56 protein-coding genes and 2 tRNA genes (2 of these 58 running past the window's edge) are annotated in these 56,944 nt (G+C 56.5%); 25 read left to right on the forward strand and 33 right to left on the reverse strand.

Annotation, left to right across the window (positions count from 1 at the left end; translation table 11 throughout):
* The 20 genes from H1Y61_RS16515 to flgF all read right to left on the reverse strand — a co-directional run.
* On the reverse strand, positions 1-737 hold the 5' portion of the coding sequence (locus H1Y61_RS16515) for a MotB family protein (protein ID WP_180573235.1). 598 nt of this gene lie to the left of the window's left edge; 737 of the gene's 1,335 nt are visible here — the first part of the coding sequence; the start codon lies at positions 735-737; its stop codon lies beyond the left edge, outside the window.
* Complete coding sequence (locus H1Y61_RS16520; RefSeq protein WP_180573236.1) at positions 734-1,384, reverse strand: flotillin family protein; 651 nt, start codon at positions 1,382-1,384, stop codon at positions 734-736. Before H1Y61_RS16520 ends, H1Y61_RS16515 begins: the two co-directional genes overlap by 4 nt.
* A 474-nt stretch (positions 1,385-1,858) precedes the next feature.
* A complete protein-coding gene (locus H1Y61_RS16525) occupies positions 1,859-2,821 on the reverse strand; it encodes a flagellin N-terminal helical domain-containing protein (RefSeq protein WP_174110015.1) in 963 nt (320 codons plus the stop codon).
* Positions 2,822-3,227: 406 nt separating this feature from the next.
* A complete protein-coding gene (locus H1Y61_RS16530) occupies positions 3,228-4,187 on the reverse strand; it encodes a flagellin N-terminal helical domain-containing protein (protein WP_174110013.1) in 960 nt (319 codons plus the stop codon).
* A 414-nt stretch (positions 4,188-4,601) separates the two neighbouring features.
* Positions 4,602-5,561 (reverse strand): flagellin N-terminal helical domain-containing protein, encoded by a 960-nt coding sequence (locus tag H1Y61_RS16535; RefSeq protein WP_156597014.1) that lies wholly within the window; start codon positions 5,559-5,561, stop codon positions 4,602-4,604.
* Positions 5,562-5,950: 389 nt separating this feature from the next.
* Positions 5,951-6,910, reverse strand: coding sequence for a flagellin N-terminal helical domain-containing protein (locus tag H1Y61_RS16540; protein WP_180573237.1), 960 nt, complete (start codon positions 6,908-6,910; stop codon positions 5,951-5,953).
* Between the two features lie 286 nt (positions 6,911-7,196).
* Positions 7,197-8,156 (reverse strand): flagellin N-terminal helical domain-containing protein, encoded by a 960-nt coding sequence (locus H1Y61_RS16545; protein ID WP_174110009.1) that lies wholly within the window; start codon positions 8,154-8,156, stop codon positions 7,197-7,199.
* A 263-nt stretch (positions 8,157-8,419) separates the two neighbouring features.
* Complete coding sequence (fliP, locus tag H1Y61_RS16550) at positions 8,420-9,157, reverse strand: flagellar type III secretion system pore protein FliP (protein WP_015914953.1); 738 nt, start codon at positions 9,155-9,157, stop codon at positions 8,420-8,422.
* Positions 9,154-9,672 carry a flagellar basal body-associated FliL family protein gene (locus tag H1Y61_RS16555; RefSeq protein WP_071202757.1) on the reverse strand — a complete coding sequence of 173 codons (519 nt, stop codon included), beginning with the start codon at positions 9,670-9,672 and terminating at the stop codon, positions 9,154-9,156. Before H1Y61_RS16555 ends, fliP begins: the two co-directional genes overlap by 4 nt.
* 166 nt (positions 9,673-9,838) lie before the next feature.
* Entirely contained in the window at positions 9,839-10,552 is a 714-nt protein-coding gene (flgH, locus tag H1Y61_RS16560; RefSeq protein WP_015914951.1) for a flagellar basal body L-ring protein FlgH, read from the reverse strand.
* Positions 10,549-11,118, reverse strand: coding sequence for a MotE family protein (locus tag H1Y61_RS16565; protein ID WP_174110007.1), 570 nt, complete (start codon positions 11,116-11,118; stop codon positions 10,549-10,551). Before H1Y61_RS16565 ends, flgH begins: the two co-directional genes overlap by 4 nt.
* The gene (locus tag H1Y61_RS16570) at positions 11,115-12,230 is read right to left on the reverse strand and encodes a flagellar basal body P-ring protein FlgI (RefSeq protein WP_015914949.1); all 1,116 of its coding nucleotides are present in this window, start codon (positions 12,228-12,230) and stop codon (positions 11,115-11,117) included. The genes H1Y61_RS16565 and H1Y61_RS16570 overlap by 4 nt, the downstream gene beginning before the upstream one ends.
* On the reverse strand, positions 12,227-12,706 hold the full coding sequence (gene flgA, locus H1Y61_RS16575; protein ID WP_015914948.1) for a flagellar basal body P-ring formation chaperone FlgA: 480 nt from the start codon (positions 12,704-12,706) through the stop codon (positions 12,227-12,229). The genes H1Y61_RS16570 and flgA overlap by 4 nt, the downstream gene beginning before the upstream one ends.
* 17 nt (positions 12,707-12,723) lie before the next feature.
* Positions 12,724-13,515, reverse strand: a complete 792-nt coding sequence (flgG, locus tag H1Y61_RS16580; protein ID WP_015914947.1) for a flagellar basal-body rod protein FlgG — start codon at positions 13,513-13,515, stop codon at positions 12,724-12,726.
* A gap of 18 nt (positions 13,516-13,533) precedes the next feature.
* On the reverse strand, positions 13,534-13,908 hold the full coding sequence (locus H1Y61_RS16585; RefSeq protein ID WP_180573238.1) for a flagellar hook-basal body complex protein FliE: 375 nt from the start codon (positions 13,906-13,908) through the stop codon (positions 13,534-13,536).
* Positions 13,905-14,342: a flagellar basal body rod protein FlgC gene (flgC, locus tag H1Y61_RS16590; RefSeq protein WP_015914945.1), complete on the reverse strand. Its 438-nt coding sequence runs from the start codon at positions 14,340-14,342 to the stop codon at positions 13,905-13,907. Before flgC ends, H1Y61_RS16585 begins: the two co-directional genes overlap by 4 nt.
* 3 nt (positions 14,343-14,345) lie before the next feature.
* Entirely contained in the window at positions 14,346-14,738 is a 393-nt protein-coding gene (gene flgB / locus H1Y61_RS16595; protein ID WP_015914944.1) for a flagellar basal body rod protein FlgB, read from the reverse strand.
* A gap of 289 nt (positions 14,739-15,027) precedes the next feature.
* Entirely contained in the window at positions 15,028-15,600 is a 573-nt protein-coding gene (locus tag H1Y61_RS16600) for a flagellar protein (protein ID WP_409068158.1), read from the reverse strand.
* A complete protein-coding gene (gene fliI / locus H1Y61_RS16605; protein WP_233741248.1) occupies positions 15,581-16,924 on the reverse strand; it encodes a flagellar protein export ATPase FliI in 1,344 nt (447 codons plus the stop codon). The genes H1Y61_RS16600 and fliI overlap by 20 nt, the downstream gene beginning before the upstream one ends.
* A gap of 73 nt (positions 16,925-16,997) precedes the next feature.
* The gene (gene flgF, locus H1Y61_RS16610) at positions 16,998-17,732 is read right to left on the reverse strand and encodes a flagellar basal-body rod protein FlgF (protein ID WP_015914941.1); all 735 of its coding nucleotides are present in this window, start codon (positions 17,730-17,732) and stop codon (positions 16,998-17,000) included.
* Between the two features lie 325 nt (positions 17,733-18,057).
* On the opposite strand from flgF, the gene motA reads away from it, so the two are divergent.
* The 6 genes from motA to H1Y61_RS16640 all read left to right on the forward strand — a co-directional run bounded on the left by motA (position 18,058) and on the right by H1Y61_RS16640 (position 23,479).
* Positions 18,058-18,933, forward strand: coding sequence for a flagellar motor stator protein MotA (motA, locus tag H1Y61_RS16615; protein ID WP_174110000.1), 876 nt, complete (start codon positions 18,058-18,060; stop codon positions 18,931-18,933).
* On the forward strand, positions 18,930-19,889 hold the full coding sequence (locus tag H1Y61_RS16620; RefSeq protein WP_180573239.1) for a FliM/FliN family flagellar motor switch protein: 960 nt from the start codon (positions 18,930-18,932) through the stop codon (positions 19,887-19,889). Before motA ends, H1Y61_RS16620 begins: the two co-directional genes overlap by 4 nt.
* A 63-nt stretch (positions 19,890-19,952) precedes the next feature.
* The gene (gene fliN / locus H1Y61_RS16625; RefSeq protein WP_180573240.1) at positions 19,953-20,600 is read left to right on the forward strand and encodes a flagellar motor switch protein FliN; all 648 of its coding nucleotides are present in this window, start codon (positions 19,953-19,955) and stop codon (positions 20,598-20,600) included.
* 29 nt (positions 20,601-20,629) lie between these two features.
* Entirely contained in the window at positions 20,630-21,673 is a 1,044-nt protein-coding gene (gene fliG / locus H1Y61_RS16630; RefSeq protein WP_015914937.1) for a flagellar motor switch protein FliG, read from the forward strand.
* Between the two features lie 271 nt (positions 21,674-21,944).
* A complete protein-coding gene (flhB, locus tag H1Y61_RS16635) occupies positions 21,945-23,030 on the forward strand; it encodes a flagellar biosynthesis protein FlhB (RefSeq protein WP_174109995.1) in 1,086 nt (361 codons plus the stop codon).
* Positions 23,031-23,035: 5 nt separating this feature from the next.
* Positions 23,036-23,479, forward strand: a complete 444-nt coding sequence (locus H1Y61_RS16640) for a hypothetical protein (protein WP_015914935.1) — start codon at positions 23,036-23,038, stop codon at positions 23,477-23,479.
* Between the two features lie 333 nt (positions 23,480-23,812).
* Here H1Y61_RS16640 and H1Y61_RS16645 read toward each other — a convergent pair whose 3' ends face one another.
* Positions 23,813-24,691 (reverse strand): DUF6030 family protein, encoded by an 879-nt coding sequence (locus tag H1Y61_RS16645; RefSeq protein ID WP_180573241.1) that lies wholly within the window; start codon positions 24,689-24,691, stop codon positions 23,813-23,815.
* A gap of 129 nt (positions 24,692-24,820) precedes the next feature.
* Positions 24,821-26,977 (reverse strand): TonB-dependent siderophore receptor, encoded by a 2,157-nt coding sequence (locus tag H1Y61_RS16650; RefSeq protein ID WP_180573242.1) that lies wholly within the window; start codon positions 26,975-26,977, stop codon positions 24,821-24,823.
* A 267-nt stretch (positions 26,978-27,244) separates the two neighbouring features.
* On the opposite strand from H1Y61_RS16650, the gene H1Y61_RS16655 reads away from it, so the two are divergent.
* Positions 27,245-28,141, forward strand: a complete 897-nt coding sequence (locus H1Y61_RS16655; protein ID WP_180574538.1) for a MurR/RpiR family transcriptional regulator — start codon at positions 27,245-27,247, stop codon at positions 28,139-28,141.
* 8 nt (positions 28,142-28,149) lie between these two features.
* Here H1Y61_RS16655 and H1Y61_RS16660 read toward each other — a convergent pair whose 3' ends face one another.
* Positions 28,150-29,775, reverse strand: coding sequence for an ABC-F family ATP-binding cassette domain-containing protein (locus tag H1Y61_RS16660; RefSeq protein WP_174109987.1), 1,626 nt, complete (start codon positions 29,773-29,775; stop codon positions 28,150-28,152).
* Between the two features lie 604 nt (positions 29,776-30,379).
* Between H1Y61_RS16660 and H1Y61_RS16665 the strand changes: the two genes are divergently transcribed.
* The 5 genes from H1Y61_RS16665 (at position 30,380) to H1Y61_RS16685 (ending at position 35,849) form a co-directional block, all read left to right on the forward strand.
* Positions 30,380-31,438, forward strand: a complete 1,059-nt coding sequence (locus H1Y61_RS16665; protein ID WP_174109986.1) for a glycosyltransferase family 4 protein — start codon at positions 30,380-30,382, stop codon at positions 31,436-31,438.
* Positions 31,435-32,406, forward strand: a complete 972-nt coding sequence (locus tag H1Y61_RS16670) for a glycosyltransferase family 2 protein (RefSeq protein WP_174109984.1) — start codon at positions 31,435-31,437, stop codon at positions 32,404-32,406. The genes H1Y61_RS16665 and H1Y61_RS16670 overlap by 4 nt, the downstream gene beginning before the upstream one ends.
* 268 nt (positions 32,407-32,674) lie before the next feature.
* On the forward strand, positions 32,675-33,886 hold the full coding sequence (locus H1Y61_RS16675) for a hypothetical protein (RefSeq protein ID WP_174109982.1): 1,212 nt from the start codon (positions 32,675-32,677) through the stop codon (positions 33,884-33,886).
* A 2-nt stretch (positions 33,887-33,888) separates the two neighbouring features.
* On the forward strand, positions 33,889-34,542 hold the full coding sequence (locus H1Y61_RS16680) for an ABC transporter ATP-binding protein (RefSeq protein WP_174109980.1): 654 nt from the start codon (positions 33,889-33,891) through the stop codon (positions 34,540-34,542).
* A gap of 41 nt (positions 34,543-34,583) precedes the next feature.
* Positions 34,584-35,849, forward strand: coding sequence for a hypothetical protein (locus H1Y61_RS16685; RefSeq protein ID WP_180573243.1), 1,266 nt, complete (start codon positions 34,584-34,586; stop codon positions 35,847-35,849).
* A 152-nt stretch (positions 35,850-36,001) separates the two neighbouring features.
* On the opposite strand, the gene H1Y61_RS16690 is transcribed toward H1Y61_RS16685, so the two are convergent.
* Complete coding sequence (locus H1Y61_RS16690; RefSeq protein ID WP_174109977.1) at positions 36,002-36,388, reverse strand: GNAT family N-acetyltransferase; 387 nt, start codon at positions 36,386-36,388, stop codon at positions 36,002-36,004.
* Positions 36,389-36,563: 175 nt separating this feature from the next.
* A tRNA-Thr gene (locus tag H1Y61_RS16695) sits at positions 36,564-36,638 on the reverse strand.
* Positions 36,639-36,788: 150 nt separating this feature from the next.
* Here H1Y61_RS16695 and H1Y61_RS16700 point away from each other — a divergent pair.
* From H1Y61_RS16700 to H1Y61_RS16750, 11 genes are all read left to right on the forward strand, one after another.
* The gene (locus H1Y61_RS16700; RefSeq protein WP_015914888.1) at positions 36,789-37,037 is read left to right on the forward strand and encodes a hypothetical protein; all 249 of its coding nucleotides are present in this window, start codon (positions 36,789-36,791) and stop codon (positions 37,035-37,037) included.
* Between the two features lie 134 nt (positions 37,038-37,171).
* Positions 37,172-38,464 (forward strand): UDP-N-acetylglucosamine 1-carboxyvinyltransferase, encoded by a 1,293-nt coding sequence (gene murA, locus H1Y61_RS16705; RefSeq protein ID WP_015914887.1) that lies wholly within the window; start codon positions 37,172-37,174, stop codon positions 38,462-38,464.
* 99 nt (positions 38,465-38,563) lie between these two features.
* Entirely contained in the window at positions 38,564-39,034 is a 471-nt protein-coding gene (locus tag H1Y61_RS16710; RefSeq protein WP_180573244.1) for a DUF2948 family protein, read from the forward strand.
* A 34-nt stretch (positions 39,035-39,068) separates the two neighbouring features.
* Positions 39,069-40,367 (forward strand): histidinol dehydrogenase, encoded by a 1,299-nt coding sequence (gene hisD, locus H1Y61_RS16715; RefSeq protein WP_180573245.1) that lies wholly within the window; start codon positions 39,069-39,071, stop codon positions 40,365-40,367.
* A gap of 3 nt (positions 40,368-40,370) precedes the next feature.
* On the forward strand, positions 40,371-40,844 hold the full coding sequence (locus H1Y61_RS16720) for a UPF0262 family protein (RefSeq protein ID WP_087727250.1): 474 nt from the start codon (positions 40,371-40,373) through the stop codon (positions 40,842-40,844).
* A 10-nt stretch (positions 40,845-40,854) separates the two neighbouring features.
* Entirely contained in the window at positions 40,855-41,358 is a 504-nt protein-coding gene (locus tag H1Y61_RS16725; protein ID WP_180573246.1) for an arsenate-mycothiol transferase ArsC, read from the forward strand.
* Between the two features lie 121 nt (positions 41,359-41,479).
* Positions 41,480-41,698, forward strand: coding sequence for a translation initiation factor IF-1 (gene infA / locus H1Y61_RS16730; RefSeq protein ID WP_004435948.1), 219 nt, complete (start codon positions 41,480-41,482; stop codon positions 41,696-41,698).
* A gap of 16 nt (positions 41,699-41,714) precedes the next feature.
* The gene (locus tag H1Y61_RS16735) at positions 41,715-42,335 is read left to right on the forward strand and encodes a Maf-like protein (protein ID WP_180573247.1); all 621 of its coding nucleotides are present in this window, start codon (positions 41,715-41,717) and stop codon (positions 42,333-42,335) included.
* A 56-nt stretch (positions 42,336-42,391) separates the two neighbouring features.
* The gene (yacG, locus tag H1Y61_RS16740) at positions 42,392-42,601 is read left to right on the forward strand and encodes a DNA gyrase inhibitor YacG (protein WP_015914881.1); all 210 of its coding nucleotides are present in this window, start codon (positions 42,392-42,394) and stop codon (positions 42,599-42,601) included.
* Between the two features lie 193 nt (positions 42,602-42,794).
* Positions 42,795-42,870 (forward strand) — tRNA-Phe (locus tag H1Y61_RS16745).
* Between the two features lie 151 nt (positions 42,871-43,021).
* Entirely contained in the window at positions 43,022-44,149 is a 1,128-nt protein-coding gene (locus tag H1Y61_RS16750) for a hypothetical protein (RefSeq protein ID WP_180573248.1), read from the forward strand.
* 159 nt (positions 44,150-44,308) lie between these two features.
* Here the strand turns inward: H1Y61_RS16750 and H1Y61_RS16755 are convergent, their stop codons facing one another.
* Positions 44,309-45,181, reverse strand: a complete 873-nt coding sequence (locus H1Y61_RS16755; RefSeq protein ID WP_180573249.1) for an NAD-dependent epimerase/dehydratase family protein — start codon at positions 45,179-45,181, stop codon at positions 44,309-44,311.
* A gap of 223 nt (positions 45,182-45,404) precedes the next feature.
* Between H1Y61_RS16755 and H1Y61_RS16760 the strand changes: the two genes are divergently transcribed.
* Positions 45,405-46,217 (forward strand): cephalosporin hydroxylase family protein, encoded by an 813-nt coding sequence (locus H1Y61_RS16760; RefSeq protein ID WP_180573250.1) that lies wholly within the window; start codon positions 45,405-45,407, stop codon positions 46,215-46,217.
* Between the two features lie 221 nt (positions 46,218-46,438).
* Here H1Y61_RS16760 and H1Y61_RS16765 read toward each other — a convergent pair whose 3' ends face one another.
* From H1Y61_RS16765 to mscL, 7 genes are all read right to left on the reverse strand, one after another.
* Positions 46,439-47,779 carry a glycosyltransferase family 2 protein gene (locus tag H1Y61_RS16765; RefSeq protein ID WP_180573251.1) on the reverse strand — a complete coding sequence of 447 codons (1,341 nt, stop codon included), beginning with the start codon at positions 47,777-47,779 and terminating at the stop codon, positions 46,439-46,441.
* Positions 47,780-47,903: 124 nt separating this feature from the next.
* The gene (locus H1Y61_RS16770) at positions 47,904-49,103 is read right to left on the reverse strand and encodes a class I SAM-dependent methyltransferase (protein ID WP_235680776.1); all 1,200 of its coding nucleotides are present in this window, start codon (positions 49,101-49,103) and stop codon (positions 47,904-47,906) included.
* 26 nt (positions 49,104-49,129) lie between these two features.
* A complete protein-coding gene (locus H1Y61_RS16775) occupies positions 49,130-49,693 on the reverse strand; it encodes a dTDP-4-dehydrorhamnose 3,5-epimerase family protein (RefSeq protein ID WP_180573253.1) in 564 nt (187 codons plus the stop codon).
* Positions 49,690-50,790: a CDP-glucose 4,6-dehydratase gene (gene rfbG / locus H1Y61_RS16780; RefSeq protein WP_180573254.1), complete on the reverse strand. Its 1,101-nt coding sequence runs from the start codon at positions 50,788-50,790 to the stop codon at positions 49,690-49,692. The genes H1Y61_RS16775 and rfbG overlap by 4 nt, the downstream gene beginning before the upstream one ends.
* Positions 50,775-51,545: a glucose-1-phosphate cytidylyltransferase gene (gene rfbF / locus H1Y61_RS16785; protein ID WP_015914874.1), complete on the reverse strand. Its 771-nt coding sequence runs from the start codon at positions 51,543-51,545 to the stop codon at positions 50,775-50,777. Before rfbF ends, rfbG begins: the two co-directional genes overlap by 16 nt.
* Positions 51,546-52,188: 643 nt before the next feature.
* A complete protein-coding gene (locus H1Y61_RS16790; RefSeq protein ID WP_180573255.1) occupies positions 52,189-53,376 on the reverse strand; it encodes a pyridoxal phosphate-dependent aminotransferase in 1,188 nt (395 codons plus the stop codon).
* A gap of 327 nt (positions 53,377-53,703) precedes the next feature.
* On the reverse strand, positions 53,704-54,180 hold the full coding sequence (gene mscL / locus H1Y61_RS16795; protein ID WP_139191304.1) for a large conductance mechanosensitive channel protein MscL: 477 nt from the start codon (positions 54,178-54,180) through the stop codon (positions 53,704-53,706).
* Positions 54,181-54,428: 248 nt separating this feature from the next.
* Between mscL and H1Y61_RS16800 the strand changes: the two genes are divergently transcribed.
* Positions 54,429-56,944: the 5' portion of a PAS domain-containing hybrid sensor histidine kinase/response regulator gene (locus H1Y61_RS16800; protein ID WP_180573256.1), read on the forward strand. The gene runs 994 nt beyond the window's last position; 2,516 of the gene's 3,510 nt are visible here — the first part of the coding sequence; it begins with the start codon at positions 54,429-54,431; its stop codon lies beyond the right edge, outside the window.

Genomic DNA, 56,944 nt, shown 5'->3' on the forward strand with positions numbered 1-56,944 from the left:
GACGGGGGATTGCCCTGCGCTCCATCCGGTGCGGCTGCGGCCGCCGCCGCAGAAGCCTGCTGATCGACCGGTTTTTGCGCGAATGGATCGGGCTTTGCCGCCGCCTCGGCCACGGTTTGCTGCTCGTCAGGCTTTGCTTTGCCGGGCTTGCCCTGCGCCGTCTGCATCTGCTGGCTCCAGAAATCCGGATCGAACGGGTCGCGGTAAGCCTCGCCACCCGACGCGCCGGTGGATGGGCCGGATTCGCTGGCTCCGCCTTCACCCTTGGCGCTGACATTGGCCTGTTGGCCAACTTCCTGGGCAATTTCGGCCAGGACGGAATAGGGATTTTCGAACAGGTCCGCTTCCGAATAGACAGGCTTATCACCCGAGGTCGAGGTCATGTCCTCGCCGGTTGCCGCCGCCTTGCCGAGCGTTTCCTCTTCGGCTTTGATTTTCGAGCGTTCCTTGCTTTCCTCGCCCTCAGCCTGATCGACCGGCTTTTTGACGCCCTTCTCGGTCGGCTTTTCATCGGCCAGCTTGATCGGATTGAAATAGCTCGCAACTGAAGCAGTCGTCTTCTCATTGGCGGCGTTGACCAGCCACATGACCAGGAAGAAGGCCATCATCGCGGTCATGAAGTCGGCATAGGCAATCTTCCAGGCGCCGCCATGGGCGCCGTCGTGATCGCCGCCGCCATGCCGCTTGATAACGATGATCTCGTTCTTGCCGTGGTGGTGATTTTCAGCGTCGCTCATGCCAGAACTTTCTTCAGACTGGCCGTCCAGGCGGAAATCCGGGTGACCAATGCCGCGCCACCGACATCGACCGTCAGATCGAGATCATCGGCCTCGACGTGTTTCAGCAACAGGTCTTGTCCTTCCATCAGGTTGGCAAGCTGCTTGAACAGCGCGGCAGGCCCGGTCACGGTGATCTGACCTGCGGCTCCCTCCAGGACGGCAGCCTTCAACAGGCTAGAAATATCCTCCAGGGCCTTGTCTACGAGCATATCCGATAGCAAAGGCGCCAATGTCTCGACTGTTTGGCTGCCGACAATGCGCGACAGGTCCGAGGCGATCTGCTGAAGCCCTTCGGCAATCACACGTGCCAGTTCCGCGTGATGCTTGTCCGTCAGTTCCTGAAGCGCTTCGGCATGAGCCTTTTCGAGGATGCTGAGCGCTTCGGCGTGACGTTCATCCGCCGCTTTAACCGCTGCGTCGTGGCCATCCGCATAGGCATCCTGTCGCTCTTTTTCCACATCGACCGGATCTGGCTGAGGAAGCTCAAGCATTGGCATATCCGGAAACATCAACGCGTCATCGTTGAAACTCACAGGCTCCGCCGCCATCGGCGCTGGCCGCGGTGCAGAAAAATCCTTCAGATAATGAGCGAGCGGCATCGTCATGTCATTTTCTCCCGGACCTTACGGCCCTTATCGTCGAGACCGCGCCTATGGCGTTATCGACGCACAATACCTTCGGCCGGGTAAGGCCCAAAGCTTAAATCATCAACCTGATACCCGGGATCATTTCCAGGACCCTTTCAGGACATGCAGGATGTCACAGGCGGCCCGATTTCCCGCATGACGGCAAACACCAACACCTGTTTCATGATGTCGAAGCTAGGCGGCCAAACTTGCGCGAGGATTTTCTCAAGGAGATCAGGCATGCCGATTGGCACTCATCCTGCAAAATTTACTGAAATTGGGCAGGTTTAGGATGAAAATGCCTCGGCGGATTTTGCAGTCATATCGGCTGCATCCCCTGAAAATATGTTGGACCGCGCCAGGGCAGTTGCGCGGTCCAACGATTCCACCAGATGCCGATGACCGGCGGCACGGCAGAAAGGGAAAGTTGTAACTCCGGCCCGTTGTCGAAAACTACTTGAAGAGCGTCAGGATGTTTTCGGCATTGGTATTGGCAATCGACAGCGCCTGGATGCCAAGTTGCTGCTGCGTTTGCAGCGCCTTGATCTTGGTTGACTCCTCGTTCATATCCGCATCCACCAGACGTCCGACGCCCTTGTCGATCGTATCGCTGAGGTTTTTAACGAACGTATCCTGGGAATCGATACGACTGCTGATCGCACCCAAGGTCGAAGCAGAATCGGTCAGATCCTGAAGCATTTTATCGACGGCCGAAATCATGCCATCGAGATCGTCGTTGGACATGTCGGTTGTCAAAGTGATTTCGGTGCCGGTGGCAGGCGTGGTCGAATCTGCGTCCAGCAGGTAATAGGTGCCTGTCGTGGTGGTCGTACCGTAGGCCCAGGTCGCAGTCGTGGTACGTGTCAGGATGCCGTTTTCAGCATCCTGGGTATCGATCAGCGTCGATTCGGACGTGTTGAACTTCAATGTGGTAACCGACACCGTACCGTCGCTGGCGCGGTTGAAGGAGGCAACCATTTCCTTGGTGGTCGGAGGATTGGTCGATTCGTTATACAGCCAGTTTTCACCGGAGAATGAAGCGGATTCGGCAATGGAGGCGAGCTGGTTCTTCAGCTCGTTGATTTCCTGGTTGATCTTGTCCTTGTCCACGCCCGGTTCGCGCGCCGCGACCAGTTTGGACTTGATAGAGCTGAGCACGTCAATACTGGAATCCAGACCGGTATAAGCGGTATCTGCTTTGGAAGCAGCAAGCCCCAGAGCATCCTGAACCGTGGAAAGTGCCTTGTTATCGGAGCGCATCGTGGTCGCAATCGACCAATAGGCGGCATTGTCTTTGGCGCTATCGACTTTATAGCCGGACGAGATTCTGTTCTGCGTCGTCTCCATGTTCTGGTCGATGCCACGGAGGGTCTGCAAAGCCGCCATAGCGGAGGTATTGGTCATAATGCTGGTCATAGAGTGCCCCATGAAGGTGAAGGGACATGCCGGATTTATGGAAGACACCGGCAACGTTGGTCTGCTTCATGCACGTCGGCTACGCTCTTGCCCTGGTAGCCAACCCAACGTTGTTAACAGATTATTAACCCTGAATTAGTTAACAAATGGTTAACGAGATTATCAAAGTTTTAATAAGTCTAAACGAATTCCTAATTTTTTCAAGACCAAAGAAAAGCAGGCATAAAAAAAGCCGCAGCGGATGCTGCGGCTTTTATAAACATCATGGGTCCACCACATCGGGCAAAAGCCATTCTTGGCCTTCCAACAGTCGTCGCCTCTGGCGTTGTGAACCTTCCAAGCCATTGTTGCGGCTTGGAGTTTTTGATTTTGAGGAGAACGGCGTAAACGCCTTCGAACCTTCGTCTTATTTGAACAGCGACAAAATGCTTTCGGAATTGGAGTTGGCAATCGACAGGGACTGAATGCCCAGCTGCTGCTGCGTCTGCAACGCCTTCAGCTTGGTCGATTCCTCGTTCATGTCCGCATCTACCAGACGGCCCACACCTGTGTCGATCGTGTCGCTCAGGTCCTTGATGAAGCTATCCTGCAACTTCAGACGCGAGGTCGTCGCACCGATGGTGGAGGCAGCATCGGTCATGTTGGACAGCATCTTGTCGACCGAGGCGACCATGCCGTCAATCTCATCGTCCGTGGTGGACGAGGTCAGCGTCACTTCGCTGCTGGTCGCATCCCCTGCAACCGAGGAAATCAGGTAATAGGAAGCGGTTGTCGTCGTTGTACCATAGGCGTAAGTCGCAACGGTATCCTTGGTCAGCAGACCACCAGCAGCCGCCTCGTCATTGATCAGGATCGAATTGGTCGTATCAAAGGAGATCGTCTTGATCGACACGTTGCCGTCGGAACCACGAACGAAAGAGCCGACCATTTCCTGGGTCGTACCAGTGGTATCGCTGTTGTCATACAGCCAGTTCTCGCCATTGAACGACGCGGACTTGGCAACAGAACCCAGTTGGTTCTTCAGCTCGGTCAATTCCTTGTTGATCTTTTCCTTGTCCACGCCCGGTTCGCGCGCGGCAACCAGCTTGGCCTTGATGTCGGTAACCACATCGATCGCCGATTCCATGCCGGTGTAGGCCGTATCCGTCTTGGCTGCACCAAGGCCGATGGCGTCCTCAACGGCACCGAGCGCTTTGTTGTCCGAGCGCATCGTCGTGGCAATCGACCAATAGGCCGCATTATCGGATGCATTCTCAACCTTGTAGCCGGACGAAACCCTGTTCTGTGTCGAATTCATATCGTCGGAAATCGACCGCAGGGTCGAAAGTGCTGAAATTGCAGCGGTATTTGTCATCAAGCTCGTCATAAAAGTGCCCCTTGAGGTGATTGTTTTGGAAAGGGACAGACCGGATTAAGACCGGTAACATTGGTCGGCTTCATGCCCGCCGGATCTCTATCTGCTCGTCCGGCCCAGTGCTTTCGTGAACACAGAAAACACCACCATGGTTAACGAAACATAAATTTGAAAAAATATTAACCATACAAAGAGAATGCATGCAGGTTTGCGCCTTCCATTCCCATCATAAGGAAATTTAATTTTTCTTATTTATCAACCATTTGAAATACCGTTTGGATTATTCCCACGATGAATGAAACTTCGCCACGCCCTGAACCAGCATAATCGATAAGACGTCCGCTCAGGCGCTTTTTGCTAACAAGATAAAAAAATAGCCGGGCTTTCGCCCGGCTATGCATTTGGTGATTCTCGATGCCCTTAGGCTTAACGGAACAGCGACAGCACGTTTTCGGAGCTGGAGTTGGCGATCGACAGAGACTGGATACCCAGCTGTTGCTGCGTCTGCAACGCCTTCAGCTTGGTCGATTCCTCGTTCATGTCCGCATCTACCAGACGGCCCACACCCGTGTCGATCGTATCGCTCAGGTCCTTGATGAAGCTATCCTGCAACTTCAGACGTGATGTGGTCGCACCGATGGTGGCAGCCGCATCCGTCATGCTGGACAACATCTTGTCGACCGAGGCAACCATGCCGTCAATCTCGTCGTCGCTGGTCGTTGAGGTGAGCGTCACTTCGCTGCTGGTCGCATCCCCTGCAACCGAGGAAATCAGGTAATAGGAAGCGGTTGTCGTCGTTGTACCATAGGCGTAAGTCGCAACGGTATCCTTGGTCAGCAGACCACCAGCAGCCGCCTCGTCATTGATCAGCATCGAGTTGGTCGTATCAAAGGAGATCGTCTTGATCGACACGTTGCCGTCGGAACCACGAACGAAAGAGCCGACCATTTCCTGGGTCGTACCAGTGGTATCGCTGTTGTCATACAGCCAGTTCTCGCCATTGAACGACGCGGACTTGGCAACAGAACCCAGCTGGTTCTTCAGCTCGGTCAATTCCTTGTTGATCTTGTCCTTGTCCACGCCCGGTTCGCGCGCGGCAACCAGCTTGGCCTTGATATCGGAGACGACACTGATCGCCGATTCCAAGCCGGTATAGGCCGTGTCTGTCTTGGCTGCACCAAGGCCGATAGCGTCCTCAACAGCGCCGAGCGCCTTGTTGTCCGAGCGCATCGTCGTGGCAATCGACCAATAGGCCGCATTGTCCGACGCGCTCTCGACCTTGTAACCGGACGAAATCCGGCTCTGGGTGGTCTCCATATCGGAGCTGATCGACCGCAGCGTGGAAAGTGCTGAAATCGCAGCATTGTTCGTCATAATACTCGTCATAGGCGTTGCCCCTTATGGAACTGGAAACGGAAGGGACATCCCGGGCTCCTTCCCGGCGAACGACGGCTCCGCTTCATGCCATTAATCCTTTTTAAACAAAAGATTAATCCGTCGTTTTGATGTTTTTATTTAAACCCAGTTAGGTTAATTCTTGCTAAATCAGGAGAGAAAATTATTCAAAAAATTTTATGAAATGGTGATTCGTTGATCGATAACGAGCAACTTGAGTTTTATTCAAAAGGATAACCAAAACCGAAGCCGTCATGTGCTCATATGATCGGAAACGGGAGCAGTCCAGAATTGTAGAACGGCACATTCCAGATACGAAAAACAAAATAGCCGGGCTCATCACCCGGCTATAGATGTTTCGATGCTGTGGAACTTGAATGCTAGCGGAACAGCGACATAACGTTTTCGGAGCTGGAGTTGGCGATCGACAGAGACTGGATACCCAGCTGCTGCTGTGTCTGCAACGCCTTCAGCTTGGTCGATTCCTCGTTCATGTCCGCATCCACCAGACGGCCCACACCTGTGTCGATCGTATCGCTCAGGTCCTTGATGAAGCTATCCTGCAACTTCAGACGCGAGGTCGTCGCACCGATGGTGGAGGCAGCATCGGTCATGCTGGTCAGCATCTTGTCGACCGAGGCGACCATGCCGTCAATCTCATCGTCCGTGGTGGACGAGGTCAGCGTCACTTCGCTGCTGGTCGCATCCCCTGCAACCGAGGAAATCAGGTAATAGGAAGCGGTTGTCGTCGTTGTACCATAGGCGTAAGTCGCAACGGTATCCTTGGTCAGCAGACCACCAGCAGCCGCCTCGTCATTGATCAGGATCGAGCTGGTCGTATCAAAGGAGATAGTCTTGATCGACACGTTGCCGTCGGAACCACGAACGAAAGAGCCGACCATTTCCTGGGTCGTACCAGTGGTATCGCTGTTGTCATACAGCCAGTTCTCGCCATTGAACGACGCGGACTTGGCAACAGAACCCAGCTGGTTCTTCAGTTCAGCGAGTTCCTTGTTGATCTTTTCCTTGTCCACACCCGGTTCGCGCGCGGCAACCAGCTTGGCCTTGATATCGGAGACGACACTGATCGCCGATTCCATGCCGGTATAGGCCGTATCCGTCTTGGCAGCACCAAGGCCGATGGCATCCTGCACGGCGGCAAGAGCCTTGTTGTCGGAGCGCATCGTCGTGGCAATCGACCAATAGGCCGCATTGTCCGACGCGCTCTCGACCTTGTAACCAGACGAAATCCGGCTCTGGGTGGTCTCCATATCGGAGCTGATCGACCGCAGCGTGGAAAGTGCTGAAATCGCAGCAGTGTTCGTCATAATACTCGTCATAGGCCTTGCCCCTTGAATGACACATAGGAAGGGACATTCCGGGCTATTCCCCGGTGAAATTCGGCTCGCGTCATGCGATTAACATTCAATTAACAGGTTAACCTGCCGATTTCGATAGCCCGTTTTAACTCAGACACAGTTAAAAATCTCCTAATGGAGAATTATGTGATTAATTTTTATAAAAATATCCATATTTTACTTGGTTAATACATTGTTAAATTAATGAAAAATTAAAAAGGCCGGACAGAATGCCCGGCCTCTTCGTTTCGTATGCCTATGTCGGCTATTAACGGAACAACGACAAAACATTCTCTGTGCTGGAATTGGCGATTGACAGCGCCTGGATGCCCAGCTGCTGCTGCGTCTGCAACGCCTTCAGCTTGGTCGATTCCTCATTCATGTCCGCATCCACGAGCTTGCCGATGCCGACATCGATCGTATCGCTGAGGTCTTTCGCAAAGCTGGACTGAGATTCGATCCGGCTCTTGGTCGCACCGATGGTGGCAGCCGCATCCGTCATGCTGGACAACATCTTGTCGACCGAGGCAACCATGCCGTCAATCTCGTCGTCGCTGGTCGTTGAGGTGAGCGTCACTTCGCTGCTGGTCGCATCCCCTGCAACCGAGGAAATCAGGTAATAGGAAGCGGTTGTCGTCGTTGTACCATAGGCGTAAGTCGCAACGGTATCCTTGGTCAGCAGACCACCAGCAGCCGCCTCGTCATTGATCAGCATCGAGTTGGTCGTATCAAAGGAGATCGTCTTGATCGACACGTTGCCATCGGAACCACGAACGAAAGAGCCCACCATTTCCTGGGTCGTACCAGTGGTATCGCTGTTGTCATACAGCCAGTTCTCGCCATTGAACGACGCGGACTTGGCAACAGAACCCAGCTGGTTCTTCAGCTCGGTCAGTTCCTTGTTGATCTTGTCCTTGTCCACGCCTGGTTCACGGGCGGCAACCAGCTTGGCCTTGATGTCGGAGACGACATCGATAGCGGCTTCCATGCCGGTATAGGCCGTATCCGTCTTGGCAGCGCCGACGCCGAGTGCGTCCTGCACGGCAGACATCGCCTTGTTATCGGAGCGCATGGTCGTGGCAATCGACCAATAGGCCGCATTATCGGATGCGTCCTTGACCTTGTAGCCTGAAGAAATGGCGCTCTGCGTGGTTTCCATCTGCGAGCTGATCGAGCGCAGCGTGGAAAGTGCCGAAATGGCCGAATTGTTGGTCATGATGCTTGTCATCAGATCTGTCCCTGTGGTTACACAATACAAAAGAGGGACATGCCGGACTATATACCGGCAGAAGCGATCGACATCATGTCAATTAACTAGAGTTTGTTTAACTCGCCTCTAATCAGCACATAACCACGCACGGCTTTAAGGTTAGCTCAACAGGAGTGGTAAAAGAACCATTAACAACGCCAAAAACGCCCAGGATTGGGCGCAATGGGCAAACACGCTGTTCTATGGTTTATAAACCCTCTATTTTTAGGGGCGATGTGGCTTCAGGAAAAAGAGCGCACCAAACTGCCGACCAGAAGGTTCCAGCCATCGATGAGCACGAAGAACAGGATCTTGAACGGCAGGGAAATCGACGTCGGCGGCAACATCATCATGCCCATGGCCATGGTGATGGTCGAGACGATCATGTCGATGACCAGAAAAGGCAGGATGATCAGGAAGCCGATTTCAAAACCGCGCCGGATCTCTGACAGCATGAAAGCCGGAATCAATACCCGGTAATCGACCTTGCCTTCAACGACCGTCGTCTGCCCGCGCTCATTGGCCAGATCGATGAACAGCCGGAGGTCTTTCTCGCGGGTATTGTTGGACATGAAGCCCCGGAAAGGCTCGGCAATCCTTGGCACGGCCTCGGCCTCGGTGATCTGGTTGTCCAGAAGCGGGCGCACACCGTCACGCCAGGCCTGATCCATGACCGGTGTCATGACATAAAAGGTCATGAACAGGGCAAGACTGGTCAGGATCATGTTGGACGGCGTGCTGGATAGACCCATGCCGGAGCGCAGAATGGAAAACGCGATCACGAAGCGCGGAAAGCTCGTCACCATGATCAGGATGCCGGGAGCAACCGAAAGAACTGTCAGCAGACCGAATGTGCGGATAATCCAGGCCGCGACGGATCCGTCGACCGGCGCTGTCAGGAAGTTTGACGGAAGCTGCTGAGCCTGGGCCAGTTCCGGGGCCGCTATCATCGCGGCGATCAAGATAAGGGTTCGAATCATTCGATGACAAACGTCCTAAACAAAAGCTTCGATACCCGTCCTTCAGACCGCACGTCAACTCGCTCGCGCAGATCATCCTTCAAATAATCGAAACCGCGTGGGCCTTCGATCTGTTGCAGGGATACCGTGCGCATATAGGCCATCAAATCCTGATGGATATCCTCGGCCAGTTTTGCATCGACCGGACCGTTAAAGACCAGAGCCACTTCCAGCCGGACCCAGCTTTCAGAGGGATAGGCAAGGTTGGTGGTGACGGGATCAAGCTGGACGATACCATTGGCCTCTGCTGGCAATTTCGGCAAGCCGGTCTCTTCTTTTTCGCCTTCTTTTTTTTTGCCCCCAGCCTCTTCAGCCGCCTTTTGTTCTTCCTTCGCCACCTTGACCTTGGGCGCAATCATAGTTCCGACCAGCCAGCCGGCACCCGCCCCGACAACGGTCAGTCCCGCAAGTGCAGCAATGAGCAGAATGGGGGAAGCCTTTTTTGAAGGGCCTTCCAGCGCCGGTGCATCTGCCATGGTGGTCTCCATCCTGCAGCATCGCCCTTCGATCGCCTTGGATATGAAGGGGCATGCAAAAAACAAATCGGCATATTTCGCCGGCCAATCGTAATCAGCCGGAACGCATCATACCAACGGCCACAGAAACAGGCCGTTGGTACAGGGCAACATCTTTGTCACATCGTCAGAATGGGGAGAACATGTCGACGACCTGCTGGCCAACCGGCGGCTGCTGCACCTCCGTCAAACGTCCCTTGCCGCCGTAAGAAATGCGGGCCTCTGCGATCTTCTCATAGGAAATGGTGTTCTTGGCATCGACATCCTGCGGGCGCACGATACCCGCGACATTCAGAATGCGGACTTCATGGTTGACGCGCACTTCCTGCGAACCGCTGATTAGCAGATTGCCGTTTTCAAGAATGCTGGTCACCACAGCCGCCACCATCAAGGTCAGCGTTTCAGACCGATCGACCGATCCCTTGCCATCGGAACTCGAATTCGAATCGGTGCTCATGTCGCCGGACGAATCTGGCGGTGTGATGCCGAACAGGTTGATCACCGTCGACCATGTCAACGATGTCGAGTTCTTGCGGCTGCGTGATGTGTCGTTCTTGAACTTCGCCTTGTCGGCAATCGAGATATTGACCGTCAGCAGATCCCCGACATTGATGGCGCGCGAATCCTTGAAAAGCGCCGCCTGGCTGTCATTCCAGAGGGAGTAGCCGTTGCTGACAGCCTTGGTCTGCTTCGGATAGCTGGCAAGCTGCGGCGCCTGATTGTAACGCAAGCCGCTGCCCACCGGGCTCATGGCCGGAGCATTGCCGACTTCTTCCAATGTCTTGTTCCCACAGCCGGTGAGGATAACGGCCATGAGAACCACAGCGCTACGCTTTATCATGTGGGTTCCTTCGAGGTATTGGGATCAGCGGCATTGGACATGATGCCGGCGACGAGCGCGGCTTTTTCGGGGTCCATCTCGCTGAGAATCAAACTGGATTGCTTGGCCGGAAGCCTCATGATGATCGCTGCGGCCAAGAGAGGATTGACCTTCTCCAGCTGCGGGGCAGCGGCATCGGGCTTCATATTCTTGTAGACATCGGTCAAGCCGGCTTCCGCCTTTTGCAGAAAGTCGTTTCGCCGCGCCAGCCAATCCTGATATTCGCTCTTTCGCGCTTCAAGCACGGCAATGCGGTCATTGACATCCGATTGCAGTTTTTCCAGATCCTGCTTTTGCAGCAGATACCGCTGGTCGCGGGCCGGATCGGCAATGTTGGTGCAAAAGCGCTGGATGTCATCGGCGCTGGTCGTGCCGGTGGAGCCGCTATTGGCGGCACGCGCCGGGGCCGCCTGCTGGGCGCTGCCCGGCAGGGCCGAAACAGCAAGAACAGCGCAGGCCAGGGCCAGAGCGCCAAGACCAGAATATCTTGAAGCGGCATAGTTTGCGAGGGAGGCTGTTGATCTCATTGCAGGACAAGCTCCGCTTGAAGTGCCCCTGCCGACTTGATGCCTTGCAGGATGGCGATGATACCGTCCGGCTTCACGCCGATATTATTCAGGCCAGCCACCAGCGTGCGCAGGTCGGGTCCATCGACGATGGCAACCTTGTCACCGGTTTTCTGCGCGGAAATATCCGTCTGCGGCTGCGTCGCCGTCGTGCCGCTGGAAAAGGGCTGCGGTTGAATGACCTGAGGGGTCTCATTGACCTGCACCGTTAGCGTGCCGTAGCTGACAGCAACCTTGGAGACACGCACGTCAGCGCCGATGACGATGGTTCCTGTGCGCTCGTTGATCACCACCTTGGCCGGTGTGTCGGTCTCCACGACAAGGTTTTCGATATCGGCCATCAATTGGGCCAGATCCGCCGTGCGCGGTTTCTGGATCACCACTTCCTGGCTGTCGCGTGCCTCGGCAATCGGAGCGCCGTAGGTGGCGGTGGCATAATTGTTGATACGCCGGGCCATGCCGAGCGACGTCGAAAAATCCGGATTGCGCAATTGCAGCACGAGATTGACCGAATCCTTGAATTTGGACGGAAGTTCGCGCTCGATGATCGCGCCGTTCGGGACACGGCCGGAGGTGGTGACGCCTTCGGTCACCGTGGCTGCCTGACCCTGAGCGGTAAAGCCGGAAACAACCACCGACCCTTGGGCAACCGCGTAGATCTGCCCATCGGCGCCAGAAAGCGAGGTCATGATCAGCGTACCGCCGCGCAGCGACGTGGCATCCCCCAATGAACTGACCGTGGCATCGATACGACTGCCAGGACTGCCGAAGGGCGGAAGGGTGGCGGTAACCATGACGGCAGCGACATTCTTGGCCGAGGACTGACCGCCTTGGGTGGAAATCCCCAGATTTTGGAGCATGGCGCGCATGGACTGGTCGGTGAAAGGCGAGGAACGAAGACTGTCGCCGGTGCTTTGCAGACCGACGACGAGACCGTAACCGATCAACTGGTTATCACGGCCGGCCTGGAGGGAGGCAACATCCTTGATGCGCGAGCCCTGCGCCAAGGCAGGACCGGCAGCCGCCAGAAGGAAGCCGGTGAAAATCGAGAAAAGCAGAACCCGGATACTCATTTTGCCATCACCTGCACAGTGCCATCGCCCATGACCGTTCCGCTGACGATCTGGCCGGAATCGAGATTACGGACGCGGATGACGTCGCCGATATTGGCATCGTCCATCGGGCTGCCCGACGCAGAAATGGTAAGGTTGCCGATATTGAAGATCAGCCGCAGCTGCGATCCGCGAATCACCGCATAGGGGCGTTTCAGCGTCGCCAACGGAATAGTGCGACCGGGCAGCAGTGTCTTGGTCGAGAGCATGCCGACCACATCCGCCATGTCAGAGGCAAAGCCGCCGGCAAGATTGGGATTGGTCACCTGAACCCGATCCAGTTTGTTGGACGAAATCGCTTCGCCTGGATAGATGGTGTCCGTCGGAACGATCGCATAACGATCCCGCGCCGCTGACGGGGCGGCGGCGAAAGCCACCAAGACCATGACGGCCACCCCGGTCAACCTGAACATTCTCTTCATATGGCGAAACATCATGTTTGCCCCTTTGATGTTTACTTTAGGTTTTTACTGACGATCTGTGCCATTTCGTCGGCGGTGGTGATGACCTTGGAATTCATCTCGTAGGCGCGCTGGGCCGAAATCAGGCTGGTGATTTCCGTGACCGAGTCGACGTTCGAGGACTCCAGATAGCCCTGCTTCAGATAGCCATAGCCCGCGTCGCCGGGCACGCCGTTAATCGGATTACCGGAGGAAGCCGTTTCCTGGAACAGATTGTCGCCGATAGCCTTCAAACCAGCCGGATTGACGAAAGCCGATGTTTCCAGCTGACCAAGCGTTGTATAAGTGGAGGAATCGCCTTGCAAAACCGAGACCTCACCGGATTCGCTGATCTTCACTTCGGTCGCATCCGTTGGGATGGTGATATTTGGAATGATCTTATAGCCTTCGGTCGTCACAAGGTTGCCGTCGGAATCCTTGTTGAGAGCGCCGGCGCGGGTGTAGAACGTGGTAGCACCGTCAGGGCTCTGCACCTGGAGGTAACCGCGTCCAACAATGGCAACGTCCAGTTCGTTCGAGGTCTCCGACAATTCGCCCTGCTCGTTCATCGTCCGAACGGCTGCCGTCTGCACACCGAGACCGATATTAGCACCTTCCGGCACCGTCGATTGGTTGGCGCGGTTTGCGACGCCCACAGCCTTTTCAGTTTGATAAAGAAGGTCTGAAAACTCAGCGCGCGACTTCTTGAAACCGGTCGTATTGATATTGGCGATATTGTTGGAAATGACCTCGAGGTTGGTCTGCTGGGCATTCATGCCGGTGGAGGCAATTGCGAGAGCTCTCATGTGCTGCTATCCCTGAGGTTAAATCTGCATTTTTGTGATGTCGAGGAAGGCCGAAACCAGCTTGTCGCGCAGCGCAATCGCCGTTTGCAGCGATTTCTGCGCAGACATCACGGAATCGACCACTTCGCGGGTGCTGACCTTGCCGAGCATGCCGTCGATGGAGTTGCTTTCAGCAGTCTTCAAGTTCTGCATCGCATCGTTCATCACGCCGCCGACGACATCGCTGAAGCTCATGCCTGTTGCGGTACCCGGTGTCGCATTCTGCACCGTGACGCCCGTCTGCGTGCTAAAAAGCGAATGGGCGCCGCCGAGCGAGGCCGTGCTTGTTGCGTCGGTGTCCTCAGTCATGCCCGATGGAACGAGAGAGCCAACTTTGCTAATAGAATCGATCATTGTGAGCTCTTCAGCAGGTCGAGGGTCGAGGTAATCAGGTCACGTGTCTGCTTGACGGACTGAAGATTGGCTTCATAGGTGCGGTTGGCTTCGCGCATGTCGGCCATTTCGATCAGCACGTTCACATTGGGCATTTTCACGTAGCCCTTGGCATCGGCAGCCGGATTGCTGGGATCGTATTCTTCCGTGAAATTCGACTTGTCGAAGCCAAGCTTCTTGACCTTGACGATTTCCGTGCCTGTGGCGCGGTCCATTTCGGACCCGAAGGTGATCGTCTTGCGACGGTAGGGATTGGCGCCGGGCGTGTCGCCGGTGCTCTGGGCGTTGGCAATATTTTCCGAAACGATCCTGAGCCGGGTGGACTGTACATCCAGTCCGCTGCCGGCAATTTTCAGGGCCGAGGTGAGAGGATCTGTCGCGGTGACGGAATCCATGGTTTACCCCTTTACAGTCATCAGCATCATGCGATTAAAACTACTGACGAGGTTAGTGTTGAGCGAGTGCTGCCGCTGGATCTCGCCCATCTTGGTCATCTCATCGGCCAGCGCGACCGAATTTCCCGAGACCTGAACGCCGATTTCACCATTCAAAGGCGCCTCGCGGATATCGACATCCAGATCGGTGTTCAGATCGCTCGAGGCCATATGCTTCGAATTGGTCCGCGCCATACCAAACTGACGCACGTCCAGGATGGCATTGAAGGGTGTGATGTCCTTCGCCATGAATTTCGGTGTATTGGCATTGGCTATGTTGCCGGCGATCACTTCCTGGCGCAGGGAAAGCCACTCGGCCTGCCGTGATGCCACATCAAAAAGCTTTATCGGTTCCATAGAGTTTTCTCCAATTTACACCCTGGAGATTAGGCCGGTAATCTTGCGTGGGACTGACCGCAAAACCGGCCTTTTCTACAATCGTTAACTTTTCCTAAGATCCAATTTAAGATTTTGAAACAATTGTATATTTATCGAGGATTGATCGCCGGGCGAGCACAATTTCAACCCTGGCCGCCAATGCAAAAAGCCGCCCCTAGGCGGCTTTGAAAAACACACTGGATGTGGGATGAAAGCGACGGTCGGCCAAGGCTTATGCCGGCTTCCGGCCCGCACGCGCAGGGCCGGGCTACTGGTTTTCGTAGATCGCGCCGGTGCTGGTGATAATCACCCATTTTCCATTGCGTTGTTCCAGTGTCGCCACCCGGCTATTGTCGGGAAGGACGGAGCCGATTTTGACCATGAACATGCCAGAGGCATCCTCGATCATGGCGCGACCGTTGGAGACATGCAGCAGCCGGAAACCGCCACCGGGAAAGGGCTGTTCGATCTTCACCGGCTCACCATCGGGATCTTTCCGCCCGATATCGGAGGCCGTCGCCGTGGTCAGCGGGTCGAGATTATCAGGAATTTTCTGTTCACGGTCTTCACGCGACACCAGCGCCATGGGAGACACGCTGAACACATTGCGTGCATCGACCTGCGGCAAGTCGCGGGTCCGGTCCATCGGCTCGACATGAATGCCGAATTTATCGGGATTGAAAAACACATACCACGGAAACATCGCCGCGCTGCACGCCAGCACGACGCCAACCGCCGCCAACATCCTATCCATCGGTGATGCGCCCGACCGGCGGGGCGCGCGAGGCCGAACCACCTCGTCGGCATCGCTGTCTAGTGGATCATGCTCTTGATCTTGCATTGCTGTTTCCAGAATTATTGGCCGCCTTCAGGGCATGGGCGAGGTCGGCATAAGCATCGACGACAGCCCTGTCGGACGGGGTTTGCTTCAGCACTTCGTAAAGGATCGGAACCTGCTTGATCGCCATATCGAGATCGGGATCGCTGCCGGCGCGATAACCACCGATCAACCGCAAGTCGCGCGTTTCCTCGAAACGGTGGATCAGCGTCTTCAGGCGTGACACGAGCTTTTCCTGATCAGGTGTCCAGGCCTTGCGCGCCAAACGCGAAATCGAGGCCAGTGGATTGATCGGCGGATAGCGTCCTTCTTCAGCCAGGCTGCGGTCCAGCACGATGTGGCCATCGAGAATGCCGCGAGTACAGTCGGCAATCGGGTCATTGTGATTGTCACCATCGACGAGGATCGAAATGATCGCCGTGATCGTGCCTGTTCCCTCTTCGCCGGGACCGGCACGTTCCAGAAGCTTGGGTAGCTCGGTAAACACTGAGGCGGGAAATCCACGGGCAATCGGCGGTTCGCCGGCTGCCGTCGCCACTTCGCGGATCGCATGGGCGAAACGGGTAATACTGTCGGCGATAAACAGGACATTGTCGCCCTGGTCGCGAAAATGCTCGGCAACGGTAATCGCTGTCAAAGGCGCCATCTTGCGCAGCATCGGGCTTTCGTCGCTGGTCGCCACGATCGCCACGGTCTTGGCCATGTTGTCGCCCAGCGTATCCTCGATGAATTCGCGTACTTCGCGGCCACGTTCGCCGACCAGCGCAATCACCACTTTGTCAAAGGCGTCGGCCTTGGCAAGCATGGAGAGCAAGGTCGATTTGCCCACGCCTGAGCCGGCGAAAATCCCGAGCCGCTGGCCAAGGCAAAGCGGCGAGAAAATATCGACCGCCTTCACGCCGGTGCGAAAACCGGTCTCTACCCGCTTGCGCCCCATGGAAGAGGGTGCGGTATTGGCAATAGAGCGGCGCACCAGACCGGGCATCACCGGCCCCAGCCCGTCGATCGGATCACCCAGTGCATTGAGCGTGCGGCCACACCAGCTATCCTGGGCGGCGACCCGGAAGGCGCCCTTGCGGATCACCGTGTCGCCAATGGCAATCGGCTCGCCTGGCTCGATGGGGCAAACATAGGCGAGATCGGGCTCGACCCGCACCACTTCGCCCAGGTGAATGCCGGTTGGACTGCGATGGGCAACAAAATCGCCCAGATGCAAATGGCGCGACAGGCCCGTCACCGTGTAATGGCCAGCGGCAATGGTGCGGACATGCCCGCCATGGGCAACGGAATAGTCCGATGTGGCATAGCGTTTGGCAATGGCTGCCATGGCGTCCAGCTGGGTATTCCTGTCGATCCGGGGGGTGAATTCAACGGTCATGGGAAGACGATCCAGTCACCGGTCATTTGCTACCGCCCAGCGTCTTGATCGTTTCGCTCATGCTGTTTTCAGTCTGGCTCATCGATGCCGAAATGCTTTCGAAAGCGCGGCTGACCTGGATAAGTTGCGTCATCTGGCTGATGCCATTGACGTTGGATTGCTCGACATAACCCTGCATGACGCCGATTGTCGCGTCATCGACGACGGCCTGCGGCCGGTCGGTGGTGATAACGCCACTATTTTCGGTGCGCAGATAGCCCTTGGAAATATCCGCCGTGAACAGGCCGATCTGGCTGATCTGGCGGCCGTTCTGGTTAATCGTGCCGTCGGCGCCGACATGCGGCTCACCGCCATTGGGATCGAGCTGAATAGGTCCGCCACCGGCATCCAAAACAGAATAGCCGCGCACCGAGACCAACTGACCGGTGGATGTCATGGTAAAACGACCGTCACGGGTCAGAGCCGGGCCGGCCGGCGTATCAATGCTGAACCAGGCGTCGCCCTTGACGGCAAAATCCAGGGTACCGCCGGTTTGCAGCATTTCGCCGGATTGGGTATTCAGATAATCGTTGCCTTGAGACACAAATGCGATCTTGGCATTCTGATCGTTGCCGGTGCGGCTGACCACTTCGTCAAATTTCACCTCGGTGCCGCGAAAGCCAACCGTATTCACATTCGCCATATTGTCGGCGATGGTGGTGAGACGTTTGTCGAGCGCCCGTTGCGACGACAGGGATACATACATGCCGGATTGCATTAAGAGTTACCTCCAAGCCTTGAGTTCGTAACCAAGACCAGCAGGCCTGACGTCCACCGCCATTGTTCCGTCACGCAGGATCATTCTGCTTCGGGCTACAGCGTGTTTTTTGCGGTCCGTCACGGTTGCTCGCCTTCCATCATGGAACGTGGTTTACCGTTCATTGACCCTATTCATGCGCGCAAATGCTTGCGCGAAACTGTCCGGGACCATCACCCGTTAATGCCAATCACCAAGGACATCAGTGCGCCGGGCCATCAGCCTCACGCAAGGCAGGCTGCCTATCGGTGATATGCAAGAGAAACGTGCGAAATGCAGGCGCTACATGATTATCATTATCGGATTTGTTATTATCATCGGCAGCATCATCGGCGGTTTCATGGCTGAGCATGGGCCGGTTGAGCGTCTGTTTCAGCCTTACGAATTGCTGGTCATCGGCGGCGCTGGCGTCGGGACGTTCATCATGGCCAATACCATGAAAGTGGTGAAGGATTCCGGCAAAGCAATCGGTGAAGCCTTTGGCCACAAGGTGCCAAAAGAACGCAACTACCTCGATGTTCTCGGCGTGCTTTATTCCCTGATGCGCGACCTGCGCACCAAGTCGCGCAACGAAATCGAAGCGCATATCGACAATCCGGACGAATCCTCGATCTTTCAGACAGCTCCCAACCTGCTAAAAAACCGGGAGCTGACCTCCTTCATCTGCGACTATGTTCGCCTGATCATCATCGGCAATGCCCGCAGCCATGAGATCGAAGCCCTGATGGATGAGGAAATCAACACGATTCTGCACGACAAGATGAAGCCCTACCATGCGATCGTCGCGGTGGGTGACAGCTTTCCCGCTATCGGTATCGTCGCCGCGGTTCTCGGCGTCATCAAGGCGTTGAGCTATATCAATGAGCCGCCACAGGTTCTGGGCGAGTTGATCGGCGCTGCCCTTGTAGGCACCATGCTCGGCATTCTGCTCTCCTATTGCGTCGTCAACCCGATCACCTCGCAAATCAAGATCGTCCGCACCAAGCAGCATCGTCTCTATATCATCGTCAAGCAGACACTGCTTGCCTATATGAACGGTTCGGTTCCGCAGGTTGCCCTTGAATATGGCCGCAAGACCATTTCCTCCTATGAGCGTCCGTCCATCGATGCCGTAGAGCAGGAAATGATGAATCCAGGCGGCGGTAACGAGAAGGCTGCATGACCATGAGCGAGAACGCCCAGCCCCAATCCCTGCCAAAACCGATGGACCACGCCTTGCTTGCTCGTCTTACCGGCGGCCTTGGCGATATGAAATCCGTCGAAAAGCTTTGCCAGGATTTCGGTCAACTCTATAGCGAGTTCCTGCCTGACGTTTTTCACAGCGAAACCAACCTGACCATCGAAGTCGGTTATCTCGGCTTTAAAAGCGGCCTGATGCGGGATCTGATCGCCAGCCTCGGTGATAATTTCGTGCTGGCCAATACCTCTCTGCGCAACTGGTCACAAAACTTCGTCATGGCCTGCGGCAATGGTTTTGTCATCACCCTGATGGAAACCCTGCTCGGCGGCATGCAGGAATTCATCGGTGAGCCGATCAAAAGGCCGCTGTCGAATATCGAACTCGACCTGGCGGTGATGGTCTTTGAACGGATCGCCAATGTGCTGCGCTCCGGCGTCAATGCGACCGGGGGCTTTGAGCCGATTTTCGAGCGGCCGCACAATTGGGAAAACCGTCTGAGGCAAGATGGCGAACAGATCGAGGAGTTCGGCGCCCTGGTGCATATGAGCATCAAACTGGGCAAGATCACCTCCGATTTCGCCCTGATCATTCCGCAGAAAACCCTTTTGAAGACCAATGTCACGGCGCCAAAATCGAAAAACCAGGTCTCCAAAGCCCGCAAGGAATGGGCCGAGCAGCTGGCGGAACAGGTGCGCAAGAGCCAGGTCACTCTGGAAGGCCGCATCAGCCTGCAATCGCTGAGCCTGTTGACGGTTTCCAAGCTTGCGGCCGGCGATGTGATTCCCTTTCTCGAAAAGGGCGATGTGACAGTCGATGTCAGCGCCAACGGGCGCGACCTTTATACCTGCGAATTCGGGCGCGCCGGCGATCACTACACCGTCCGGGTGAAGTCGATGCACAGTACAGATAGTGAGCTTTTACGTCATCTCATGAGATGACGATTTTCCCTGCTGCATCCATGGCAGCAGGTTGAGGCAAGTTTCAAAGGGAATAGTATTTGCATGGCTACGAAAAAAACACCCGTAAAAGATGATGATGCCCTGGCGATGCCATTGGGCGATGCCGATCTCGATCAGGCAATCGATGACCTGCGCGGGGTCTTGAAAAGCGACAGCGATGGCGGTCTGCCGGATATCGGCGCCGATTTCGGGGGAACCGATTTCGCAGCCGCTGGCGCCAGCGACTTCGGCGATGCCGCTGGCGGCCTTTCCGATTTCGAGAGCGATTTCGGTGGTGGCGCAGCCACCGGTGCCAGTGATTTCGGCACCAGCGACTTTGGAGGCAGCGATCTCGGCGGTGGCGATTTCGGTGGCGGCGATTTTGGCGGGAGCGAGTTGGGTGGTGCTGGCAGCTTCGATGCAGGACCGGCCCATCAGGCACCGGGCAGCGCTCTGGACTCCAATCTCGACCTGATCATGGACATCCCGATCGATGTTCAAATCGTACTGGGTTCCAGCCGCATGCCGGTTTCGGGCTTGATGAATCTTGAAGAGGGCGCAATCATAGCGTTAGATAAAAAGATCGGTGAACCTGTGGAGATCATGGTTAACGGTCGACGGATTGCCCGCGGAGAGATTACAGTTCTTGAGAATGACGATACGCGATTCGGTGTGAAATTGATCGAAGTTATGAGCACCAAGACGTCCTGACCCCATGAACGGGCCAGAGAGGAAAGACCATGATGGACTTTGACGATTTCGGCGGACCGGTAGCGGGCAAGCCACTGAGCCAGGCCGACAAGGCAGCCGCCGTGTTGTTGGCCATGGGCAAGGGCGTGGCGGGAAAGCTGCTGAAATATTTCACGCAGGCCGAACTGCAGATGATCATCAATTCGGCCCAGACGCTCAGAACCATTCCACCGGACGAACTGGCCGAACTGGTCGGCGAATTCGAGGACCTGTTCACCGAAGGCGCCGGCCTGATGGACAATGCCAAGGCCATCGAGGAAATCCTCGAGGAAGGCCTGACGCCGGAAGAAGTTGACGGCTTGCTTGGCCGGCGCACAGCCTTCCAGGCGTTCGAAACCTCGATCTGGGACCGCTTGCAGGATGCGGACCCCGATTTCATTGCTCAGTTCCTGTTGCGCGAGCATCCGCAGACGGTTGCCTATATCCTGTCCATGCTCCCCTCCTCCTTCGGCGCCAAGGTGCTGATCAAGCTGCCGGACAGCCGCCGCGCCGATATCATGAACCGTACGGTCAACCTGAAGAATGTCAGCCCGCAGGCCGCTCAGATCATTGAGAACCGTGTGGTGGAACTGATCAGCGAGATCGACGCGGAACGCAATTCGGTGGGCACCGCCAAGGTGGCCGAACTGATGAACGAGTTGGAAAAGCCGCAGGTCGATACCCTGCTCGAATCGCTCGAATCGATCAGCAAGGAATCCGCCACCAAGGTCCGTCCGAAGATCTTCCTGTTCGAGGATCTGCTGGTCATGCCACAGCGCAGCAGGGTCATGTTGCTCAACGATATTTCCGGCGACATTCTCACCATGGCGTTGCGCGGCGCCTCGAACGAGATCCGCGAATGTGTGCTCTCGGCCATCAGCCCGCGCTCGCGCCGCATGATCGAATCGGATCTGCAAGCCGGAACGGTCGGAATCAATCCGCGGGAAATCGCTATCGCCAGACGTGCTGTCGCGCAGGAAGCTATCCGTCTTGCCAATTCCGGCCAGATCCAGCTCAAGGAACCGGAAGGCGACAAGGATACGGCTGCCGCCTGACGCTGCACAGGCTGGCATGGAGGCGGCGTGACCATGTTTCATGGCGCAGCCTGCACGCCACTGTTGACAATACCGCGACCCAGCGATCCGAATGGACTGAAAGAGTTGAAGGCCGGAATAGAGAGCGTTAAGCTTTCTGCTCCGGCCTTTGCGCGTTTTATAAAATACGCGTTGCTACAGCGCCGGAAACTGGCATGCAGACTCCCATTATAATTCCTTGATGCATCGCATAAGGTGCTTGACGCTGTAATCAACCGACCGAGGTCCCGACATGGCAGATGATGAGGACCAGGAAAGTAAAACCGAGAGCCCGTCCGAGAAAAAAATGCGGGACGCGGCAGAACACGGCAATTTGCCGATCTCGCGCGAGGCGCCGTTATTTGCAACGACGCTGGCCTTCTACATCTATTTTGTATTTTTCATGCCACAGGGCGTCTCCACACTTTATCAGACCCTGCGCGACCTGATGGAAAAACCGGATCAGTGGATCATCGGCACCGGCACAGACGTGATTTCCCTGTTCGTGCATCTGGGTTGGTCGATGGCCGCCATGCTTGGTCCGGCCCTGTTATTGTTCATGCTTTTTGGCCTCACCCAGTCCTTTGCCCAGCATTTGCCAAGCTTCGTTCTTGATCGCATTACCCCCAAGATGGAACGGTTATCGCTGATCGGCGGAATAGGGCGGATGTTTTCGGTCATGGGCTTTGTCGAATTCGGCAAGTCGCTGTTTAAGATCATCGTCGTCGCGATCATTATGTTCGTTTCGATGCGCGGCCAGTATTTCGGCACTTTGGATGCAATGCTGTCCGATCCGCAGATCATTTTCGTCAAGCTTTCCGATATCGTCCAGGAAATGCTTGTCATCGTGCTATTTGCCACCGGCCTGCTGACGGTGATGGACCTCGGATGGCAGCGATACAACTGGTATCAGAAACTGCGCATGACCCGGCAGGAAGTGAAGGACGAACACAAGCAATCCCAGGGCGACCCGGTCGTCAAGGCACGCCAGCGTTCCGCCCAGCGCGACCAGGCCCGTCGCCGTATGATGAACAACGTGCCGCGCGCCACGATGATCATCACCAATCCCACCCATTTCGCCGTGGCCCTGCGCTATGTGCGCACCGAAATGGAAGCACCGATCGTGCTTGCCAAGGGTCAGGATCTGATTGCATTGAAGATTCGCGAAATCGCCGAGGAAAATAATATCCCGATTTTCGAGGATCCGCCGCTCGCCCGCTCCATGTTTGCGCAAGTCTCGGTGGATAGTGTCATCCCACCGATATTTTACAAGGCCGTCGCTGAGATAGTACAAAGACTATACGCTGCCGACAGCAAGAACAAGAGGCGGTTACGCTAAAGAACATGAAAAAATGCAAATATACGACTGAACGCGAAAAAATAGTTGCACAAGCTATTAGCCCCGTCGCCTCAGAACTACGGTTACTGGATGCGGCGGACCTGATATCGCTGATCCGTCTGGAGTTTTTCGGTAATATTGCTGATCTCGTGTCTTCTGCCGCTGAGCTTTACTTTCATCCCGGCACGGTCAATTTCGGTGCCGCAGGCGAGTACAAGCTGGACTGGGGCGAGACGCCTGAAGTGGTTTTGGACCTCGAAATCAAACCGCGCGACATCACCATCTATGCGCAACTGACGTTGAGCCACGACCATGCCGGGTTGGAGATCAACCACATCTCCTTCAAGAACCCATCGGCCGACCCGCATGAAAACACCGCCCTTCTGGCGCAATGCATGAACGAAGCCCGCTTCGTGCCCAATCTCCCGGCACCCAGTTTTGTCATGTAAGGGATTATACCCAGAGTCATCGCTGATGACCCTGGGTATTCTATATATCAATATCTAAACCCCTGGGGCCTTGAACAGACTGTAAGATATTCGAAATTACACAGTGCCGTGCGCCTTATACGAAGAATCATTGAAAATGACTCTTCGTATTCCCTTTGAAAATATCTCAAGCCTCTGATGCATTTGAGGTATTTTCAATTTTTCAAGTCAAGGATGCGTCAGCATCTTCGAGACTTGGTATTATAGGCCCACGGCACTGAGCCAGGCATTATCTCATCCCCGCTCAACGCGCTGTCAGCGCCTTGCACCCAAACTTTTCCCGGTTTCCAAAGCTTATCTCCCTCCCAAAACCTGTCTGGGCCAGAAACTGGCTGTCAGAGGCGCCGTCTTCAGGCTTGGCTGCGCATTCAGCGCGGCTCTCGTGCGCCGCTCCAGCTCTCCATCATCCTCAGGCATGAAGATAATGTTATAGCGCTCTGGCCCCATGAATTCCTTGGTGAATTTCAAAGATATGCCGAAGTGGTTGGCCTCGAAGGGTTCAAGCGAGCGCATCCGGTCGAAATCACCGGCAAAATCCGGCCAGCGACTGGCGTTGAGAATGAGATCAAGGGCAGCATCATAACGCTGCCAGATCTGCTGACTGGATTTGACCTCGATGACCTTGATCCGGATCTGGGTGATCTGGCCATCCGGTGTCCCCCGCACCACCATGAAGAATGAGGGGGCGTCACCATCAGGCTTTGTGGCTGGCAGACTGGTTTCAGCGATACAATTGAAAATCCCGGGCGAGAAAGGATTCTGGACCCAATCGGCAGTCCCCAGCCCCGCCGCCTTTATCTGCTCACAAAGCGTCTTGCCGGAAATACGAAACTTGCGCACCGGCGCTGCAATGTCGAGCAGCGGCGGCATGTCGAAAAATCGGGCGGGTACCATCACCTGCTCGGAGGGCATCTGCGCGGACGCGAGGCGTTTTCCCCGCAACACAATCGGTTCCGGCTCCTCTCGGCTTTGCCAGGGCAAGACATCTTTAACGCTCTCGATCAGTTGATTGAGCCGGCGCTGATCGTCTGCGGTCAACACCGCGATAGCGATGCTGCAACAGAATAACAGGAAAATCACGGCAAACAGCCTCAGCCCTCGCCGCCGCATGCGGTGGGCTTCCAGGCTTCCGTCCGGCCTTTTATGGCCCGAAGGGAGGTCGCGCTGCTGCATCCATAGGTCCGGTCTTCATCACAATAGGCTTATGCCACAAAATTCCTTGCAAAGAACTATATGATGACGCGAGCGATCACAGGAAGATTTTACTCGCGGAAAACCGGTCCCCTTTTTCCCTATCAAATTCTAGAATTTGACACTGGCCCTCACGGTGACATTGAAGGGTTCCCCAACCTGGTTGGCGTAATTGGTCGAACCGATCGATGAGGTATAATAGGTCTTGTCGAAAATATTTTTCAAATTCACCTGAAGCGTCAATGGACGCTCAAAGTTGAACGTGTAAGCAGCGAACAGATCGACGACCGCATAGCCGGGCAAGAAATAACTATTGTTGTTGATGCCTGCCCGCTTGCCCACGGCGCGGATGCCGCCACCAACCTTCAAGCTGTTGCCATCGCCGCCGATGTCACCGACATCATAGGCCACGGACAGACTACCGGTGTGGCGGGCGACATTGGGCAATTGCTTGCCGGCATAATCCGGGTCCTCCAGCACCTTGGCATCGGTATAGCCATAGCTGACAATGGCTTGCCAACGATCCGTCAACTGACCGGCCACATCGACCTCGACGCCCTGCGAGCGCACCAGCCCCGCCGTCTTGACCACGCTTTCGCCACCAATAGTCTCGGAATAGGCGACATTCTTCTTGCGGGCGGAAAACAGTGCGACATTGGCGCTCAAGCCGTCCATAAGCTCAAATTTGCTGCCGATCTCGTAGGATGTCCCCTCTTCCGGGTCGAGATTGCCATAATAGCTTGATATCGACGATTGCGGACGGAAAGTCCGGGCCGCATTGGCGTAGAGCGATATCTGCGGCGTCAGCTTGTAGACGATACCGCCATTGGGAATGAGCGCATCGCCATTGCTATCGGTATTGGCATTGAAGGGCCGCCCCTTGCCCGCATAGAGATCGTAATATTGGTAGCGCAGACCACCGACCAATATCCATTGGTCGGTCAGGTGCAGGCTGTCCTGCATATAGACCGAGGCCGTCGATAATTGTTCCGTCTGGTCGCTGTCGGAAGCTGAAACCGTGTTGCATTGCGCCAGATTGCCGTAAACCGGATTGTTGATGTTGAAATTGCTGGAATTGGCGCAACGCAGCATGTCGGTACGCAGCGTATCGCTGTAATCGTAGGAAACGCCAAACAACAAGTCGTTCTGCAAACCGCCGATCTCGACTTCGCCGGTCAGGTCGGCCCTGACCGCGTGATTGTAGCTGGTGGAATATTGCGTGGCATCGGCACGGCGCGTTACGGCACCGGTTGCGGAATTATAGCCGGTGACGCGGGCCTGGTTGTCGGAATATTCGTTGCGGCTATAGGCATAGTTCAGGGACAGTTTCCAGTCGTCGCTCACCTGCCGGTCAATCGACACCTTGGCCAGATCTGATGTGCCATCGGTAATGTTATATTTCTCATCCAGCCGGGTGCGGCGGCTCAGATCCACCGCATGACCGGTGGTCAGATCGAAGATCGTGCCGCGGTCAAAGGGCACGCTGTAATCCTCATGCATATAGGAAACCGTAACCTCAGTATCCTCGCCACTCCAGCTCAAGGATGGTGCAACCATCCACTTCTTGGTCTCTCCGAAATTGCGCCAGTAATCGCTCTTCTGACCTTCTGCGATAAAACGATAGGAAAAGTCGGTACCGGAAATCGGACCGGTCACATCCAGCCCGGAGGTCGAGCCATATTTGCCAGCTCCATATCCGGTGACACTGCTATAGACCTCGCCGGAAAACACGTCCTCCGGCTTCTTGGTGACGACATTGACCATGCCGCCAGGATCGAGAATGCCGTAAAGCGTCGAGGCCGGCCCTTTCAGTACCTCGACCCGGTCGGTGGTGGCGTTGAAGGAAAACGGCAATGCGGTCTTCATCCCATCGGTCAGGATCGAACCGTCGCGATTGTCCCCAAAGCCACGGCGAATGACGGCGTCCTGCGTGCCGCCCAGCGTATTGGCCTGGGTAATGCCGCTGATATTGGCAAGCGCATCGTCCAGCGAGCGAGCACCCTGATCCTTCAAAGCCTCGCCGCTCACCACGTTAACCGCCTGCGGCACATCCAGCAGCGGCGTATCGGTGCGCGTTGCTGTGCTGGTGGAGAGCGGCTGATAACCGCGAGTCGATTTTTTGCCCGTCACGGTAATGGTCTGAAGCTCTGTCGTACCAGCCGTATCCCCGGCCTGACCGGACACATCTTCGGCGCTGGCTGGCAAAGCGACGGACGCCAGCAACAGCGCCGCTATCATCCGACCACGGCTTTTGCCGTTGCCACGCATCAGTCTCGCCGTTCGCCCCACAGCTTTACCCCCAAAATTACAATGTCATTCGCTTGTTCTCTGGGCTTTTCCAATTGATGAATGTAGTAGTCAACTTTAAAACCCCGTAGCTGCCGGGCAAAAAGGCCGCTAAAGCGGCATATACACGGAAAATCGGATGGGCAGCCTGCCCCTTTGCGGCAGGTATTCAAAGGTTTTGGTGGAGAAATGCCCGATCTGGACAATGAATGCGGGCGACTACTACAGGATCAGGAGCACAGCCAAGGAATGGGCAGGCAAGGCGAACGGACCGGCAAATCACGGCGCATCGACCGGTATGGCGAGCGGCTGAAAAAGCGCCGCGATCAGCTGTCACCCGGCCTCGTGACCGTCGCCGATTATATCGATGGCCATCGCCATGCGGTGTTGAGCAAATCGGCGCTGGAAATCGCCTTCGAGACCGGCACATCCGACGCCACCGTGATCCGCGCCATTCAGGCGCTGGGCTTTCGCGGCCTGATCGACCTGAAGGAAACGCTGAAAACCTATCTGGGCGAAACCGATTCCCCCATCGAGAAAATGGCCGCGACCACCGAGGACATCAGCGGTAACAGCGATGCCGCCGTGAATTTTGTGCTGGAAAACCAGCAGACTGCGCTGGCGGCACTGGCAAGCCCGGAAAATCGGGCCGCTCTTTCCAAGGCAGCCCTCCTGATGGCCGAGGCCCGCGCCATCGGGGTTTTCGGCATCGGCGCATCCGGCATTATCGCCAGTTACGGCGCAAGGCTGTTTTCGCGCTCCGGGTTTCCCTCCTATGCGCTCAACACCACAGGAATTTCGCTGGCCGAACAATTGCTCGGGCTTGGCACCGGCCATGTGCTGGTCATGCTGCTGCATGGCCGTCCGCATCGCGAAGCCATGACAGTGATTTCCGAGGCCAAGCGGCTGGACGTGCCGCTGATCCTGGTGCTGGGGCAGGCGGAAAGCGTGCTGCGCCAGCATGCCAGCGTCAGCCTCGTCGTTCCGCGCGCCAAAAGCGAGCAGGTGGCGCTGCATGCGCCCTCACTGGTGGTGATCGAAACCCTGGCGCTGGCGCTTTCGGCTCTCAAACCGGAACGGACGCTGGAAACGCTGAACCGGCTGGTGGAGCTGCGCAGCGCCATTCGCCCCGACAAACGTGGGTAACGACTTGATTATGCCGCGTGCAGGCCGGGCGCTTCCTGCCCGGTGCGCTCCACATATTCCGTATAACCACCGCCATATTGATGGATGCCATCCGGCGTCAGTTCCAGGACGCGGTTGGACAAGGCGGCCAGAAAATGCCGGTCATGGCTGACGAACAGCATGGTGCCTTCATAGGCCGACAATGCCTTGATCAGCATTTCCTTGGTATCGAGATCCAGATGGTTGGTCGGCTCGTCCAGAACCAGCAGATTTGGTGGGTCGAACAGCATGGCCGCCATCACCAACCGGGCTTTCTCGCCGCCTGACAGCACCCGGCAGCGCTTTTCGACATCGTCGCCGGAAAAGCCGAAGCAACCGGCCAATGCCCTGAGCGGCGCCTGCCCTGCCTTCGGAAAGCTTTCCTCCAGCCATTGCAGCACAGTGCTATCGCCATCCAGCACATCCATGGCATGCTGGGCGAAATAGCCGAGTTTGACACTGGCGCCGATGCTGACCGTGCCTTGATCCGGCTCGGTTGTGCCGGCAACCAGCTTCAGCAGCGTCGATTTTCCAGCGCCGTTGATGCCCATGATGCACCAGCGTTCGCGCCGGCGGACCATGAAATCCAGACCCTGATAAATCGTCCGGCTGCCATAAGCCTTGTGGACATTCTTGATATTGATGACGTCGTCACCGGAGCGTGGCGCGGGCAGGAAGTCGAACGCCACCGTCTGGCGACGGCGCGGCGGCTCGACCCGGTCGATCTTGTCGAGTTTCTTCACCCGGCTCTGCACCTGGGCGGCATGAGAGGCGCGCGCCTTGAACCGCTCGATAAACTTGATTTCCTTGGCCAGCATTGCCTGCTGACGCTCGAATTGCGCCTGCTGCTGCTTCTCGTTCTGGGCGCGCTGGCCCTCGTAAAAACCATAGTCGCCGGAATAGCTGGTCAGCGAACCGCCATCGATCTCGATGATCTTGGTGACGATCCGGTTCATGAACTCGCGGTCATGTGAGGTCATCAACAAGGCGCCATCGTAATTCTTCAGGAAGCTTTCCAGCCAGATCAGGCTTTCGAGATCGAGATGGTTGCTGGGTTCGTCAAGCAGCATCACATCGGGCCGCATCAATAGAATACGCGCCAGTGCCACGCGCATCTTCCAGCCACCCGACAGCTTGCCGACATCACCATCCATCATCTCCTGGGAAAAGCTCAGCCCATCCAGCACCTCGCGCGCCCGGCCTTCCAGAGCGTAGCCATCCAGCTCTTCGTAGCGCGCCTGGACCTCGCCGTAGCGCTCGATGATCGCATCCATTTCGTCCATCCGGTCGGGGTCCGACATGGCACCTTCCAGCTCGCGCAATTCTGCCGCCACTGTGCTGACAGGCCCTGCCCCATCCATGACCTCAGCGACAGCCGAACGCCCGGACATTTCGCCGACATCCTGGTTGAAATAGCCGATGGTCACACCTTTTTCGGTCGCGACCTGGCCTTCGTCGGGCGATTCCTCGCCGGTGATCATCCGAAACAGCGTGGTCTTGCCAGCACCGTTCGGCCCGACCAGGCCAATCTTCTCCCCCTTGTTCAGGGCGGCAGAGGCCTCGATGAACAACAGGCGATGGCTGTTCTGCTTGGAGATATTTTCAATACGGATCATGTCACAAGGCCTGGAAACGGTGGTTTTTGCGCCTTATGGCACGGCTTGCGCGTCCTGTCGCGCCCATTTCTCCATCCGATGCTTCGGAATGGCCGATGCATAGCGGACCTTATACGAAGATTCATTGAAAATGTCTCTTCGTATTCCCTTTGAAAATATCTCAAGCCTCTGATGCATTTGGGATATTTTCAATTTTTCAAGTCGAGGAGGCGTCAGCATGTCAGAGACTTGGCATTAAAGGGCCTGCGATTGTCTCAAATCCGCCAAATGCCTGAATTATCGCGTATTTGCCATGTCACGAGCAGGAAAGCCTCCTGCAAAAACCCGATATAACGGCACAGGTGGAACTCATGCTTGACTTTGGAGGGCTGGCGACGAAAAAGCTGGCATTCACTATGCTTCGACGCGACATGCTTTTCCGTGACTGGCGGGAAAGCTAAAGGAGATGGCCCTCGTGCATTTTGCATCCGCAGCCCGGCATCTATTGTCTTTCCTCGGGTTGAAGACATCAAGGAAAACATTGATCGAGCGTCAAATCGATCATCTCAAGTCATTCGTAAGCTACGAGCCTTCCGGTGGGCGCCCTCCCCTGGACACTCTGGATATGTCCCGGCTGCGCATCACCTGGGTCATTCCGGATTTCATGCCGGGAGCGGGCGGCCATATGACGATTTTCCGGATCGCAAGCTATCTTGAACGCTTCGGTCATGACGTTCGCTTCCTGGTGCAGAATCCGAAGGTTCATAAAACCGCCGCAGCCGCTCTGGAAACGATCAACACCCATTTTCAGCCGTTTTCCGGATCCCTGGATCTGTTCAAGGGTGCGACGCCGCAAGCTGAAGGCGATGCCTTGATCGCAACAGACCGCTTTACCTGCTACCCGGTCAACGCCATGCAGGGCTTTACCCGCAAATTCTATTTCGTACAGGATTACGAACCGTCCTTCTATCCATCGGGGACGGAAGCCCTGCTCACCGAAGCAACCTACCGTTTCGATTTCGATTGTCTTTGCGCCGGCGATTGGCTGCATAAGCGCATGTCGCAGCAATATGGACGATGGTCGATGTCATGGCCGCTTGCCTATGATGCAGGTATCTACAATCTCAGCACCGGCACGAAGGAGCGCCGCAGCAAACGCATTGCCCTTTATGCACGCTATGTCACGCCACGCCGCGCTGTTGAGCTTGCCTTCATGGCCCTCGATATCCTGAGAAAGCGCAATGTCGATTTTGAAGTCGATTTTTTTGGTTGGCCCTTGGGCAAACTCGACGTTGATTTCCCCTATCGTGATCTTCGCATTCTGAAAGGTCCGCAACTGGCCGAGCTTTATCGCGAGGCAACCGTTGGCGTGGTATTTTCAGCCACAAATCATTCGCTGGTGAACAAGGAAATGATGGCTTGCGGGCTTCCCGTCATCGATCTCGATCTCGATACCGTCCGCTCGATCTTTCCCGACAATGCCATGGCCTTCGCCGAACCGACACCGGAGGGCATAGCCGATCAGATCGAACGCCTGCTCAAGCAGCCTGAGGAACGCGACCGTCTTCGGCAAGGCGGCCTTGATTATGTGAAGGACCTGTCCTGGGAGAAATCGGCGCGTCTCGTCGAGGCGGCAATCCGGGAACGGGTAACCCATGGTGCGCAGCAGGGAGCGCAATCATGACGAAATACCATTGCGCCGTGGTTATTCCGACCAAGAATGCCATGGCAGTCCTGCCGAAGGTGATGGAAAAGGTGCTTCACCAGCAAACATCCTGGCCCTATGAAATCATTGTCATCGATTCAGGCTCTCGCGATGGCACGAAAGACTATCTTTGCAGCCTGGAACGGGTGCGGCTGATCGAAATCGATCCGCGTGACTTCGGCCACGGCAAGACCCGCAATCTCGGCATTCAGACCGCAGATGCCCAGTTCGTAGCCTTTCTCACTCATGACGCGGAGCCTGTCGATGAACATTGGCTGGCGCGCATGGTCGCGGTCGCGGAACAGGATATCCGGATCGCCGGTGTGTTCGGCCGCCATATCGCCTACGATACCGCGTCGCCTTTTACCAAAAACGATCTCGACCAGCATTTCCGAGGCTTCCTGCATCATCCGCTGATCGTTCATAAGGACCTTGATCCGGCCCGCTATCAGGCCGATGAAGGCTGGCGGCAATTGCTGCATTTTTACTCTGACAATAATTCCCTGATGCGCAAATCCGTATGGGAACGTTTCCCCTACCCCGATGTGGAGTTTGCCGAGGATCAATTATGGGCGAAGAGCATTATCGAGGCTGGCTATTGGAAAGCCTATGCGCCGGACGCAGTGGTCTATCATTCCCATGACTACAGTTTCATCGAACAGCTTCGCCGGGCTTTCGACGAATCCCGCAACTTCACCCGGTATTTTGGCTATCGGCTCTCACCGAACCTGGGACAGGCTCTGGCCGGGATGGGCAAGTTTACCGTCCAGGCTTTTCGCCAGAAGATCGATCCGGCTTATGGAGCAATTACCTTTAGGGACAGGTTGAAACGGGCCACGCAACGCATCGCCCTGGTCGCCGGGCATTGTCTTGGCGCCAATCACGAAAAACTGCCTGGTTTTCTAACGGATCGCCTGTCCCTTGATAACAGGCTGTTCAAGTCCTAAATCGTCTTGAAACGCAAACGTGACATTCCAATTTCTCTCACGCCACGTTACCGCCATATCTACCGATGATATCAACAAAATAAGAAGGATCGGTCTGTGAGCGGCAGAACTGCTTGAGGTTCGCATCGAGATGCGATCTGCGAAGCAGTAATGAACGGCCTTGGCTGTTGCCCGTTGAGACGAAGCAATTGAGAATATATGAGCAAAAGGGTATGACCGTTACGGACAAAGGATGTTTCCGCATCGCTTGCGCCAACAGGAACGCAATATGAGCCTTGAAGTCGGTTTTCCCGTTCATGATGCCCAAAAGACCAATCGAGGACAAGCCGGCACCCCTGGCCTGTCTGAAAAAGGTATTGTCGGGACGCTGCTTGGCCTGTTTTTCACCAAGAAAAACTCTCTTATTGCTTTCGTGCTGGTGCCGAGTGTTTTTGCAGCGATTTATTATTTCCTGATTGCCAGCGGCCAGTATATTTCCGAGACCCGTATGGTTGTTCGCACCATCGGCGTCAGCGAACGTTTCGACACGTCTGAGCAAAGAGAAGGCCGCTCGATCATCGGGGGCGATTCGCTGACGCAGGATTCGTATATTGTCGCCAATTATCTGAAATCGCCTCAAATTGTCAGAAAGCTGGACACCGAAATCGGGCTACGCAATTTTTTCTTGAAAGACGATATCGACCCGCTATCACGCCTGTCCAGCGACCCCACATCCGAGGACCTTCATAAATACTGGATGCAGCATGTCGATACCTATGTCGACGGCCCGTCCGGCATTATCATTTTTACCGTTCGAGCCTTCTCGCCCGAGGATTCGGTCAGCATATCCAAGGCGGCTCTCGCCGCTGCCGATGAAATGATCAGCAAGATTTCCGACAAGGCCAAGAGCGACCTGGTTGATCGGGTCGAACACGACTTGATCAGCAGCCTAGAAGACTATCGCAAGGCGCTGGACGATCTGCGGGAATATCAGAACAAGACAGGTATTCTCGATCCGGTTTCGTCCGCAAAAATGGTCAGCACGATCATTTCGAAGCTGACTGAGCAGAAATTGAACCTGACAGTCGATCTGAAATCTCTTGAAGCCGCCAAAGCGGACAATACGGCGCGCGGACGAGAGCTTCGCCGGTCGATCCAGGCGATTGACGACCAGATACAATTGCGCCAGAACAGCCTGGCTGGCAAGGATACCAATGATCCAACTCAGCTTTCGACCAGTATGATCGAGTTTTCAAGGCTGGAAACCCGCCGGATCGTGACCCAGGCGCTTTACGAAGCGACAGTCAAAAATCTCGATACTGCAAAATCCACGGCACTGAAACGAACCACATTCGTTTCTATTTTCTCGGATTCGCACGCGCCAGAAAAGTCAAAATACCCTGAACGTTTTTCCGCATGGCTCATTCTCTCTGCGGGCCTCTTCACGCTTTGGATGACAGCAACCCTGGTCTGGATGTCGATCGAGGATCATAAGGCCTGACGATGATCACCCTTGAGAACGTAACGAAATATTACAAGACAGCGGCTCATCGCCGATTTATCCTGCGCAATCAGAGCATGCAGTTTGTTGCCGGGCGGTCCTATGGACTGCTTGGGGTGAATGGCGCAGGGAAGTCGACCACCATGCGGCTGATCTCTGGCGCGGAACTGCCCAACAAGGGGCGCATTCATCGCCAGGTGCGGGTGTCCTGGCCACTTGGCTTTGCCAATGGCCTGAACCATATGTTGAGCGGAAAGGAAAATCTGAAATTCGTCGCCAGGGCCTATGGCGAGGATTTTCACCGGGTGCTGCGCTTTGTCGCCGAATTTGCCGAAATTGGCAGCTATCTGAACGAACCGTTGCGCACCTATTCGTCTGGAATGGCGGCGCGTTTTGCATTTGGCCTTTCTATGGCCATTGAGTTCGATTGTTATCTTGTCGACGAAATAACGGCTGTCGGCGACTCGAATTTTCAAAGACGCTGCCGGGACGCCTTCAGGGCAAGACGTACAAAATCCGATGTCATCATGATTTCCCACGACATGGACACGATTAAGGATTATTGCGATGTCGTGCTTGTTTTAATTGACGGTCATATGGTGCAATTCGACAGTGTCGAAGAGGGTATCGCCACATATATGCGACTGAATCGCTAGAGTTTGCCTTGGGAAAAGTGGACGACGTGTCAGAGAAAACAGTGACAGACGACAAGAAAATGATTGAGGCGGACCTGCCTCCTGTGCTTGCGCGCAGTCAAAAACTGGCGTCTGCGCTGAGTTCCTATGCACGCGCCCTGACGTTCGAAAACCGAAGCCGCCGCAATCTCTATCGGCTTGCGGGCCTTGCTCCCCGCACACGCGACCGGGTATTTGCCGTCATTTTAATGATCTTTATTGGTGCAACATTCGTTTTGCCAATGAGCGGCAGCATCCTCTACTATGCATTTCTAGCAAGCCCCGGATATGCTTCGGAAGTACGGTTCATCGTGCGTTCCTCCGTTCCGTATCTGTCGCGCGACCGGTATTCGAGCGATACTGTCGAACCAAAGATGAAAATTGTCCAGGACACCGCCATCCTCCTGAACTATCTCAGCAGCCCGGCGGTCATCCAGGATTTGCAAAAATCTGTCGATCTTCACAAAATCTATGGTCGAGACGACATTGATTGGTTTTCTCGTCTTCGAAAAGACGCCACCCAGGACGACATCCTCAAATACTGGAAAAAGCGATATAGTGCTTCGGTAAACGCGAAGAGCGGCATTGTGGAGCTCGAGGTCACCGCTTTTACCCCGCAAGAAGCGCATGACCTGTCAAAATTGGTCCTGAAGCTTTCCGAGCAGCAGATCAACCAACTGAGTTCGGGAATGTGGGATGACCTTCTGGTCTCGACGCAGCGGGATGTGGACAATGCGACGAAGGAAGTCAGTGATCTCCGTGGGAAGCTTCGCGATACGCAGAATCAAACAGGCGTTTTCGATGTGGATCTGTCGGCCACCAGCATCATTACCGTGTTGACCAATATCGAATCGAGTATTGCCGATCTGAAAAGCCGCCGCATGGCTCTCAGCCAGAGCGTTAGCGCGAGTTCTCCGCAGGTGGCCGATATCGACAGGCGCATCGCGGCACTCGAGGAACAATCCAAAAGCATGCAGGCTAAAACTGCGGGCCTTTCGGCAGGTGCCGACGGTAATCTCGCCGATTACTCAAGCCTGTTCAACAAGCTTAACCTTGATCTGAAAATGGCAGAAAGCCGCATGAAATCGGCAATCAGTGACTTCGAAAAAGTGAAGCTGGTCAGCTCTCTGCAACTTGTCTATCTTGACAGTTTTACCGATTCAACACTGCCTGACACCAACAAATATCCAAGTACCGGTCTGAACCTGTTCCTGAGTTTGCTGACCTTTGGCGCTATCTGTGGCGCAGCGTGCGGAACAGTGCTGCTTGTTCGCAAGAAGCTCGACTGAATTTAGGTTTTGCCGCGATATGGTGTGACGTGTACCCAATAAATTAGGCTATTGGGATGCTGAATTTTGCACTTGTAGTCCCGCCGGGCAGAGAGAAAAGTTCCCATGGAGGCCCGAGGTTTAGCGGTCAGCGCCCGGGCAGGAGAAACGTCTTACTTCAGCTCCATAAGACCTGCCTCGGTATGCCGGAAGCCGCATTTCCGATAGAATGAAGTCAGATTCGGTTGGAAATCAACGTGCAACCACTTTGCACCGCGTTCTCGCGCCACATTGGTGGCCGCAACCACCATGCGAGTGGCGACCCCCTGTCTTCGTATTCTCGGATCGACACAGGTATCGAGGATAAAGGCGTGGATACCTCCATCCCATGCGACATTTACGAAGCCGACGAGCAGATCATCTTCATAAGCCCCTATATGCGTAAGACTGCGCAATAGGACACTTGTGAATTCTTTTCGATCAGGGCTGCTCCAAGCCTTGAGCCAAAGTAAATTCAGCTCGTCTTCGGATGGGAACGGATCAATTCGGAGTATCACCATTTGCCCGCCATCCACTCACCTTTGGGAGGCTATCGTTGCAATATGCTCCGTAGCAGTCGCTCATCGAGCATATTGATTGAATAAACTTCAATTCTGGTGAACAAGTCTAGAAGAAATGCTTCTGGATCACAACGACATGCAATGCAATCAGTCTAATGATTTCAATGGAATGTAATGGTGCTGCTAGAGAGATTTGAACTCTCGGCCTCTCCCTTACCAAGGGAGTGCTCTACCCCTGAGCTATAGCAGCATCTGGCGAAGCGGACTGTGCCGCTGCGGAACGAGTGGGCTATTGCCACAGGATGACGGGGCGCGCAAGCAGCAAAACGTGGTTGGGCGAATAAAATAGCAAAACCTTGCCTATCTTCCGGTTTATCCACATTTGCGCTATGACGCCGCTATGACAGACGAGACCGATACATCCAAAGCCGAGCGCGTGGCAGAAGCCAAGCGGATTGCTGCGCTGAACACCCAGGCGCAGGCCGAGCGCCGGCGTGAGCGGGCGGCTCAGAAATTGCGAGAAAACCTGATGCGCCGCAAAAGCCAGGCGCGGGCACGCCGGGCTGGCGGCGCCGATGAAACAGATGGATTGCCCGCCGCACATTTGCCCCAACCGGATGACACTGAAACCTCAAACAGCGAAACCTGACACAGCGAATTGAACGGCTGGCGGTTTTCCTCTAAACACCGCGTGCATTGCAGTGCCACTTTTTGCTGTCATGGCGCGACACACTCTTCAAACCAAGAAAGGCGGGGGCAGGCCTTGCCCCCTGATCACTCTTTATGGATCGTATCAGGATTGTCGGCGGCAACGCCCTTAACGGCATCATTCCAATCTCCGGCGCCAAAAACGCCGCCCTGCCCTTGATGATCGCCTCGCTCCTGACCAGCGACACGCTGACGCTGGAAAATGTGCCGCATCTGGCCGATGTTGAACTGCTATTGCGCATTCTGGGCAATCATGGCGTCGATATTGCCGTCAATGGGCGGCGCGAGCGCCAGTCTGGCAGCTATTCCCGTACCATCCATTTCACCTGCCGCACCATTGTCGATACCAATGCACCCTATGAGCTGGTCTCCAAAATGCGCGCCAGCTTCTGGGTGATCGGCCCGCTTCTCGCGCGTGAGGGCAAGGCCCGCGTCTCGCTGCCCGGTGGCTGCGCCATCGGCACCCGCCCGGTCGATCTGTTCATCGACGGTCTGCGCGCGCTGGGCGCCACTCTGGAGATCGACAGCGGCTATATCGAAGCCACCGCTCCGAAGGGCGGCTTGATTGGCGCGAGCTACACATTCCCCAAGGTTTCCGTTGGCGCCACCCACGTCATGCTGATGGCGGCATCGCTGGCACGCGGCACGACGGTGATCCACAATGCAGCACGCGAGCCGGAAGTGGTGGATCTTGCCAATTGCCTGAACGCCATGGGCGCGAAAATTACCGGTCAAGGTACAGCCACGATCACCATCGAAGGTGTTACCAGCCTGTCTGGTGCCCGCCACCGGGTTCTGCCGGACCGGATCGAGACCGGCACCTATGCCATGGCCGTGGCCATGACCGGCGGCGACGTGACGCTGGAAGGCACCGATATCACCCTGCTCGACACCGCCGTCGAAGCGCTGCGCCGGGCTGGGGCCGAAGTCTCTGCCATCGAGGACGGTATTCGCGTCATCGGCCATGGCGACGCCATTCGTCCGGTCGATATCGTCACCGAGCCGTTTCCAGGTTTCCCGACTGACTTGCAGGCGCAGTTCATGGGCCTGATGACCCGCGCCCAGGGCGTGGCACATGTGACGGAAACGATTTTCGAAAACCGCTTCATGCATGTGCAGGAACTGGCGCGACTTGGCGCCAAGATCACCCTCAGCGGCCAGACGGCCCGCATCGAAGGCGTACAGCGCCTAAGGGGCGCGCCAGTGATGGCGACCGACCTGCGCGCCTCCGTCTCTCTGGTCATCGCCGGGCTTGCCGCCGAGGGCGAAACTTTGGTCAACCGCGTCTACCATCTGGACCGCGGCTTCGAGCGGCTGGAAGAAAAGCTGACCCGCTGCGGCGCGATTGTGGAACGAATCAGCGACTGACCACGCCTATATTTCAAGCTCTTCAAGCAAGGCTGCCCGTTGCTTAATGACGGCGGGCAACCTATCTGCAAGAGCAAGTGCAATAGCGGGGCCATGCTGATGACCGATCTCAAGCTTCTATCGCTGGACGAGGAAGATCTCGCCATTCTGTCTGCCCATATGCAGGATGCGGTGTTCAAGCCGGCGGATGTGGATTATGCGGCAAAGTCCGGTGTGTTTTCCGTCGCTGTCAACCGTTTCGTCTGGGAGAAAGCCGGAAAAGGCGGCGGAATATTTCGCCGCACCAAGAGCTTCGAGCGCCGCCGGGCCTTACTCACCATCAAACGAGTGCAGGCGGTGCGCTCCATCGGCATAAGCCAGACGGACAAGGACCAGGTGATGAACCTGCTGGCTGTGACCTTCACCGCCGCCCAAGGTGATGGCAAGGGGAATGGCCCGGAAGGCCGGGTGGAGCTGGTATGCGCGGCGGGCGCCACCATTGCTTTGGATGTTGAATGCATTGAAGTACAGCTTGCAGATACCGGCGGCGCGTGGGAAACCACATCAAGGCCCCGGCATCCCGGAGCCTGAGGAATAGGCGGGCCGGAAGAAGGAATTAGGCGCAGTGGCAGTTTGGCTTGAGCAGGCATCGGATGATTTCGAGGCGCGGTTTGCCGCATTTCTCACCACCAAGCGGGAAGTGTCCGAGGATGTAAACGCAGTCGTCAGAACCATTATCGACGATGTGCGGGCGCGCGGCGATGCCGCCTTGGCGGAATATTCGCACAGGTTCGATGGGCTGGATTTCACAGTGACGCCCATGCGCGTCACCGAAGCTGAAATCGATGCGGCCTTTGCCGAGGTCTCGCCTGAACTGATCGACGCGCTGCACCTTGCCGCAGAGCGCATTGAGCGCCACCACGCCCGCCAGATGCCCAAGGACGATATTTACGAAGACGCCATCGGCGTCGGCCTCGGCTCCCGCTGGACAGCCATCGATGCGGTTGGCCTCTATGTGCCGGGCGGCACCGCAAGCTATCCCAGTTCCGTACTGATGAATGCCGTTCCGGCCCGTGTTGCTGGCGTGCCGCGCGTCGTCATGGTCGTGCCGGCCTCCGGCGGTGCCATCAATCCCACGGTGCTGGCTGCGGCAAAAATTGCGGGCGTGACGGAAATCTACCGGATCGGTGGCGCTCAGGCTGTCGCCGCACTCGCTTATGGCACGCAAACCATCGAACCGGTCGCCAAGATCGTCGGCCCCGGCAATGCCTATGTGGCTGCCGCCAAGCGCCATGTGTTCGGCACTGTTGGCATCGACATGATCGCAGGCCCATCGGAAGTGCTTGTGATCGCCGACAAGGATAATGACCCAGACTGGATTGCCGCCGATCTGCTGGCGCAGGCCGAACACGACCGGGGCGCTCAATCGATCCTGATCACCGACAATCCAGATTTTGCCAAAGCGGTTGAAGCGGCCGTCGAACGGCAATTGAAAACATTGAACCGCAGCGAAACTGCCAGCGCCAGCTGGCAGGATTTTGGCGCGCTGGTCATTGTCCCGAACCTTGGCGCCTCCGTGCCGCTTGCCAATCGCATTGCCGCCGAGCATCTCGAACTGGCTGTCGCCGATCCCGAGACGTTGATGGCGGGCATTCGCAATGCTGGCGCGATCTTCATCGGTCGCCATACGCCGGAAGTGATCGGCGATTATGTCGGCGGCTCCAATCACGTCCTGCCAACGGCCCGTTCGGCGCGGTTTTCATCCGGCCTGTCAGTGCTGGATTTCGTCAAGCGCACATCGATATTACGGCTCGGCCCGCAACAGCTTAGGCAATTGGCGCCGGCAGCAATTGCTCTGGCCAAGAGCGAAGGGCTGGACGCCCATGCACGATCCGTCGCCATCCGGCTCAATCTTGAGGAATAGCTGATGGCCAAGGGCGACTTCAAGCTTTTCGATGTCGTTCTCGATGAGACAATCGGGCGCTCGACGCCGGATGTCGAGCATGAGCGGGCGGTGGCGATTTTCGATCTGATCGAGGAAAACTCTTTCGAGCCGGTCGGTCATCCAGGTGGCCCTTATCGCCTCAGCCTGTCTCTTGTGAATGCCCGGCTGGTCTTCACCATCACCACGCAGGATGGCGAGGCTGTCGCCACCCATATCCTGTCGCTGACGCCGCTCAGGCGGATCATCAAAGACTATTTCATGATCTGCGAAAGCTATTACGAAGCGATCCGCTCGTCCACGCCCAGCCAGATCGAAGCAATCGACATGGGGCGGCGCGGCATTCACAACGATGGCTCGCAAACTTTGAAAGACCGGCTGAAAGGCAAGATCAATCTCGATTTCGACAGTGCTCGACGACTCTTCACGCTGGTCTGCGTGTTGTATTGGCGCGGCTGAGGCGTCTGGCATGAGCGACCCGACCAAAGATCCCACCGGCATCGGCGCCGATCACAGCCAAGAGAAGGCCATACCTCACTCCGTGCTGTTCCTCTGCGGTATGAATGCCGTGCGCTCGCCCATGGCCGAGGCCCTTGCCAAGAGGTTACTGCCATCAGGTGTCTATGTGGCCTCGGCGGGCGTGCGGCATGGCGAACGCGATCCTTTCGTTGATGTGGTGCTGGATGAAATCGGGCTTTCGCTGGGCAAGCGTCAACCGCAGACCCTGGACGAACTGGAGGACGACTTTTTCGACCTCGTTGTCACTCTGGCTCCCGAAGCGCATCATGCCGCCCTGGAACTGACTCGCTCCTCTTCCGTTGAGGTGGTGTATTGGCCTATGCATGACCCAACCATCGAGGCCGATACCCGCGACCAGCAACTGGCCGCCTATCGCGAGGTGCGAGACCGGCTGGCGGTGCTGATCGAGCAACGCTTCAAACGGCCAGGAACAAGCCCGCTTGGCGGTGTTTGAAACAAATTCGAAAAGCCCGATCTACAAGGTTCACAAAAGCCCAGTGATTGTGTAGGTTCCGGCCACATTTTGACCGGGGCGGTAGCCGCCTCGACGAAACACACAGAAAGACAAGGCATCAATGGCTAAAGAAGAAGTCCTCGAATTCCCCGGTGTCGTTACGGAACTGCTGCCGAACGCCACATTCCGGGTGAAGCTCGAAAACGAACATGAAATTATCGCCCATACGGCTGGCCGTATGCGCAAGAACCGCATCCGAGTTCTGGCTGGCGACAAGGTCCTGGTGGAAATGACACCCTACGACCTGACCAAGGGCCGTATCACCTATCGCTTCAAGTAACGGCGAGGAGCCGCCTATGGCCGGCAAACGCAAGCTGATCCTGGCCTCAGGCTCCCCCCGCCGCGTCGAACTGCTGCGGCAGGTGGGGCTGGAAGCCGATCGGCTGATGCCGATGGATCTGGACGAAAGCCCCCTAAAGAACGAGCAGCCGCGCTCGCTGGCGCGCCGCTTGGCAACCGACAAGGCCAAAGCCGCCCTGGAGGCCTGTGCTGACGAGGCGGATTGGAAAGGCGCTTTCATCCTGGCGGCCGATACGGTGGTTGCCGTTGGCCGTCGGGTGCTGCCGAAAACCGAATACAGCGATGAGGCCATTGCCGCGCTCAATCTGGTTTCGGGCCGCAATCACTGGGTGTTTACCGGTGTCTGCCTGATTACCCCGGATCGCAAGATCCGCCAGAGGGTGGTGGAAAGCAAGGTGCGCTTCAAGCGTCTGTCGGAAGCGGACATCAATGCCTATATTCTATCCGGTGAATGGCGCGGCAAGGCTGGTGCCTATGCCATCCAGGGCATTGCTGGCAGCTTTGTGCAAAAACTGGTCGGCTCTTATTCTAACGTCGTCGGCCTGCCCCTGTATGAAACCGTGCAATTGCTGGCAGGCGAAGGCATGGATGTGCAGGCCCGCTGGTCGGAAGGGTAGCCGCCCAGCAGGCAAGAGCCAGCGAGTTAAGGCTGATGCCAAGCAAAGGATAACAAATGAGTGACGAACCAGAACATACTGCCAAGGTAGAACCCTTGCGCAAACCCCTGCCCTGCCCGGAATGCGGCCATCCATCCCACCGCGAACACTACCCCTTCTGCTCCGACCGCTGCCGCACGCAGGATCTGTCGCGCTGGCTGAAAGGCTCCTATGCTATTCCCGTGGCCGAAGACGAATCCAACCCGGATGACGACGGTCGATTTTGAACTGAGACAGTCATTGTAATTTCATCGTAAGATATTGTTTTTAAATTACTTTCAATCTTTTTACATGCATCGTCAAAAAAGTGTCTTTTGGCGCTGGACATGAAAAATTTAGATGGTATAACCGCGCTGCTTCCGGGGGAAAGTTTTCCCCTAACGGCAAACAGAGCTTCAATAGCATTTGTTTGGCCAGGATGCCCGGATAGCTCAGTTGGTAGAGCAGCGGATTGAAAATCCGCGTGTCGGTGGTTCAAATCCGCCTCCGGGCACCATTTTTCCAAATAAAAATCGCTGGTATTCTTTGATTGGTGTGTCCATGAACGGGCTGCACCAAGGCTCGCACCAGTTTGTTCTCCTAGAGCATTTCCAGGAAACGTGGAAACCAGTTTTGCCGAAAATGGTGCCAAAGATCGTGAGATGCCAATGCCGAAGCTTTCTGTCTGTATTCCGGTAGAGCCGGGCCATATCCTGCCAGTCAATCTGGTCCAGGAACTCCTGAAGAATGCGACCGCTGATCTGGAAATCATTCTCTCCGGCTTTGGCGACACCGTGCATCGCCATGGACCATTTGCGGATATAGCGGCACGCGATAGTCGTTTGCGCCTTCTGCCACCTGCACCGGAAACCCTTTCGGCAGCCCAACTCTGGATCGGCACCTTGGCTGCGGCCGAGGGCGATTGGGTGTCGCTTGTCCATCCCGAAGACATGATCGAGCCCGATCTTCCCGAGCTGCTCTCCTCTCTGGAAAATAAACATCCCCATGTGGATGCGTTGGGATGGAGTGCATTTCAGATCTTGGCGGATGCACCACGCCATATCAAGACCAATGTGGCGATCCCGGTGCTGCATAATATTACCGAATTTGAGAAGGCTCCGATGCTCGAGGCTTTCTTTCACTGGAAAGAGGCAAGGCAAGTGCCGCGCATGCCTTTCGGTCTTTATCATGGGGCCATCAAGCGAAGCCTGATCGACAGTATCCTTTCGGCTTGCGGCGCACTGAGTTGGCTAACCCTGGTGCCGCACTATGAGTGGGCGGCCCGCGTGCTGCTGTTTGCCAATGCACTGGCCTTTTGCAATCGCCCGCTGTCCGCCGTGCATGCACACCCGTTCCAGCCACGTCCCGTGCCATCCGCACTCAAGGATTTTCCATTCCATGCCGGAATAGGCCTGACGGCTGCCATTGCCGAAGTTCAGGCCCGAGTGCTGATGGAGCTTGGCAGCGAATGGGCAGGCTTTGGGGAGGATTTCGTCCGCGCCTGCATGTATGATTGCGCTTTCGAACATTCCATTGGCCCGTTTCGGACAAAATACGACGCCTATTCCCGAGCCTTCCTGTCCATGCCGGGGGGGCAGGCATGGGTCCGGGCCTTCGCACCGCCCTTTTCCGCCACACCCCATGAAGACAGACAGCAGGGCCTGCATGGCAAGGTTCTGTTGGTAGACCGCTTCATTGGCAATGCCGTCAACGCCCAGCAGTTCTACGCCGTGGCGCGCAGCATGATGACGCCAATCAGGGTCATCGCGGAGCCAAACGCCCGCGCAAGTGCCTGACGCCAAGGTCCAGATACATTGGCGTCTTCAATGCGTTGCGATAAATGAGAGCCAGTCAGGTTCAGATTGAACCAGACAGACTCTCATTTCTCTTGTTTTTGTTAGTCTTTTCGGGAAAACCGGATTCCACTTTTCCCTGACAAACGAGGGCCGAAAGTATCAACCTGCAGCCATTCCTCCTGAGGCAGGCTTGATCGCCTCAACATTGCACACGCCGACCACCGCCAGGGGATCGGCAGGATGGATCTCCGCCGTGCCGAATTCCAGCAGGTCGCGACGGCCATAGTCATCGGCAATGCGTTCGGCCAGCGCCCGAATGGTGATTGCTTTGCCGGAACAGATATTGATCGCGCCAGTCTGTCCGGTATCGATCACCCCGGCAATCATTTTTCCGGCCTCTTTCACATCCAGAAAATCGCGCCATTGCGTGCCTTTGGAAAGCTTGGCAACGGCACCTTGCTCGAGGCGCTGCCTCAGGTAAGGCACAAGACGGGCCGGATGTTCGCCTTCTCCGTAGAGATAAAAGATCCGGCACCAGGAAAACCCCAGGCCAAGGCCTGCGAAATACCGATCCAACATCTGGTAGGTGGAAAGCTTCGCAGCGGCATAAAGCGTCTTCGGCTCAAGGGGTGAATCCACAGTCAAGTGGTCCGACGGCAGGCGATATTCAACACAGGTACCAAGGCCGATGAAATGGGTGACGCCAGCGCGGGCAGCCCCTTGCGCCAGGGCCAGGCTGCCGGTGACGCAGTGAAAATTCAGCGGCGAATCCAGGTATTTTCCCGCCTCCACATACCAGGCGGCGTGGATGACAGCGTCGCAGCCCTGGCATTGGGCCGCCCACCAATCGGCCGATTGTGCAAAGACATCCGCCGCCTCGATCACTCTCGCGGCACGGCCTTCTACCGTAAGAATGCTTGCGGAGTGCGGCCGGACGACAGCCACCACGCTATGCCCTGCGTCCAGCAGAGCACGGTGGATCTGCCTCCCGACAAAGCCCGTCGCGCCCGTCAACAGAATAGTCTTGCCCATCCCTTGCCACTCCAATCTTTCATCTGCGGCAAACCCCAGACCAAGGAGATTTCAGGTCGATCCCGCCAATACAACGCATTGCGCGCCATATGACGCCAACCGATTTACGTCTTCAAGGGACACCCTGGCTTATTCAACCATGATTATACGCAGACACGTCAGGCTCACGCAGGTAAGGCAGCCTAGCGTCTGCGCAGGCAGGCAATAACTGAACGGACCCGCAATGACTACTGTCGAAGATTTCAAGGCTTTGGTAAGCCGTAACATCCAGTCGATCGGCGAGAGCAAGGAATTCCTCGATTTGTCCAATCGCTGGATCGAATCATGCATACCGCTGGGCTATATGTATAATTTCAGCTGGCTGGGCCGGCCCATCATCCAGATCCCGCAGGACAGCTATGCCATCCAGGAGATGATCTGGTCGGTCAAACCGGATTTGGTGATCGAAACCGGCATAGCCCATGGCGGCTCGCTGGTGATGAGCGCCTCCATGCTGGCGATGATCGATTATTGCGAGGCTGTAGAAAAAGGCGAAATGCTGGACCCCAAGTCCAGCCGCCGCAAGGTGCTCGGCATCGATATCGACATCCGCGCCCATAACCGCGCCGCCATCGAGGCCCATCCGATGAGCCACAAGATCAGCATGATAGAGGGCTCGTCCGTCGCGCCTGACATCATTGCTCAGGTCCAAGATATCGCCAAGGACTACGAAAAGGTCATGGTTTTCCTCGATTCCAACCATACCCATGAGCATGTCTTGCAGGAACTGGAGCTTTACGCGCCGCTTGTCTCCAAGGGCTCCTATTGCGCGGTCTGGGATACGCTGGTGGAGGACATGCCGGAAAGCATGTATCCTGAACGGCCCTGGGGTCCAGGCGACAACCCCAGAACCGCAGTCTGGGAATATATGCGAGGCCTAGAGCAGGAAGGCCGTACGGCTGCCGATGGCACGCCGCTGCACCTTGAATACGACCACGCGCTGGAGCACAAAATCGCCATCACCGTTTCACGCGATGGATTTCTGCGGCGGGTGTGACGGCTGGAAGATCTTTGATAAGCGACAACGCCATGCGTTTTATAAACGCATGGCGTTGTCGCTTTCTATATTTGCTGCATAATTTCTCCCAAAATCGATGCGGATTTAAGGAAACGAACAATAAATTGCCTCACCGTCAGGACGGCTGAAAAGTCACCACGACGGTGACGCAGCACGGTAGGTAACTTGGTCGATCTTTGAAGACAGGAAGGCGATTAAGTTCAGCGCCGCCGGCCTCTGGTATGTCGGTCATTGCGCATGGCGACCGGCTTGCCGGGAACTGCCTTTTCAGAACTGCCAACACGCATATTTCCTTCGAGCCGCATAAGTTCATTCGTGGCAAACTCCTCTTCGCTCTGCAGACGCAAGCCTGTCGGACGGACGAGAATATCGTCGGGAGCCACAATCATCGCCGAAACGACATCCCAAAGCTCGGCAGGGGACGTTGCCCCAGCGATATCGGCAAGCACCATCACCCCGGCAGAGGTCGCACCGCTCATGGGCGTCACGGGTATGTCGCCGCGCCACACCGGTTGGTAATGTGAAAGAAACCTTCCCCCCTGCCAATTGCGGAAGGCCGTCTCGTAACCTGCGCGAATGATGTCAAAGGCCTCCCTGTCTCGATAGGTTTCGGTATTGAGTGCGCAGGCGATTGCATAGCCCTTTTCCCACCCCGTATAGTTGACATTATAAGTCTTCCGGAACCATTGCTGGGTGACGCCAATGGTCGCCGTACAGCCCAGAAAGGAGCTGAATGGGAAATCCCGCAGCGTCGGGTCTTCTTCAAAATTCTTGCCGAATTCGTCCATGAAAATTTTGGCCCGCATCTTGGTGTCTTCCAAGCGACCGATGGAAAAAGAATTGCTCTGGGGGCAGGCTCCGAGCATTGAGAATGGCCGTTGGCACACCACGAAGTCCTGCGCTTCGCAGATCACTTTCATCGCAATATCGTAGTCAACAACGGGATGCTCAAAGTAACGGTGATGATATTTGGCATAGATCCGATCCAGCAGCCTTCGCCTGATAGCGGAATGGTAAATGGAAAAGCCCGACGTTGGAACGGATGTCGACTCGTGCCAGCCAAACATCCGGCGCATCGGTTCCGCCCTGGGTACACGCATAACGCTTCGATCAAACGGCACAACCACGGTACAGACCGCTTCTCCTTCAACCGGCCAGGAATAATTCAAAATCCCCCAGGTTAATGCCTCCATAGCCGGATTAATCTCGACAATCCGCAGGATCAGTCCGGCGACGTCAGGCTCGATGAAATCGTCGTCGCCGATGAACACCACCCACTCGCCTCGGCTGGCATGAATCGTCCGCTCCCAATTGTCCATCATCGACAGGACACGATCGGTTGTAGGAAGATAGACAATACGCTTATCCGTCGCGAGGTCCGCCATGAAATCGTTCATCACGGTGGGATCGTCGGAATTGTCGGTAAAAATGAACTCGACATCGGTACGCGTGTTGCGCAGCAAGCCCTCGATGGTCTTCTGGAAATAGATTTGCCGGTTGCGCGAAGGCACACAAATCGAAAGGGTTGGCTTGTCGGTCATCAAGGGTCTCCTGGATCTACGCTTTGTGCCAGCCACTATTTGGCGCTGATTGTATCGCCGGGACGTGGCAGCGTGTCTCTGGGCAGAAGCGGCTGGCTCTCCTGCGTTATGGTGGCGTCCGCCGTTATGGATGGACTGTCAGGTTCGGCACCGCGGTCACGAATTTCCCACCCCAATCGGCGATATAGGAAAGCTGTTGTTTGATTTCTGCCGTCAGATTCCATGGGAGGATCACCAGTCTGTCAGGTTTACGGGTTTTCAGAACCTCTTCCGAAACAATCGGCACGCGGCTTCCGGGAAGGAACATGCCTTGCTTGGCCGGGTTCTTGTCGATGACGAAAGCAATCTGACCGGCTTTGATGCCGGCGAAGTTCAACAGCGTATTGCCCTTGGCCGCTGCACCGTAGGCGGCAACAGACAGGCCTTTGCGGTTGCAGTCGATCAGGAAGGACAGGAAATCGTCGCGCACGGCTTCGGCCTCAGTCTGGAAACCGTCATAGCCGGTCACGGCATCAAGACCGGCCGCACTTTCACGCGCCAGCATCGCCTCGACAGCCGGTGTGCGGACATGGGCCTTGCTGTCAGCCCGGCAGGCCAGCACCCGCAGGCTACCGCCATGCCAGGGCGTGGTTTCCACATCGAACACCATCAGGCCGTTAGCGGCAAAAATCCGATCGACGGCCAGCAGCGACAGATAGGAATAATGCTCGTGATAGGCCGTATCGAACTGGCGCTCGGCGATCATGTTCATCAGATGCGGAAATTCGAAGGTAGCAACGCCCTCCGGTTTCAGCAATTGGGCAAAGCCTGCGACGAAATCGTTGATGTCAGGCACATGCGCCAGCACATTGTTGGCGGCGGTCAGATCGGCGGCCCAGCCGTCGGCCACCAGCTTTTTCGCCAGTTCCACGCCGAAAAACTCTTCGACGATATCAATACCCTTGTCGCGCGCGGCCCGTGCCGTGCTGGCCGTTGGCTCCACACCCAGGCAGGCGATGCCGCGTTCGCGCACATATTGCAGCAGATAACCGTCATTGGCGGCCACTTCCACCACTTTTGCCCCTTCGCCAAGCCCGAAGCGATCCGTCATCGCCTCGACATAGATTTTGGCATGCGCCAGCCAGGACGAGGAAAACGAGGAAAAATAGGCATAGTCGTGGGAAAAGAAGGTTTCGCGGGCGGCGAAGTCCTCGGTCTGCACCAAAAGGCAGTCTTCGCAGACCCGGATGACCAACGGATACCAAAGCTCCGGCTTTGCCAGATCCTCGGCCTTCACATAGGAATTGGAGGGCGGCGCGGTGCCGAGATCGAGAAAGGGTCGCATCCGAAGCGATCCGCAATGGCGGCAATTCATGCAATCAGTCCTTCAAAATCAGCATGGATCCGCGGATGGCTCTGGTCTCGGGCTGACAGCCGCTCAACCGGCAAAGGCCAGGTGATGCCGATCCTTGCATCCTGCGGGTGAAGCCCGCCTTCAGCCTCAGCACGGTAAGGCGCGGAATGGGTATAAATCATCCGCACGGTGTCGCTCAGTGCCTGAAAGCCATGGGCAAAGCCCGGCGGGATCAGCAGCGAGCGGCAATTGTTGCCCGACAGCTCGACGCAGACATGCTGGAGAAAGCTCGGCGAGCCCTTACGCAGATCCACCGCCACATCGAGGATCACGCCTTCGACGCAGGTCACCAGTTTCCATTCGGCAAAAGGCGCATGTTGAAAATGCATACCACGCACAGTGCCTTTTTGTGCCGTTCCGGTTTCATTGACCTGCAAGACCGGCCCCGGCCAGCCAAAAGCTGCAAGTTCTTCACCGCAAAACAACCGGCTGAGAAAACCACGTTCGTCGCCAAACCGGCTGCGGGTCAACAGCGTCAGGCCGGGAATCGCGGTGTGTTCGGGCTGGAAACGTTGGCTCATCCCGCCTGCCTCACATCCATGCCGAGACCATGGGCATAATCGGCGATATCGGCAAGGCACAGGTCTCTGGCCGATGCGCCAGCGGCGAGCCGTCGATACCAGTTCATGGTGCGCGCCACGGTTTCTTCTAGCGACCAGACAGGCCTGTAGCCCAGTGTCATGCAAGCTTTGGAGCTGTCGAGCATCAGATAACCGGCTTCATGGGGACCATCGCTGCCATCGCCCAGCACCACCTCGCCCCTGCCAAAATGCCTGACGGCCAGAGACAGAACATCCGCAACGCAAGCCGCACCCGCATGGTCAGGGCCGAAATTCAACGCTGTCAGCGAGGCCGGATCACACCACAGATGGTGGGCCATGGCGATGTAACCCGCCAAGGGCTCCAGAACATGCTGCCAGGGGCGGACCGCGTTCGGTCGGCGCACGTCGAGCGGCGCACCGAGACTCCAGGCGCGCACCGCATCCGGGATCAACCGGTCCTCAGCCCAATCGCCACCGCCGATGACATTGCCGGCCCGCGCCGTGGCAAGACCGACGCCGCGTGCTGCAAAAAACGACGACCGGTAGCTGGAGACGATGATCTCTGCCGCCGCCTTGCTGGCGCTATAGGGATCGTGACCGCCGAGCGGATCGGTCTCGACAAAGGCCTTGCCGGTCTCGGCGTTCTCATAGACCTTGTCGGTGGTGATGACGACGATGGACTTCACATCCGGGGAAATCCGAAGCGCTTCCAGCACATGCACCGTGCCTTGCACATTGGTTTCAAAGGTCGCCACGGGATCGCGGTAGCCAAGCCGCACCAGCGGCTGGGCGGCCAGATGAAAGACGATCTGCGGCTTTACCCGGGCAACGAGGGCCGCCACCGCAATACGGTCACGCAGATCGCAAATGCCGCCCTCGGCGTGATTATCATGACCGGTCAACAGGCCGCACAGGTTGGGCGTTGTCTGTGGCGCAAGCGCCAGACCGCTGACCTGGGCGCCCATTTGCGTCAGCCAAAGCGCCAGCCAGCTGCCCTTAAAGCCGGTATGGCCGGTCAGCAGCACCCGTTTTCCGGCCCAGAACTGTCGGTCGATCATCATCACCAGCTCTTCCATGGCGGGCTACCACCGGCCCACAGATCTTCCAGGTGGTTCTTGTCACGCAGCGTATCCATTGGCTGCCAGAAACCGTTGTGCAGATAGGCGCAAAGCTCGCCGTCTTCGGCAAGGCTGGTCAATGGTTCGGCTTCCCACGGCATGTCATCGCCAGCGATCCGGTCGATGCATTTGGGCGACAACACGAAGAAGCCGCCATTGATATAGCCCGCCTCGCCCACCGGCTTTTCCACGAAGCCACGCACCATCGGCCCGTCCATTTTCAGGGCGCCGTAGCGAGCTGGCGGCTGCACGGCGGTCACTGTCGCAAGCTTGCCATGCTCCTTGTGAAACCGCAGTGTGGCGGAAATATCCAGATCGGAGAGGCCATCACCATAGGTAAAGCAGAACGCTTCCTCGTCCTTGAGATAGGACGCGACTCGCTTCAGCCGTCCTCCGGTCATCGAGCTTTCACCGGTATCGATCAGGGTCACACGCCAATTTTCGGCACTCTTGCGATGAAATTCCAGCCGGTTATCGGAGAGATCGAAGGTGATATCCGACATATGCAGACCGTAATTGGCGAAATATTCCTTGATAATATAGCCTTTAAACCCGCAGCAGATGATGAATTCACGGATGCCATGAGCGTAATAGAGCTTCATGATGTGCCAGAGGATCGGCCGCCCGCCGATCTCGATCATCGGCTTTGGCCGTAAATGGGTCTCTTCGGAAATCCGCGTGCCGAGACCGCCAGCCAGGATAACCGCCTTCATCGCCCAATCTCCGTGCCGACCATTGCCTACCCTACCCAATTCACAACCTGTCCGGCTTCAATCCAATTGCCGCCGGATATTTTTTCAGACGCAAAATGCCAGCGCAGACGGGCAAGATACGCAAACTGGAGGGCAGCCGATCGTGCACAAACCGGCAACCTCTCCCTGCCGGACAACCCTAGCGAGGCAAGCTGTCGTCAAACTGGAGGATGTCTACTGATAAGGGGTCGGCGTTCCGGCTAAAAAGCTCTGGCAAGTCTTTGAGCAGCATTGCGCGGTGGCTAGAGTCTGTCAGGTTCAGGTTGAACCAGACAGACTCTAGCTTCTCTTGTTTTCGTTTGTCTTTTCGGGAAAACCGGTTTCCACTTTTCCCTGACAAACTCTAAGGCAGCCTCCAGACTGCTGGCAAACCCCGCATTTATCCGCGACGTCATGCGCGGCCTTGTGCCGAGCATCTAAGCAGGTTAATTTAATCCAACAACGTCAATGACTTATTCAGCGACAGCAGACCCTCGGGACAAGCTCGAAGGTGGCGAAATGCCGAAATCAGGGTTTGCCAATAAACCGCTCTTTCCCATTCGAGAGAGATGGGTGCAATCGCATCTGGCGCAACACAGCCCCTATAGACTGAATGAGAAAGCCGCTACAGCCGGGCAATGTAATCGCTCAACCGTGCAGCCGCATCCTCGATCTGGCGTGGATCGCGCAGGAAGCAGGCGCGCAGGAACGAACCGCCCCCTGCCCCGAACGCCGATCCGGGCGCCAGCGCCACGCCGGTTTTATCGACGATATCCATGGCCGCTGCCCGGCTGTCGGTGACGCCATCGATTTCCATGAAGGCGTAAAGCGCGCCATCCGGCTTGACGGAACGGACCCTGTTGGTGGCAATCAGCGCATCCAGCAGGATATCGCGCGAGGTGCGGGCCCGCTGGATGTTTTCGGCGACGAATTGATCGCCGTGGTCCAAGGCCGCCACCGCGCCGCGCTGCATGAACTGCGCCACGCCAGAGGTGGAATATTGAATGAGGTTTTCCAGTACCTGACCGATTTCCGGTGGTGCCACCAGCCAGCCGACCCGCCAGCCGGTCATCGACCAGTTCTTGGAAAAGGAATTGCCAAACATCACCCGGTCACCCTCTTCCATCACATCCAGGAAGGAAGGAGCACGGGAGGGGCCAGCGAAATAATAAAGCGCGTAGATTTCATCCGCGAGAATCCAAAGACCGTGCTTGCGGGCAAGCGCGAGAATGGCGCGCAGATCATCGAGGCTGGCCGTCCAGCCGGTCGGGTTGGACGGCGTATTGATGAACAGCGCCTTGGTTTTGGGCGTAATCGCCTTTTCGATCTGCCCGAGATCCAGCTGCCAGGCACCATGCTCATAGCCGATCTCCACACCGACAGCCTTTGCCCCACTGATTTCGATGGCCGCGACGATGTTCGGCCAGCAGGGGGAAAGGTAGATCATCTCGTCGCCCGGCCCGGTCATTGCCTGCACGGCAAGCTGGATGGCCTGCATGCCGGAGCCGGTCACATAGAAATGCTCGCTCGGCAGGCTGACGGCGAAATGCCGCCGGTAGTAATCAGAGAGCGCCTGACGCAGTTCGGGAATGCCGCGTTGCCAGGTATAGAAGGTCTCGCCGCCCAGAAGCGCATCGCTTGCGGCCCGATTGATGAAATCAGGGCTCGGCAGGTCGCCTTCCCCGGCCCAGAGCGGCAGGAGATTATCGCGCCCACGCGCATAGTTGATAATCTCGACAATACCGCTTTCCGGCGCGGATGTGGCGCGGCGGCTAAGGCTGGAAATCAGGGATGGACCGGCAGGCAAAGACATGGACAAGCTCCTTTAGTTATGTCGTTCATAACCGAAGCTCCAGAGAAAATCCTATGAGAAAGAATGGCCGACCAATCGATTCCGGTGATGGTCCCGGCCCGTGGAATCGCTTGTACCAAGGGCCTAGTGCAGCGATCCAAACAGAGGCTTCAGCCGAATTTGGATAAATCGCTGCATAAACAAAAGTCTAGTGCACGCAAGCATGAACGAAGTGAACGCGTCAGTGCACTAGACCATCTCTACCTCATTGCAAATGCAACAGGATTCATCGGTTTCACTGCCTTTCGGTCAGCCTCATTTTCTGTCTGCACAGCAGACAGCGAACCATCAAGGCTTGCCTGGCTCAATACGTCCTGAAGACGCTTCAACTCCGTTGCTCTGCTGCGCCTTCAGCAAATCACGGATCTCTGTCAATAGCACGACGTCTGCCGGTGGCGGCGGTGTGGGCTTGCCCTGTTTTTCATCATGTTCCAGCTGTTTACGCAGAACATTGACCCCCTTGACCATCAGGAAAATGATCCAGGCCAGAATGACGAAATTGATGGCGACGGTCAGGAAGTTGCCATAGGCGAACACCGCGCCCTGTTTGCGTGCTTCGGCCAGCGTCTGGGCCGTGACCTTGTCGCTGAGCGGCAGGAAATAATTGGAAAAATCGAACCCGCCGAACACCACGCCAACCACCGGCATGACGATATCGTTGACCAACGAGGTAACGATCAAACCGAAGGCGCCACCAATGATGACACCGACGGCCAGATCCATGACATTGCCCCTGGCAATGAACGACTTGAATTCTTTGAACACACCTGTCCCCTTCATGATTTGCCTGCCTCCATTCAACTGGATGATTTCATAGATGCCTCATAAAGACTTGCCTTAGAAGCCCAAATTGCCGGTTTCAGCAGGAACGCCAAAATCCAACAGTCTTTTTAACGCGCAAATTCCGTTTCGGTTTCGACTTATTGCCAACAAGCCCCCCGATTTTAAAAGGCGGCGGCATGGCTTAAAGTGACCGTGCTTTATAAGAGGCACGTGAATGGGAGGGGCAAGCGATGCTTCCGGCATGGCTGATCATCACGGCATCGATTGCCTATCTGCTGCTGCTGTTTGCGGTGGCAAGCTATGGCGACAGGCGAAGCCGCCGCAATGGCGTGCCCGCCGGTGGGCGTCCGCTTGTCTACGGGCTGTCGCTGGCGGTCTATTGCACCTCCTGGACCTATTTCGGCGGCGTCGGCCTGGCTGCGGACCGCGGCCTCGAATTCATGGGCATCTATATCGGCCCGATCCTGATGCTGACATTGGGCCTGCCGCTGATCCGCCGGATGATCGAAATCGCCAAGGTCGAAAAGCTCACCTCCGGCGCGGATTTCGTTGCTGCCCGCTATGGCAAGAACCCCATTGTCGGCATGCTGGTAACGGTGATTTCGCTGGCCGGCTCCATTCCCTATATCGCACTTCAACTGAAGGCCGTCTCCAATTCGGTCGGCGTCATGGTCGATCCCGCCAGCTACGGCATCGGCACCGGCAATCTCTATTTCGTCGATCTGGCGCTGATCGTTGCCCTGACGCTTGCCTGCTTTTCCGCGATTTTCGGCACCCGCCATACGGATGCCACCGAGCATCAGGACGGGTTGATCCTGGCGATCTCGATGGAATCGGTGGTCAAGCTGCTGGCCTTTTGCACGCTGGGCATCACGGTGGTGTTCTTCCTGTTCGATGGACCGGCTGATCTCTGGCGCGCGGCAACCGAAAGCCCAAGGGTGATGGAGGCGCTGGCCTATGAGACACCCCTTAGCCGGTGGCTGCTGCTGATTGCGCTTTCGGCCTTCGCCATCCTGATGCTACCACGCCAGTTCCATGTCAGCGTGGTCGAAAACCGCACCGATCGGGAACTGCGCCGGGCCGGACTGCTGCTGCCGCTTTATCTGATCGCCATCAATCTCTTCGTGCTGCCAGCTGCCATTGGCGGGCTTCTGGCCTTCAACGGCACCGGCAATGCCGATCTCTATGTTCTCTCTCTGCCGCTGACCCATGATCTGCCATTTGTCACGCTGGTCACCTTCATCGGCGGTTTTTCCGCCGCCACCGCCATGGTGATCGTCGAGACGGTGGCGCTGGCCATCATGATTTCCAACGATATCGTCCTGCCGGTTCTGCTGCGGCGCGGGTTCCGGCATGGACCGGAAGCCTCGCAAAGCCTCGCCAAAACCGTGCTGATCATTCGCCGCCTGGCGATTTTCGGGGTGCTGCTGCTCGGCTATGCCTATTTTCGGCTGGCCAGCGATGACCGGGGCCTTGCCTCCATCGGTCTGCTGGCCTTTGCCGCCATTGCCCAGATTGCCCCTTGCCTGCTGGGCGGGCTTATCTGGCGCAGGGCCAATGCGCGGGGCGCAATTCTTGGCCTGTCGCTTGGCTTTCTCACCTGGATCTATACGCTGCTTTTGCCAAGCTTCGGGCTTGATGCCCATAAGGATCTGGCGCCGGACATCCTGTCCTTCCTGTTTCCAGGTGTCGATGCCTTCAGCCGCGCCGGGGCCGATCCGCTGCTGACGGCGACCGTGCTCTCCCTGCTGATCAACCTATTGGCCTTTGTGCTTGGCAGTCTCAGCCGCAACCCTCGCCCGGTTGAACGCATCCAGTCGGGCATATTCGTGCGCCGCCACCAACGCTCGCAATTTGCTACCAAGGGCTGGAAAACCCGGGTCAGCATCAGCGATCTGAAGACAGCGATTGCCCGTTATCTCGGCCAGGAGCGGATGGAGCGCTCACTGAAAAGCTATGAGCGCGATGCCGGTCGCCGGTTGGAAGACGATAGCCCCGCCGACATGGCTTTCATCCATTTCACCGAGCAATTGCTGGGCAGCGCCATCGGCTCGGCCTCGGCCCGCCTGGTCCTGTCGCTGGTGCTGCAAAAGGCCGAGGATACGTCCGCCGACACCGCCTGGCTACTCGATCAAGCAAGCGAGGCTCTGCACTATAACCAGGATATGCTGCAAACCGCGCTCTCGCAGATGGATCAGGGCATAGCGGTCTTTGACAGCAGCAGCCGATTGACCATCTGGAACCGGCGGTTTCGAAGCCTGCTCGATCTGCCAGACGAAATGGGGCAGGTCGGCGTACCACTCAGCACGATAGTCCATCGGCTGACCGAGCGCGGCGCCATTGCGGCCAAGGAGGAAGCGGGCGTTCTTGCCAATTTCCACCATCTCGATGAACCCTTCCAGCTGGTGTTGAGCGAAGGTGCCCAGATCATCGAGGTGCGCTGCAACGCCCTGCCCGACAAGGGATTGGTGGCAACCTTCACCGACATCACCCCGCAGGTGGCAGCGGACCGGGCCTTGAAACAGGCCAATGAAACGCTGGAACAGCGGGTGGGCGAGCGCACGGCAGAACTGATGCGGGTAAATACAGCACTTGCAGAAGCTCGCGCCAGCGCCGATGAGGCCAATATCGGCAAGACCCGGTTCTTTGCCGCCGCCGGTCACGACATTCTCCAGCCGCTCAATGCCGCAAGGCTCTATTCCTCGGCGCTGGTGGAGCGGTTGGGCCAGTCGGAAAATGCCGGACT

This window comes from Agrobacterium vitis (genome assembly GCF_013426735.1).
In the GTDB taxonomy this organism is placed as follows: domain Bacteria; phylum Pseudomonadota; class Alphaproteobacteria; order Rhizobiales; family Rhizobiaceae; genus Allorhizobium; species Allorhizobium vitis_D.

What these genes read in the sequence shown, in the direction of transcription:
- H1Y61_RS16765 (WP_180573251.1), bottom strand. Translation starts at nt 47,779, where the DNA reads ATGACCGACAAGCCAACCCTTTCGATTTGTGTGCCTTCGCGCAACCGG.
- H1Y61_RS16790 (WP_180573255.1), bottom strand. Translation starts at nt 53,376, where the DNA reads ATGTCTTTGCCTGCCGGTCCATCCCTGATTTCCAGCCTTAGCCGCCGC.
- flgH (WP_015914951.1), bottom strand. Translation starts at nt 10,552, where the DNA reads ATGATAAAGCGTAGCGCTGTGGTTCTCATGGCCGTTATCCTCACCGGC.
- flgG (WP_015914947.1), bottom strand. Translation starts at nt 13,515, where the DNA reads ATGAGAGCTCTCGCAATTGCCTCCACCGGCATGAATGCCCAGCAGACC.
- H1Y61_RS16545 (WP_174110009.1), bottom strand. Translation starts at nt 8,156, where the DNA reads ATGACAAGCATCATGACCAACAATTCGGCCATTTCGGCACTTTCCACG.
- flgB (WP_015914944.1), bottom strand. Translation starts at nt 14,738, where the DNA reads ATGGAACCGATAAAGCTTTTTGATGTGGCATCACGGCAGGCCGAGTGG.
- H1Y61_RS16670 (WP_174109984.1), top strand. Translation starts at nt 31,435, where the DNA reads ATGACGAAATACCATTGCGCCGTGGTTATTCCGACCAAGAATGCCATG.
- H1Y61_RS16525 (WP_174110015.1), bottom strand. Translation starts at nt 2,821, where the DNA reads ATGACCAGCATTATGACCAATACCTCCGCTATGGCGGCTTTGCAGACC.
- H1Y61_RS16755 (WP_180573249.1), bottom strand. Translation starts at nt 45,181, where the DNA reads ATGGGCAAGACTATTCTGTTGACGGGCGCGACGGGCTTTGTCGGGAGG.
- fliP (WP_015914953.1), bottom strand. Translation starts at nt 9,157, where the DNA reads ATGATTCGAACCCTTATCTTGATCGCCGCGATGATAGCGGCCCCGGAA.
- flhB (WP_174109995.1), top strand. Translation starts at nt 21,945, where the DNA reads ATGGCAGATGATGAGGACCAGGAAAGTAAAACCGAGAGCCCGTCCGAG.
- fliG (WP_015914937.1), top strand. Translation starts at nt 20,630, where the DNA reads ATGATGGACTTTGACGATTTCGGCGGACCGGTAGCGGGCAAGCCACTG.
- murA (WP_015914887.1), top strand. Translation starts at nt 37,172, where the DNA reads ATGGATCGTATCAGGATTGTCGGCGGCAACGCCCTTAACGGCATCATT.
- rfbF (WP_015914874.1), bottom strand. Translation starts at nt 51,545, where the DNA reads ATGAAGGCGGTTATCCTGGCTGGCGGTCTCGGCACGCGGATTTCCGAA.
- H1Y61_RS16620 (WP_180573239.1), top strand. Translation starts at nt 18,930, where the DNA reads ATGACCATGAGCGAGAACGCCCAGCCCCAATCCCTGCCAAAACCGATG.
- H1Y61_RS16530 (WP_174110013.1), bottom strand. Translation starts at nt 4,187, where the DNA reads ATGACGAGCTTGATGACAAATACCGCTGCAATTTCAGCACTTTCGACC.
- H1Y61_RS16660 (WP_174109987.1), bottom strand. Translation starts at nt 29,775, where the DNA reads ATGATCCGTATTGAAAATATCTCCAAGCAGAACAGCCATCGCCTGTTG.
- H1Y61_RS16535 (WP_156597014.1), bottom strand. Translation starts at nt 5,561, where the DNA reads ATGACGAGTATTATGACGAACAATGCTGCGATTTCAGCACTTTCCACG.
- H1Y61_RS16665 (WP_174109986.1), top strand. Translation starts at nt 30,380, where the DNA reads ATGTCCCGGCTGCGCATCACCTGGGTCATTCCGGATTTCATGCCGGGA.
- H1Y61_RS16720 (WP_087727250.1), top strand. Translation starts at nt 40,371, where the DNA reads ATGGCCAAGGGCGACTTCAAGCTTTTCGATGTCGTTCTCGATGAGACA.
- motA (WP_174110000.1), top strand. Translation starts at nt 18,058, where the DNA reads ATGATTATCATTATCGGATTTGTTATTATCATCGGCAGCATCATCGGC.
- H1Y61_RS16585 (WP_180573238.1), bottom strand. Translation starts at nt 13,908, where the DNA reads ATGATCGATTCTATTAGCAAAGTTGGCTCTCTCGTTCCATCGGGCATG.
- H1Y61_RS16655 (WP_180574538.1), top strand. Translation starts at nt 27,245, where the DNA reads ATGGGCAGGCAAGGCGAACGGACCGGCAAATCACGGCGCATCGACCGG.
- H1Y61_RS16520 (WP_180573236.1), bottom strand. Translation starts at nt 1,384, where the DNA reads ATGACGATGCCGCTCGCTCATTATCTGAAGGATTTTTCTGCACCGCGG.
- rfbG (WP_180573254.1), bottom strand. Translation starts at nt 50,790, where the DNA reads ATGGAAGAGCTGGTGATGATGATCGACCGACAGTTCTGGGCCGGAAAA.
- H1Y61_RS16700 (WP_015914888.1), top strand. Translation starts at nt 36,789, where the DNA reads ATGACAGACGAGACCGATACATCCAAAGCCGAGCGCGTGGCAGAAGCC.
- H1Y61_RS16540 (WP_180573237.1), bottom strand. Translation starts at nt 6,910, where the DNA reads ATGACGAGTATTATGACGAACACTGCTGCGATTTCAGCACTTTCCACG.
- H1Y61_RS16650 (WP_180573242.1), bottom strand. Translation starts at nt 26,977, where the DNA reads ATGCGTGGCAACGGCAAAAGCCGTGGTCGGATGATAGCGGCGCTGTTG.
- H1Y61_RS16565 (WP_174110007.1), bottom strand. Translation starts at nt 11,118, where the DNA reads ATGAGATCAACAGCCTCCCTCGCAAACTATGCCGCTTCAAGATATTCT.
- H1Y61_RS16640 (WP_015914935.1), top strand. Translation starts at nt 23,036, where the DNA reads ATGAAAAAATGCAAATATACGACTGAACGCGAAAAAATAGTTGCACAA.
- flgA (WP_015914948.1), bottom strand. Translation starts at nt 12,706, where the DNA reads ATGATGTTTCGCCATATGAAGAGAATGTTCAGGTTGACCGGGGTGGCC.
- flgF (WP_015914941.1), bottom strand. Translation starts at nt 17,732, where the DNA reads ATGCAATCCGGCATGTATGTATCCCTGTCGTCGCAACGGGCGCTCGAC.
- H1Y61_RS16775 (WP_180573253.1), bottom strand. Translation starts at nt 49,693, where the DNA reads ATGAGCCAACGTTTCCAGCCCGAACACACCGCGATTCCCGGCCTGACG.
- infA (WP_004435948.1), top strand. Translation starts at nt 41,480, where the DNA reads ATGGCTAAAGAAGAAGTCCTCGAATTCCCCGGTGTCGTTACGGAACTG.
- H1Y61_RS16680 (WP_174109980.1), top strand. Translation starts at nt 33,889, where the DNA reads ATGATCACCCTTGAGAACGTAACGAAATATTACAAGACAGCGGCTCAT.
- H1Y61_RS16600 (WP_409068158.1), bottom strand. Translation starts at nt 15,600, where the DNA reads ATGCAAGATCAAGAGCATGATCCACTAGACAGCGATGCCGACGAGGTG.
- H1Y61_RS16770 (WP_235680776.1), bottom strand. Translation starts at nt 49,103, where the DNA reads ATGCGACCCTTTCTCGATCTCGGCACCGCGCCGCCCTCCAATTCCTAT.
- fliI (WP_233741248.1), bottom strand. Translation starts at nt 16,924, where the DNA reads ATGGCAGCCATTGCCAAACGCTATGCCACATCGGACTATTCCGTTGCC.
- H1Y61_RS16555 (WP_071202757.1), bottom strand. Translation starts at nt 9,672, where the DNA reads ATGGCAGATGCACCGGCGCTGGAAGGCCCTTCAAAAAAGGCTTCCCCC.
- H1Y61_RS16750 (WP_180573248.1), top strand. Translation starts at nt 43,022, where the DNA reads ATGCCGAAGCTTTCTGTCTGTATTCCGGTAGAGCCGGGCCATATCCTG.
- H1Y61_RS16725 (WP_180573246.1), top strand. Translation starts at nt 40,855, where the DNA reads ATGAGCGACCCGACCAAAGATCCCACCGGCATCGGCGCCGATCACAGC.
- H1Y61_RS16735 (WP_180573247.1), top strand. Translation starts at nt 41,715, where the DNA reads ATGGCCGGCAAACGCAAGCTGATCCTGGCCTCAGGCTCCCCCCGCCGC.
- fliN (WP_180573240.1), top strand. Translation starts at nt 19,953, where the DNA reads ATGGCTACGAAAAAAACACCCGTAAAAGATGATGATGCCCTGGCGATG.
- H1Y61_RS16690 (WP_174109977.1), bottom strand. Translation starts at nt 36,388, where the DNA reads ATGGTGATACTCCGAATTGATCCGTTCCCATCCGAAGACGAGCTGAAT.
- flgC (WP_015914945.1), bottom strand. Translation starts at nt 14,342, where the DNA reads ATGGATTCCGTCACCGCGACAGATCCTCTCACCTCGGCCCTGAAAATT.
- H1Y61_RS16710 (WP_180573244.1), top strand. Translation starts at nt 38,564, where the DNA reads ATGACCGATCTCAAGCTTCTATCGCTGGACGAGGAAGATCTCGCCATT.
- yacG (WP_015914881.1), top strand. Translation starts at nt 42,392, where the DNA reads ATGAGTGACGAACCAGAACATACTGCCAAGGTAGAACCCTTGCGCAAA.
- H1Y61_RS16645 (WP_180573241.1), bottom strand. Translation starts at nt 24,691, where the DNA reads ATGCAGCAGCGCGACCTCCCTTCGGGCCATAAAAGGCCGGACGGAAGC.
- H1Y61_RS16760 (WP_180573250.1), top strand. Translation starts at nt 45,405, where the DNA reads ATGACTACTGTCGAAGATTTCAAGGCTTTGGTAAGCCGTAACATCCAG.
- H1Y61_RS16570 (WP_015914949.1), bottom strand. Translation starts at nt 12,230, where the DNA reads ATGAGTATCCGGGTTCTGCTTTTCTCGATTTTCACCGGCTTCCTTCTG.
- H1Y61_RS16675 (WP_174109982.1), top strand. Translation starts at nt 32,675, where the DNA reads ATGAGCCTTGAAGTCGGTTTTCCCGTTCATGATGCCCAAAAGACCAAT.